Origin of the sequence: Avibacterium sp. 20-126 (assembly GCF_044358625.1) — a bacterium.
In the GTDB taxonomy this organism is placed as follows: domain Bacteria; phylum Pseudomonadota; class Gammaproteobacteria; order Enterobacterales; family Pasteurellaceae; genus Avibacterium.
In genome coordinates, this window is sequence record NZ_CP091457.1 from 1,494,043 (window position 1) to 1,549,399 (window position 55,357).

64 protein-coding genes, 2 tRNA genes and 2 pseudogenes (2 of these 68 running past the window's edge) are annotated in these 55,357 nt (G+C 40.7%); 34 read left to right on the forward strand and 34 right to left on the reverse strand.

Annotation, left to right across the window (positions count from 1 at the left end; all coding sequences use genetic code 11):
- The 6 genes from L4F91_RS06880 to L4F91_RS06905 all read right to left on the reverse strand — a co-directional run.
- Nucleotides 1–48, reverse strand: the start of a protein-coding gene (locus L4F91_RS06880) for a hypothetical protein (protein ID WP_395895606.1). The gene continues 279 nt to the left of window position 1, outside the view; only the first 48 of its 327 coding nucleotides appear in the window; it begins with the start codon at nt 46–48; its stop codon lies off the left edge, out of view.
- Nucleotides 49–73: 25 nt separating this feature from the next.
- The gene (locus L4F91_RS06885; protein WP_395895608.1) at nt 74–319 is read right to left on the reverse strand and encodes a hypothetical protein; all 246 of its coding nucleotides are present in this window, start codon (nt 317–319) and stop codon (nt 74–76) included.
- Between the two features lie 33 nt (nt 320–352).
- Nucleotides 353–1,243 (reverse strand): hypothetical protein, encoded by an 891-nt coding sequence (locus L4F91_RS06890; RefSeq protein ID WP_395895610.1) that lies wholly within the window; start codon nt 1,241–1,243, stop codon nt 353–355.
- 2 nt (nt 1,244–1,245) lie between these two features.
- The gene (locus L4F91_RS06895) at nt 1,246–1,674 is read right to left on the reverse strand and encodes a hypothetical protein (protein WP_395895612.1); all 429 of its coding nucleotides are present in this window, start codon (nt 1,672–1,674) and stop codon (nt 1,246–1,248) included.
- Entirely contained in the window at nt 1,675–2,112 is a 438-nt protein-coding gene (locus L4F91_RS06900; RefSeq protein ID WP_395895614.1) for a helix-turn-helix domain-containing protein, read from the reverse strand.
- 147 nt (nt 2,113–2,259) lie between these two features.
- The gene (locus tag L4F91_RS06905; protein WP_395895616.1) at nt 2,260–2,520 is read right to left on the reverse strand and encodes a hypothetical protein; all 261 of its coding nucleotides are present in this window, start codon (nt 2,518–2,520) and stop codon (nt 2,260–2,262) included.
- A gap of 64 nt (nt 2,521–2,584) precedes the next feature.
- Here L4F91_RS06905 and L4F91_RS06910 point away from each other — a divergent pair, with 64 nt between their 5' ends.
- The 14 genes from L4F91_RS06910 to L4F91_RS06975 all read left to right on the forward strand — a co-directional run bounded on the left by L4F91_RS06910 (nt 2,585) and on the right by L4F91_RS06975 (nt 10,014).
- Complete coding sequence (locus tag L4F91_RS06910; protein WP_285096575.1) at nt 2,585–2,818, forward strand: DNA-binding protein; 234 nt, start codon at nt 2,585–2,587, stop codon at nt 2,816–2,818.
- A gap of 99 nt (nt 2,819–2,917) precedes the next feature.
- Complete coding sequence (locus L4F91_RS06915; RefSeq protein WP_395895618.1) at nt 2,918–3,220, forward strand: hypothetical protein; 303 nt, start codon at nt 2,918–2,920, stop codon at nt 3,218–3,220.
- A gap of 139 nt (nt 3,221–3,359) precedes the next feature.
- The gene (locus L4F91_RS06920; RefSeq protein WP_395895620.1) at nt 3,360–3,500 is read left to right on the forward strand and encodes a hypothetical protein; all 141 of its coding nucleotides are present in this window, start codon (nt 3,360–3,362) and stop codon (nt 3,498–3,500) included.
- Entirely contained in the window at nt 3,497–3,796 is a 300-nt protein-coding gene (locus L4F91_RS06925; RefSeq protein WP_395895622.1) for a helix-turn-helix domain-containing protein, read from the forward strand. Before L4F91_RS06920 ends, L4F91_RS06925 begins: the two co-directional genes overlap by 4 nt.
- Before the next feature lie 9 nt (nt 3,797–3,805).
- A complete protein-coding gene (locus L4F91_RS06930; RefSeq protein ID WP_395895624.1) occupies nt 3,806–4,786 on the forward strand; it encodes a hypothetical protein in 981 nt (326 codons plus the stop codon).
- Nucleotides 4,787–4,795: 9 nt separating this feature from the next.
- Nucleotides 4,796–6,616 carry a transposase gene (locus L4F91_RS06935; RefSeq protein WP_395895626.1) on the forward strand — a complete coding sequence of 607 codons (1,821 nt, stop codon included), beginning with the start codon at nt 4,796–4,798 and terminating at the stop codon, nt 6,614–6,616.
- Between the two features lie 60 nt (nt 6,617–6,676).
- A complete protein-coding gene (locus L4F91_RS06940; RefSeq protein ID WP_395895628.1) occupies nt 6,677–7,849 on the forward strand; it encodes an AAA family ATPase in 1,173 nt (390 codons plus the stop codon).
- A gap of 8 nt (nt 7,850–7,857) precedes the next feature.
- Nucleotides 7,858–8,061 carry a hypothetical protein gene (locus tag L4F91_RS06945; protein ID WP_115249182.1) on the forward strand — a complete coding sequence of 68 codons (204 nt, stop codon included), beginning with the start codon at nt 7,858–7,860 and terminating at the stop codon, nt 8,059–8,061.
- Complete coding sequence (locus L4F91_RS06950) at nt 8,054–8,287, forward strand: hypothetical protein (protein WP_395895630.1); 234 nt, start codon at nt 8,054–8,056, stop codon at nt 8,285–8,287. The genes L4F91_RS06945 and L4F91_RS06950 overlap by 8 nt, the downstream gene beginning before the upstream one ends.
- Nucleotides 8,280–8,804: a host-nuclease inhibitor Gam family protein gene (locus tag L4F91_RS06955; RefSeq protein WP_395895632.1), complete on the forward strand. Its 525-nt coding sequence runs from the start codon at nt 8,280–8,282 to the stop codon at nt 8,802–8,804. Before L4F91_RS06950 ends, L4F91_RS06955 begins: the two co-directional genes overlap by 8 nt.
- A complete protein-coding gene (locus L4F91_RS06960) occupies nt 8,801–9,022 on the forward strand; it encodes an ANR family transcriptional regulator (RefSeq protein WP_395895634.1) in 222 nt (73 codons plus the stop codon). Before L4F91_RS06955 ends, L4F91_RS06960 begins: the two co-directional genes overlap by 4 nt.
- Nucleotides 9,019–9,177 carry a hypothetical protein gene (locus L4F91_RS06965; protein WP_395895636.1) on the forward strand — a complete coding sequence of 53 codons (159 nt, stop codon included), beginning with the start codon at nt 9,019–9,021 and terminating at the stop codon, nt 9,175–9,177. The genes L4F91_RS06960 and L4F91_RS06965 overlap by 4 nt, the downstream gene beginning before the upstream one ends.
- A gap of 71 nt (nt 9,178–9,248) precedes the next feature.
- Nucleotides 9,249–9,635: a regulatory protein GemA gene (locus tag L4F91_RS06970; protein ID WP_395897854.1), complete on the forward strand. Its 387-nt coding sequence runs from the start codon at nt 9,249–9,251 to the stop codon at nt 9,633–9,635.
- Nucleotide 9,636: 1 nt separating this feature from the next.
- Nucleotides 9,637–10,014, forward strand: a complete 378-nt coding sequence (locus tag L4F91_RS06975; protein WP_395895638.1) for a Mor transcription activator family protein — start codon at nt 9,637–9,639, stop codon at nt 10,012–10,014.
- Between the two features lie 110 nt (nt 10,015–10,124).
- On the opposite strand, the gene L4F91_RS06980 is transcribed toward L4F91_RS06975, so the two are convergent.
- The gene (locus L4F91_RS06980) at nt 10,125–10,718 is read right to left on the reverse strand and encodes an ATP-binding cassette domain-containing protein (RefSeq protein ID WP_395895640.1); all 594 of its coding nucleotides are present in this window, start codon (nt 10,716–10,718) and stop codon (nt 10,125–10,127) included.
- A 76-nt stretch (nt 10,719–10,794) separates the two neighbouring features.
- Nucleotides 10,795–12,039: a serine/threonine transporter SstT gene (gene sstT, locus L4F91_RS06985; protein ID WP_250363356.1), complete on the reverse strand. Its 1,245-nt coding sequence runs from the start codon at nt 12,037–12,039 to the stop codon at nt 10,795–10,797.
- A 345-nt stretch (nt 12,040–12,384) separates the two neighbouring features.
- Between sstT and L4F91_RS06990 the strand changes: the two genes are divergently transcribed.
- Both L4F91_RS06990 and L4F91_RS06995 read left to right on the forward strand, forming a co-directional pair.
- A complete protein-coding gene (locus tag L4F91_RS06990) occupies nt 12,385–12,819 on the forward strand; it encodes a LexA family transcriptional regulator (protein WP_265762737.1) in 435 nt (144 codons plus the stop codon).
- Nucleotides 12,820–12,893: 74 nt separating this feature from the next.
- A complete protein-coding gene (locus tag L4F91_RS06995) occupies nt 12,894–13,151 on the forward strand; it encodes a DinI-like family protein (protein WP_250349786.1) in 258 nt (85 codons plus the stop codon).
- Between the two features lie 309 nt (nt 13,152–13,460).
- Here the strand turns inward: L4F91_RS06995 and L4F91_RS07000 are convergent, their stop codons facing one another.
- The gene (locus L4F91_RS07000) at nt 13,461–14,123 is read right to left on the reverse strand and encodes an NAD(P)H-dependent oxidoreductase (RefSeq protein ID WP_265762736.1); all 663 of its coding nucleotides are present in this window, start codon (nt 14,121–14,123) and stop codon (nt 13,461–13,463) included.
- 164 nt (nt 14,124–14,287) lie between these two features.
- Nucleotides 14,288–15,727 (reverse strand): pyruvate kinase, encoded by a 1,440-nt coding sequence (pyk, locus tag L4F91_RS07005; protein ID WP_250349784.1) that lies wholly within the window; start codon nt 15,725–15,727, stop codon nt 14,288–14,290.
- 204 nt (nt 15,728–15,931) lie between these two features.
- Between pyk and L4F91_RS07010 the strand changes: the two genes are divergently transcribed.
- A tRNA-Val gene (locus L4F91_RS07010) sits at nt 15,932–16,008 on the forward strand.
- Nucleotides 16,009–16,040: 32 nt separating this feature from the next.
- Here L4F91_RS07010 and recR read toward each other — a convergent pair.
- Nucleotides 16,041–16,646, reverse strand: a complete 606-nt coding sequence (gene recR, locus L4F91_RS07015) for a recombination mediator RecR (protein ID WP_395895644.1) — start codon at nt 16,644–16,646, stop codon at nt 16,041–16,043.
- Nucleotides 16,647–16,728: 82 nt separating this feature from the next.
- Complete coding sequence (locus tag L4F91_RS07020; protein WP_103853095.1) at nt 16,729–17,058, reverse strand: YbaB/EbfC family nucleoid-associated protein; 330 nt, start codon at nt 17,056–17,058, stop codon at nt 16,729–16,731.
- A 117-nt stretch (nt 17,059–17,175) separates the two neighbouring features.
- Here L4F91_RS07020 and L4F91_RS07025 point away from each other — a divergent pair, with 117 nt between their 5' ends.
- The 3 genes from L4F91_RS07025 (at nt 17,176) to L4F91_RS07035 (ending at nt 19,677) form a co-directional block, all read left to right on the forward strand.
- Nucleotides 17,176–19,104: a DNA topoisomerase III gene (locus L4F91_RS07025; RefSeq protein ID WP_395895646.1), complete on the forward strand. Its 1,929-nt coding sequence runs from the start codon at nt 17,176–17,178 to the stop codon at nt 19,102–19,104.
- A gap of 133 nt (nt 19,105–19,237) precedes the next feature.
- Nucleotides 19,238–19,576, forward strand: a complete 339-nt coding sequence (secG, locus tag L4F91_RS07030; RefSeq protein ID WP_250349781.1) for a preprotein translocase subunit SecG — start codon at nt 19,238–19,240, stop codon at nt 19,574–19,576.
- Between the two features lie 15 nt (nt 19,577–19,591).
- Nucleotides 19,592–19,677: transfer RNA gene (locus tag L4F91_RS07035), tRNA-Leu, on the forward strand.
- Nucleotides 19,678–19,920: 243 nt separating this feature from the next.
- Here L4F91_RS07035 and L4F91_RS07040 read toward each other — a convergent pair.
- On the reverse strand, nt 19,921–21,060 hold the full coding sequence (locus tag L4F91_RS07040) for an NADH-dependent flavin oxidoreductase (RefSeq protein ID WP_395895649.1): 1,140 nt from the start codon (nt 21,058–21,060) through the stop codon (nt 19,921–19,923).
- 206 nt (nt 21,061–21,266) lie between these two features.
- Here L4F91_RS07040 and L4F91_RS07045 point away from each other — a divergent pair, with 206 nt between their 5' ends.
- From L4F91_RS07045 to L4F91_RS07065, 5 genes and pseudogenes are all read left to right on the forward strand, one after another.
- The gene (locus L4F91_RS07045; protein WP_395895651.1) at nt 21,267–22,223 is read left to right on the forward strand and encodes an ABC transporter permease; all 957 of its coding nucleotides are present in this window, start codon (nt 21,267–21,269) and stop codon (nt 22,221–22,223) included.
- Entirely contained in the window at nt 22,216–23,184 is a 969-nt protein-coding gene (locus L4F91_RS07050) for an iron chelate uptake ABC transporter family permease subunit (RefSeq protein WP_265777919.1), read from the forward strand. Before L4F91_RS07045 ends, L4F91_RS07050 begins: the two co-directional genes overlap by 8 nt.
- A complete protein-coding gene (locus tag L4F91_RS07055) occupies nt 23,175–23,948 on the forward strand; it encodes an ABC transporter ATP-binding protein (RefSeq protein WP_395895653.1) in 774 nt (257 codons plus the stop codon). The genes L4F91_RS07050 and L4F91_RS07055 overlap by 10 nt, the downstream gene beginning before the upstream one ends.
- Nucleotides 23,949–23,962: 14 nt before the next feature.
- Nucleotides 23,963–24,877, forward strand: a complete 915-nt coding sequence (locus L4F91_RS07060) for a siderophore ABC transporter substrate-binding protein (protein ID WP_395895656.1) — start codon at nt 23,963–23,965, stop codon at nt 24,875–24,877.
- Nucleotides 24,878–25,012: 135 nt separating this feature from the next.
- Nucleotides 25,013–25,129, forward strand: a pseudogene (locus tag L4F91_RS07065) (hypothetical protein); the annotation flags it as partial.
- A gap of 70 nt (nt 25,130–25,199) precedes the next feature.
- Here the strand turns inward: L4F91_RS07065 and L4F91_RS07070 are convergent.
- The 10 genes from L4F91_RS07070 to seqA form a co-directional block, all read right to left on the reverse strand.
- Nucleotides 25,200–26,687 carry a carbon starvation protein A gene (locus L4F91_RS07070; RefSeq protein WP_250349776.1) on the reverse strand — a complete coding sequence of 496 codons (1,488 nt, stop codon included), beginning with the start codon at nt 26,685–26,687 and terminating at the stop codon, nt 25,200–25,202.
- A gap of 270 nt (nt 26,688–26,957) precedes the next feature.
- Entirely contained in the window at nt 26,958–29,048 is a 2,091-nt protein-coding gene (gene dnaX, locus L4F91_RS07075; protein ID WP_395895658.1) for a DNA polymerase III subunit gamma/tau, read from the reverse strand.
- A gap of 21 nt (nt 29,049–29,069) precedes the next feature.
- Nucleotides 29,070–29,612, reverse strand: a complete 543-nt coding sequence (gene apt, locus L4F91_RS07080; RefSeq protein ID WP_395895660.1) for an adenine phosphoribosyltransferase — start codon at nt 29,610–29,612, stop codon at nt 29,070–29,072.
- Between the two features lie 81 nt (nt 29,613–29,693).
- Nucleotides 29,694–30,647, reverse strand: a complete 954-nt coding sequence (gene lpxM, locus L4F91_RS07085; protein ID WP_395895662.1) for a lauroyl-Kdo(2)-lipid IV(A) myristoyltransferase — start codon at nt 30,645–30,647, stop codon at nt 29,694–29,696.
- 10 nt (nt 30,648–30,657) lie between these two features.
- On the reverse strand, nt 30,658–31,422 hold the full coding sequence (locus L4F91_RS07090; RefSeq protein WP_250349772.1) for a TSUP family transporter: 765 nt from the start codon (nt 31,420–31,422) through the stop codon (nt 30,658–30,660).
- Nucleotides 31,423–31,444: 22 nt separating this feature from the next.
- Nucleotides 31,445–32,302, reverse strand: a complete 858-nt coding sequence (gene mepA / locus L4F91_RS07095; RefSeq protein WP_395895664.1) for a penicillin-insensitive murein endopeptidase — start codon at nt 32,300–32,302, stop codon at nt 31,445–31,447.
- Nucleotides 32,299–33,381: a chorismate synthase gene (aroC, locus tag L4F91_RS07100; RefSeq protein WP_250363377.1), complete on the reverse strand. Its 1,083-nt coding sequence runs from the start codon at nt 33,379–33,381 to the stop codon at nt 32,299–32,301. Before aroC ends, mepA begins: the two co-directional genes overlap by 4 nt.
- Nucleotides 33,382–33,402: 21 nt before the next feature.
- A complete protein-coding gene (mscK, locus tag L4F91_RS07105; protein WP_395895667.1) occupies nt 33,403–36,717 on the reverse strand; it encodes a mechanosensitive channel MscK in 3,315 nt (1,104 codons plus the stop codon).
- A gap of 1 nt (nt 36,718) precedes the next feature.
- A complete protein-coding gene (gene menE / locus L4F91_RS07110; RefSeq protein WP_395895668.1) occupies nt 36,719–38,125 on the reverse strand; it encodes an o-succinylbenzoate--CoA ligase in 1,407 nt (468 codons plus the stop codon).
- 11 nt (nt 38,126–38,136) lie between these two features.
- The gene (gene seqA / locus L4F91_RS07115) at nt 38,137–38,769 is read right to left on the reverse strand and encodes a replication initiation negative regulator SeqA (protein WP_395895670.1); all 633 of its coding nucleotides are present in this window, start codon (nt 38,767–38,769) and stop codon (nt 38,137–38,139) included.
- 79 nt (nt 38,770–38,848) lie between these two features.
- Between seqA and L4F91_RS07120 the strand changes: the two genes are divergently transcribed.
- From L4F91_RS07120 to fur, 4 genes are all read left to right on the forward strand, one after another.
- On the forward strand, nt 38,849–39,634 hold the full coding sequence (locus L4F91_RS07120) for an alpha/beta fold hydrolase (RefSeq protein ID WP_395895672.1): 786 nt from the start codon (nt 38,849–38,851) through the stop codon (nt 39,632–39,634).
- Nucleotides 39,635–39,760: 126 nt separating this feature from the next.
- Nucleotides 39,761–40,048: a LexA regulated protein gene (ybfE, locus tag L4F91_RS07125; protein ID WP_250349765.1), complete on the forward strand. Its 288-nt coding sequence runs from the start codon at nt 39,761–39,763 to the stop codon at nt 40,046–40,048.
- Nucleotides 40,049–40,050: 2 nt separating this feature from the next.
- A complete protein-coding gene (fldA, locus tag L4F91_RS07130) occupies nt 40,051–40,578 on the forward strand; it encodes a flavodoxin FldA (RefSeq protein ID WP_115249319.1) in 528 nt (175 codons plus the stop codon).
- A 29-nt stretch (nt 40,579–40,607) separates the two neighbouring features.
- A complete protein-coding gene (fur, locus tag L4F91_RS07135; protein ID WP_395895675.1) occupies nt 40,608–41,048 on the forward strand; it encodes a ferric iron uptake transcriptional regulator in 441 nt (146 codons plus the stop codon).
- A 59-nt stretch (nt 41,049–41,107) separates the two neighbouring features.
- On the opposite strand, the gene ubiG is transcribed toward fur, so the two are convergent.
- Nucleotides 41,108–41,818: a bifunctional 2-polyprenyl-6-hydroxyphenol methylase/3-demethylubiquinol 3-O-methyltransferase UbiG gene (ubiG, locus tag L4F91_RS07140; RefSeq protein ID WP_395895676.1), complete on the reverse strand. Its 711-nt coding sequence runs from the start codon at nt 41,816–41,818 to the stop codon at nt 41,108–41,110.
- A gap of 221 nt (nt 41,819–42,039) precedes the next feature.
- Here ubiG and gyrA point away from each other — a divergent pair, with 221 nt between their 5' ends.
- The 3 genes and pseudogenes from gyrA to L4F91_RS07155 all read left to right on the forward strand — a co-directional run.
- Nucleotides 42,040–44,691, forward strand: coding sequence for a DNA topoisomerase (ATP-hydrolyzing) subunit A (gene gyrA / locus L4F91_RS07145; protein WP_395895677.1), 2,652 nt, complete (start codon nt 42,040–42,042; stop codon nt 44,689–44,691).
- Between the two features lie 100 nt (nt 44,692–44,791).
- Entirely contained in the window at nt 44,792–45,139 is a 348-nt protein-coding gene (locus tag L4F91_RS07150; protein ID WP_250363384.1) for a SirB2 family protein, read from the forward strand.
- Between the two features lie 275 nt (nt 45,140–45,414).
- Nucleotides 45,415–45,879, forward strand: a pseudogene (locus L4F91_RS07155) (hemerythrin domain-containing protein); the annotation flags it as partial.
- Nucleotides 45,880–45,914: 35 nt separating this feature from the next.
- Here L4F91_RS07155 and qseC read toward each other — a convergent pair.
- From qseC to L4F91_RS07175, 4 genes are all read right to left on the reverse strand, one after another.
- Nucleotides 45,915–47,288 (reverse strand): quorum sensing histidine kinase QseC, encoded by a 1,374-nt coding sequence (gene qseC, locus L4F91_RS07160; protein WP_395895680.1) that lies wholly within the window; start codon nt 47,286–47,288, stop codon nt 45,915–45,917.
- A 1-nt stretch (nt 47,289) separates the two neighbouring features.
- The gene (locus L4F91_RS07165) at nt 47,290–47,955 is read right to left on the reverse strand and encodes a response regulator (RefSeq protein ID WP_395895682.1); all 666 of its coding nucleotides are present in this window, start codon (nt 47,953–47,955) and stop codon (nt 47,290–47,292) included.
- A gap of 19 nt (nt 47,956–47,974) precedes the next feature.
- A complete protein-coding gene (tenA, locus tag L4F91_RS07170; protein WP_250349757.1) occupies nt 47,975–48,625 on the reverse strand; it encodes a thiaminase II in 651 nt (216 codons plus the stop codon).
- 132 nt (nt 48,626–48,757) lie between these two features.
- Nucleotides 48,758–49,291 (reverse strand): YgiW/YdeI family stress tolerance OB fold protein, encoded by a 534-nt coding sequence (locus L4F91_RS07175; protein ID WP_395895685.1) that lies wholly within the window; start codon nt 49,289–49,291, stop codon nt 48,758–48,760.
- Nucleotides 49,292–49,390: 99 nt separating this feature from the next.
- On the opposite strand from L4F91_RS07175, the gene L4F91_RS07180 reads away from it, so the two are divergent.
- Together L4F91_RS07180 and L4F91_RS07185 are read left to right on the forward strand one after the other, a co-directional pair.
- A complete protein-coding gene (locus L4F91_RS07180; protein ID WP_395895687.1) occupies nt 49,391–50,527 on the forward strand; it encodes a pyridoxal phosphate-dependent aminotransferase in 1,137 nt (378 codons plus the stop codon).
- 17 nt (nt 50,528–50,544) lie between these two features.
- Nucleotides 50,545–51,843 (forward strand): serine dehydratase subunit alpha family protein, encoded by a 1,299-nt coding sequence (locus L4F91_RS07185; protein WP_250349754.1) that lies wholly within the window; start codon nt 50,545–50,547, stop codon nt 51,841–51,843.
- 37 nt (nt 51,844–51,880) lie between these two features.
- On the opposite strand, the gene yciH is transcribed toward L4F91_RS07185, so the two are convergent.
- The 6 genes from yciH to rpsA form a co-directional block, all read right to left on the reverse strand.
- Nucleotides 51,881–52,204: a stress response translation initiation inhibitor YciH gene (gene yciH, locus L4F91_RS07190; RefSeq protein WP_250349753.1), complete on the reverse strand. Its 324-nt coding sequence runs from the start codon at nt 52,202–52,204 to the stop codon at nt 51,881–51,883.
- Nucleotide 52,205: 1 nt separating this feature from the next.
- Entirely contained in the window at nt 52,206–52,901 is a 696-nt protein-coding gene (pyrF, locus tag L4F91_RS07195) for an orotidine-5'-phosphate decarboxylase (RefSeq protein ID WP_250349752.1), read from the reverse strand.
- A gap of 17 nt (nt 52,902–52,918) precedes the next feature.
- Nucleotides 52,919–54,109 carry a lipopolysaccharide assembly protein LapB gene (gene lapB / locus L4F91_RS07200; RefSeq protein ID WP_250349751.1) on the reverse strand — a complete coding sequence of 397 codons (1,191 nt, stop codon included), beginning with the start codon at nt 54,107–54,109 and terminating at the stop codon, nt 52,919–52,921.
- Complete coding sequence (locus L4F91_RS07205; protein WP_250349750.1) at nt 54,109–54,405, reverse strand: LapA family protein; 297 nt, start codon at nt 54,403–54,405, stop codon at nt 54,109–54,111. Before L4F91_RS07205 ends, lapB begins: the two co-directional genes overlap by 1 nt.
- A 67-nt stretch (nt 54,406–54,472) precedes the next feature.
- Nucleotides 54,473–54,757 (reverse strand): integration host factor subunit beta, encoded by a 285-nt coding sequence (locus L4F91_RS07210; RefSeq protein WP_250349749.1) that lies wholly within the window; start codon nt 54,755–54,757, stop codon nt 54,473–54,475.
- Between the two features lie 66 nt (nt 54,758–54,823).
- Nucleotides 54,824–55,357, reverse strand: partial view of a 30S ribosomal protein S1 gene (gene rpsA / locus L4F91_RS07215; RefSeq protein WP_250349748.1) — the 3' end only. The gene runs 1,110 nt beyond the window's last position; 534 of the gene's 1,644 nt are visible here — the last part of the coding sequence; the start codon falls outside the window, past its right edge — the gene reads right to left on this strand; its stop codon occupies nt 54,824–54,826.

The window sequence follows — 55,357 nt, forward strand, 5'->3', positions numbered from 1 at the left end:
GTATAAAAAAGCCGAGTGCAACAACTGTGAATAAATTGCAATCAGCATCGTGTTTAATCCTGCGAGCCTTTTCTTATTCATTCGTTGTAGCACCCTTTCTTTTCGTTACCTGCTTTAAACGCTCTCTTAAGTGTGCAATTTGTTCTACTGTTAATTCATCTAAATCAAATTCTTCTACAACTTTAGAACCATCAGCTTTTATAGTCGTAAGTCGCAAAATATTGTCGTGAATGAAATAGTTTAATAGGCGGTTAGTTACCGCCCATCCAATTACACCAAAAAGAGCAACAAGCGCAATAATAGTGCTGATACTCATCATTTTCTTTTAAACTAATTTATATTGAAATAAACTTTATACAACTTTATCTTTACCATCAGCAGGCGAATGTTCAATCACTTGCTTAATGGCATAAGTTTTCTTTTGCTCTATACCATTATCAACGGTTTTGATCTCCAACTCAACATAAAATAAATCATCTGATGAAAATCTTGCTGTATTTTCTTTCACTCGTTTCCAGAATTTTTCATCGTTAATCTTAACAGTAACAGGTGTTTCTTCTTTTGGCAGAATCACTTTCCAGCCACTTTGTGATGATGCAAAGTTGATTGTAATGATACGCAGATATACTTTATCAAGTTCTGTTGTTGTAATCGTTTTTGTTACTTGTTGATCACGGAAATAATTCACTTGTTCAAAACCAACTTCAAGCAGCTCTTCTTGCTTATTATCTGTGTAAAGTTTTGCTTTTACATCACGAGAAATTGGTTGATGGAAAATTTTTGATAAATCCTTACGGATAGGGTTGCTTTGTAAAAGTGTATTAATCTCTTTTGTACTTTCAATGGTTTCACCATCAATTTTTAGACTTTGAGTTCGTTCATCAATAACGACATCAGTCACTTTGCGACCTCTTAATTTATTGACAACCGCAATTAAACCACCAGCAACAGTTCCACCAGCTGAAGCAAGTCCTAATACTTCAGCTACATTAAGTTGCCCACCCATTTGGGCAATAGAGAACCACGTTTCAAATGATCCTTCTTTGTAGGCTTTTACTTCAATGCTAATTTCACTGTTTGGACCATTTAATAGCTCATTAGCTTCTTTTACCATTGCCGAAAACGCCATTAAACTGCGACCAAGCACATCGGCATCAATAACGTGGTTTTCGGTTTTACCGCCATCATAGACTAATTCAAAGTTTGTTGTTCTTAAGTTTGAGTTTTGTTGTTCAGTTGTCATTTTCATTCCTCAGTTTCAATCTTTGTAATCTCTTTTCCCACTTGCTGCCCAGCGTTGTTAAAGACCAACGCCAAATAACCTGCGACAAAAAACACTAAATAACCCACAGGGTGCAGGCAGCCTAAATACAGTCCAAACAAACTGGTTAAAAACGCCACGAGTGTGAATATCCCCAATCTTTGGCTTTTCTTTTGCAATAAGGCTTTGCGGTGTTGTTCTTTTTCGTACCATTCTTGATAGTCAAAATACTGCTTAATCCCAAAGGTGCATTTGCCGTTGTAGCAGTATTCATTGAAGCGATAACTTGCTCCGCCACATTGTGGACAAATGACAATGTGCGGGCTGTTTTTATCTATTGCTTTTTCGGCTTGGTGAAAGTGGGCTTGGTTGATGTTATTAAGCTGCTCAACGTTGTGAATGTGAAAATTCATTTATTTCCCTTTCTTAAAATGAATACCACCTTCAAGGTGTTCGATGTTGTTTTGTTGTTCTACGTTGCCGATATTCATCGTGGTGCGAGAACCGTGCTGCGGTTTGATTTTCGCCGCCAAAGCACTTGCGGTTTTTTCAATGGCTTCCTTACCTTGCTCGTTGCTTTCGCGATAGTCTTCGAGCAGGGCTTGTTCTTGTTGGGTTAAGTGATTGGTTGAACTTCCGCCGATAAACATTTCTCCTTGTCCTGTTAAGAGCCAGCTCAGATTTATATTCAAATGAATAGATAACTTGCTTAAATTTTCAACATTCGGTTCTCTAACTCCTCTCAAATAGTTCTGCAATGTGCTGTATGAGATCCCTGTAATTTCTGAAACCTGCACAATTTTCAATGACTTAGCATCAAAAGAAGCTCTCAATCTGTCTTTTAGTTCCATTTGAATATATTCCTTGATTAAATGTTCCCAAATGAATATAATTTACCACATCAACAACAACCGAACCATAAATCAACAGAAAGAAGGAGATGTTTATGTTCAGCCGTTTATTGATTTATTTTTTGAAAAAGCCACAGGTGGCAAAGGTTATTCGGGAGATTGCTCATCAACCTTCGGAGTCTGAAATTCGGCAAGGTCTATCAATCTCTCTAAATGAATTTGAAGCTTTGCTTGCTCGGATTGTGGAACAGCGGTCAAAGCGAGCTTATTAACCAAATTCTGTAGATCGTCTTTGATATTCCCTGTTTGGGCAGGGCGAAGTAAAAGTGCCAATACCAGCTGATGGGCTGTAAGTTGATCTTTTAAGTATTCAATTTCGTTTTTTAATTCGGCAATTTGATTTTCCATTTTACGCTCCCAAGCAAATAAAAATTGATTGCCATAATTTACCACAAAACAACAAGGAGAAGAAATGACCAATAAAATATTTCACCCCTTGCCCTATCCGCAAACACGAGAAAGTGCAAGGGCCTATTTTTTACGACACGGGATTAACCGTAGCGAATGGGCAAGGCACTTTGGTGTGGATCAGCAAGCGATTTCTGATTTACTTCGTGGACAGCTGAAAGGCACGTGGGGGCAATCCCATAAAACGGCGGTGTTGTTGGGCTTAAAGCCTGACCCTGACCACCAAGCGGCGGCTTAAATACACGCAACCTGCTCTTTAACAATTTAGAAAAAACAGCGAAAAATCGACCGCTCTTTAACGGACGAAAGTCCACTATTTATTTATAGGAGAAAGAAAATGATTGAAAAATTCGTAATTTATTTATTGAAAAAGCCGCGTATGAAAGCGGCTTTGAAGGAAATCGTAAAAGATATTAACGATTTAATCGATGAAGATGATATTCAAGAGCGACGTAAAGCTCGTGAAGCAGTTGAGCGTAAGCTGTTGGACGACCCAGTTCTATATCAAGACGTTCTGGATGATCTCTATAAAAATCCGACTGACTTTTCAATTCGTGGAAAATTTCCAGCTTCTTTTTATATGGCAGCAATTTCAATAAGTAATCGATCACGTGACGCTGAGCGTCGCACTTCCCATTGAGAGATCTTAGCTGTTGTTCAAATTGCGTCATTCTCGTTTCTAAATCAGAAAGACGTGTTATCGGTAATTTAATATTTGTCATAGGGTTTCCTTTTGGCAGTTGAGAGAGCCAATAGGATACCACAGGGAGAAAAAACCAATGAAAATGTTAGAAAAATTCTGTTTATGGTATTTGAAAAAGTACTGGAATAGTAAAGGTTACAAAAACGCGGTTGCTCTTGAGCAACAAAAACACGCGGAAAAACAACCGCACTTTATCAAAATGGAGCGGGCAAAATGAAAGAGAAAATTAATGGTACGCAGCGTGCGTTGCGGATTTTAAAAGCCCTGAAAGGGCGAACGTTGGACGGTTTGAGCAATAAAGATTTGTGCGAGGCGATTGATGAAACGCCTGTAAATATCACCCGTGCGACGGCGGTGTTGGAAAGTGAGGGATTTTTGCGGAAATTGCCCACAGGCAACTGGACGCTCAGTTTTGCCCTGCTGAACCTTGCGGTGTGTTATGAGCAGGATATGCAGGCGGTAAACGAACGATTTAATGAAGTGCGTCATCGGGTGATGACGGGTGGTTTTTAGGAGTAAGCGATGACAGATTTAAGATTAAGTGAACAACAAGATGCGGTGGTGTTGGCAAGTAAGGCAATGACGCAGGATAAAGCTCAAGCCTATGAAATGCTGGGAATGGTAAAAATGAGCGATTTCACAAGAAAACTGGTAACCGTTTCCCATATAAAAGTTTTAGCTGAATTTAAAGAAACTAAGAAATACAAAGACTTAGATATTCAAGACACCAAAGGAAATTGGTTACACGTTACCAAGTGGGAAGATTTTTGCAACGCTTTAGGTTATAGCCGTGAAAAAATTGATATGGATATTTTAAACCTTTCAACTTTTGGCGAAGACTTCCTCGAAACCTCCCAACGCCTGGGCTTAGGCTACCGTGAAATGCGTAAACTTCGCCAACTGCCTGAGGAAGCCCGTTCGGAGATTGTCGATGCGGATTATTCGGAGGCGACGGATAAGGAAGATCTGATTGAGAAAATCGAAGAATTGAGCGTGAAGCACGCTAAGGAGAAAGAAAGCCTTACCAAACAGTTGGAAAGCGTGAAAGCGAACTATGACGCGCAGGCGAAAGTGATTGCTAATAAGGACGAACGTTTAAACAAACTGGATAAGGAGTTGGCGAAGAAAAGTTTGTTGATTGAAACCCAAACGCCCGACCAACGTGGCAGTGCATTGCGAGAAGAAGCAACCGCGATTTCTTACAAGGCGGAAGCTATTTTGCGTGGGCAGGTGTTTCAGGCGTTTGAGGCATTAGGGGCTCATCAAGCTGAAACAGGTATTGATCATAAGCAGTTTATGAGTGGGGTGCTGGCGGAGTATCAGTTGATTTTGTCGGAGCTGAAAGAACGCTTTGGCTTAGACGATACGCCAAGCGGTGAAGCCTTGCCTGAGTGGGCGCGAGAAGATTATCAGCCTGACGGCAAGTTAGATGAAAGTGTAACGAGCATTTTGGACGAGATTGAGCAAGATGCCCACATTCAAGATGCTGAAGTGGTGGGTTAAGGAAATGCAATGGCAATACTACCGAGCGTTCTCGCCCAATATGCCGAGCGTGTGGAGAAGGCAGGCTTTGGCGAGAAGGAAAAAATTATTGAAGAAGGTTGCACAAAAACAGGCTTAAGCCGTGCGACTTTTCTTCGGCAGCTTAAACCGTTTCGACCGGCAAGCGGTCGCAAAGTGCGGTCGGATAAGGGGAAACATCAAATGAATGCGAACGAGCTGAAATTGATTAGTGCGGCGTGGTTACACCTACGGCGGAAAAACGGCAAAACGATGGCAACGCTGGAGCGGATTTTGGACATATTACGCGCCAACAACAAAGTGAAAGCGGAGTTTGTGGACGAGAAAACAGGCGAAGTTCGCCCTTATTCGGCAAGTTCGGTGGAGCGGGCGTTACGCAACGCCAATTTGCACCCCGACCAACTGTTACGCCCCGCTCCTGTGGTGCAGTTGCAAAGCCGACACCCGAACCACGTGTGGCAAATCGACCCGTCTTTGTGTGTGCTGTATTACTTGAAAGAAACAGGCAAAGGCAATGGGCTATGCGTAATGGAAGCGGAACAATTCTACAAAAACAAGCCTGCGAATGTGGCAAAAGTGGAACCGCAACGGGTGTGGCGATATGTGATCACAGACCACGCGAGCGGGGTGATTTATGTGGAATATGTGTATGGTGGCGAAACGGCGGAGAACATTTCGGAAACCTTTATCAACGCCATTCAGAAGAAAGAGAACCCTACCGAGCCATTTTTTGGTGTGCCGAAAATTTTGATGTTCGACCGTGGTTCTGCCAATACATCGCAAATGTTCACGCACTTGCTGAACCAGTTGGACGTGAAAATTGAAGTGCCGAAAGCCCACAACGCCCGAGCCAAAGGGCAAGTGGAGAAAGGCAATGATATTGTAGAACGGCAATTTGAAAGCGGGCTGCGGTTTATGAATGTGAGTGGGCTGGCTGAGCTTAATCAACTGGCTCACCGTTGGATGCGGTATTTCAACGGCAAAGCCATTCATAGCCGACACGGTATGACACGCTATGGCGCGTGGCTGAAAATCCATACCAAAGATTTGATTTTGCCCCCTAGCCGTGAGATTTGTCAGGAATTGATGATCACCGCATTAAGCGAGCGATTGGTTACCGATAAGTTGGAAATCAGCTTTGAGAACCGCCGTTATGATGTGCGTGATGTGCCTGATGTTCGAGTGGGAGAGAAAATCACGGTGGGCAAAAACCCTTACCGCCCTGAATGTGTGCAAGTGCAATGTTTTGAACATTTGCTTGATGAAACGGGTAAAGTGATGCTGAAGCCTTACTGGGTAGTGCTGGAGCCAGTCGAAATCAACGAGCTGGGCTTTAGAGTGGACGCGGCAGTCATCGGCGAAGAATACAAAGCCCATCGCAAAACTGCCTTTGAAACCAACAAAGAGCAGGTGGAGCAACTGGCGTACGGTGTGGCAACCGAAGATGAGTTGAAGCGGGCGAAAAAAGCCAATGTACCGTTATTTAATGGCGAAATTGACCCTTACAAACATCTTGATGAAAACCAGCTTATGTGGTTCTTACCGAAAAATGGACAAGAACACGAGCTCACCACCAATGCCCGTCGGGTGGAGCAAAAACCAATGTCGGCGGTGGAATTTGCTAAAAACGGCAAAGCTCGCTGGGGCGAGTTGTGGAATGGCGAGTGCTATCAATGGGTGAATGGCAAATATCCGCAAGGTGTGCCGCAGGTGGAAGCCGAACGATTGTTGGGCTTGGGCTTTGATGAGTTCAAGGCGGAGTTTGTTCAACCTTCGCCAACACGCTCAAATTTGCGGTTGTTGGCGGCCTAAATGGTGGGCTAAAGCCCACTCTACGCGTAAAGGTAAGGATTATGATGAACGGAGCATTTTATGCTGAAACTAAAACAGGTGCTGATTGATAAGGGCGTGAGCCTGCGACAGTTGGCACAGATGATGAATGTGTCGCCTGCGACCATTTCCCAGTTGGTCAATCACGATCAACGGGTGCGGGATTGGGCGGCATTTGAGAAGAGTTTAATAGCGGCTTTGCAAAAAATTGGGATAAACCAACCGCTTGCAACGCTATTGAGACAGGAAGCGACAGGGGAAAGTTTGGCGACCGAGCCTGCCGCTTCCGCCCTTAAAACCAAACAAGAAATTAAGGACGAGATTATGTTACTCGCAAAACAGGCTTTATTTCCAGCCACTAAGAAACATTTTTTATTGCCGATTGACCCTTTTTCCACCGATATTCGTTCGGCTGATGAAGTTTTTGCCACTAGCGACATTCGTTATGTGCGGGAGTCGCTCTATCAAACCGCGAAGCACGGGGGCTTTATGGCGGTGGTCGGCGAAAGCGGTGCTGGCAAATCGACCTTGCGCCGTGATTTGATTGACCGTATTCGTGCCGAAAATGCGCCGATTGCGGTGATTGAACCATACATCATCGCGATGGAAGACAACGACATCAAGGGCAAAACGCTGAAAGCGGCACATATTGCCGAAGCGATTATTTCCACCCTTGCACCGCTACAAAACGTGAAGCGTTCGCCTGAAGCACGCTTTCGCCAGTTGCATCAAGTGTTGAAAGAGAGCTGTAAGTCGGGCTATTCCAATGTGCTAATTATTGAAGAAGCCCACTCGTTGCCGATTCCAACCTTGAAGCACTTGAAACGCTTTTTTGAGTTGGAAGACGGTTTCAAAAAGCTGATTTCGATTGTGTTGATTGGTCAGCCTGAATTGAAGCTGAAACTGTCTGAACGCAATACGGAAGTGCGTGAAGTGGTGCAACGCTGTGAAGTGGTGGAGCTTTCCCCACTTGATGCAGAGTTAGAAAACTATGTGGCATTTCGCTTGGCGAAAGTCGGCAAAAAGCTCAGCGACATTTTTGAAGAAGACGCGTTTTTGGCGGTGCGACAACGCTTAACAGCGGTGGGGCGAAACAAAACCACGCAGAGCCTGCTTTATCCGCTTGCGGTAAATAATTTGCTGACGGCGGCGATGAACTTAGCAGAAAGTTTAGGTGTGCCGAAAGTGAATGGCGATGTGGTGATGCAGGTTTAGGGGGCTGTATGAGAAAAACGACCTTAATTTTTACCGCACTTTTGTTGGCGGGCTGTGATGATGGAATGGTGCAAAAGCACACTTGGAGTTACGCCGAGCTTTGTATTGATGGCGTGGTGTATCTCCGCTCACCTAACGGCAACCTTACCCCCAAAATTAACGCGGATTTTTATCCTTATACTTGCAAAAAAGGAGTAACAAACAATGGCTAAAATGAAACCTATTACTCGTAAAGATCCTGAAAATTTCCTGATTTGCTGTAAAGCCTTAGCGAAAGCACTCATAGATGACCGAGATGGCATTACACAAGCATTATTTGGTGGTATCACGCATTTTAATGGTTCAGTAAATAGCAATGAAACTGTGCTGGAAGCTGTGTTAGGCAAGAAATGCGGAAAAATCACATTAACAATTAGTAAGGAATTAAACAATGGCTAAACGAGCAACCCGAGTAAAAAGTGAAGTCCAAGAAATCGCCCTGCAAACGCAAGATGAAGTGGCGTTGGCAATTAAGCAAATTGGTGATTTGGAACGAGAGCAGGTGCGACTTTCCACCCTGCAAGCAGACGAGAAAGCCGCGGTTGATGAAAAATATACAGCTCAACTGACAGCACTTAAGGAACAGGTGAAGCCGTTACAAAAAGCAGTACAGGCGTATTGTGAAAGTCGCCGTTTGGAACTGACCAACGGTGGCAAGCAGAAGACGGCGTACTTTACCACAGGCGAAGTGCAATGGCGTGCCAAACCGCCTGCGGTGGTTGCCAAAGGGATTGATGGCATTTTGGAAAGCCTACGCAATTTGGGGCTGTTCCGCTTTATTCGCACCAAAGAAGAGCTAAATAAAGAAGCCATGCTTGCCGAGCCTGATATTGCACGCTCAATTTCGGGTGTAACCATTCGCGAGGGCGTGGAAGAGTTTGTAATCAAGCCCAATGATGAAGAGGTGCGAAAATGAGCCAAAGACCGAGAGTCGAGCGTAGTGTGCTAGAAGAAGCCTATCACAAAGCAGCAGAAACCGCTGCGGAAGTGGAACGTTCGGGCAATTATGCCAGAGCCACTCAAATGTGGGCGGACGCTGAAAAATTGGCACTGACATTTACGCAACGAGAATGGTGTTACATACGAAAAAACTACTGTAAGAAGTGGCAAGGCAAACGGGAGAAAACGCAGTGATTTCTACACTTGAAACCTTAAAAATGCAGCTTCGCCAAGCGATTATTCAGCTGGAACAGGCGGAAAAATCCTTGGATAAAAATCAGCTGGAACATACAAAAGTGTATGTGCGCAATGCGAAGGGGATTTTGATGAAACTTGGCATTACTTTTTAAGAATCACTAAACCGCCTTCGGGCGGTTTTTTTGTATTGGGAGACCCGAAAATGAACCATTATGGGGGGATGATGAGAAAACGATTATTACAGCTAGTGCATATTGGGAAAAATCAGTTGAAGATGGACGATGAAACTTACCGAAGTCTATTATCTCAACAATTCTACCAAAATTCTGCAAAAAATATAAGCTATTCAGATCTCGTGAAATTAGTCAAAATACTGCAAGGTTATGGGGCAAAAATTAGGCTACCGCGTGATGAGCCTACGCTTTCCGCCATTCAGCGAAAATTATGGTCTGTGTGGAAAGCGGTAGCTGACGAGAGTTCGAACCAAGCCTTGAACGCCTTTGTTGGGCGTTATTATGCCGATGTTACCGATTGGCGTAGGCTGAACCACGAACAAACCGCCGCCATTATTGAACAGCTGAAACAATGGAAAAAACGTGTAGGTAAATAGTATGAATATCGCCAAATTTGACAATGATGACTTTCAAACCAAAGCTCCCGATTTATTGGCAGATCTGGCGAAATATACGGTGATGGCGGTGCGTGAATGTTATCCCGAAATGGACGAGGAAACGGCAGAAAACATCGGAATGATTGTGGCGTTGAAAACGGGCTACAACTGGGGTGGTTTGAATGTGTATGTGCCGAAATCAATGTCGCTTTTCGCCTGTGAGCGTGAGAAGCAGATTTTCAACGAGTTCACGGGCAATAATCACGCCTATCTTGCCAAGAAGTATGGTTTATCTTTGCAATGGATCTACAAAATCGTTAAACGCGTGCAAAAAGAAGAAATTGCGAAAAGGCAGTTTGATATGTTCGCTCAGTCCTAAAAACAAACCCAGTGACCGTAAAAAGTCGCAGGGTTTTCTTTTTCTCTATGTGTAATGCTATTTCATTCCGCCTTTCTCATTTCTTCCCACTTAGTCTAATTTCTTCCCATTTATGTTGGTTTATGTGTGATGGTTATGTTGGGTGGGTTTAGCAAAATCGCGATTTTTGCTTGTAACTGTGCGAGCAACACTTTCCATTCTTTAACCGATTGTTGATCCAATCCTTCAAAAGGTTCATCTAAAATGAGCAAATCAGGCTGTTGTACTAAGGCTTGGCATAGCAACACTTTACGACTTTCTCCAGTAGAAAGTTGAATAAATGGGCGATCTAAAAGTGCGGTAATTTTTAACAGCGAACTATATTCTTCAAATAAAGCAAGATCTGCGTTTTCTGCCAAAATGGTTTGTTTGGCAGTTTTACCAAAATCATCAGGGCTTACGCCATCATTATTGCGATCTTTAAAGGTTTCACTGACAATTTTTTGCTGTTTTTCAAAAGAGAGGGAACAAACAGTTTGAAACCGATTTTCCATTTTCCCCTCAAGCAAAGGCAGTTTGCCTTCTAACGCCAATGCAAGTGCGCTTTTACCACTGCCATTGCTGCCCACGACGCTCCAATAGGCATTGGGCTGAATGGATAATTCATCTATTTTTAAGCGTTGATGATGAGCAAGTTGAAATCTTGCATTTTGAATCGTAATCATACTAGCCACCTATAAAAAAAGCGGAAATTTAATCCGCTCTTTCTTATTTAACATCTTTTCATCTTTAACAAAAAGATTAACCTTTTTGTGCTTCCTCTTCAGAGATACACACCGCCGCCGTAAATACTACGTCAGTAGATGAATTCAACGCGGTCTCTGCAGAATCTTGTAATACGCCAATGATAAAGCCTACGCCGATAACCTGCGCAGCAATATCATTTGAGATACCAAACAAGCTACAAGCTAATGGAATTAATAATAATGAACCACCCGCAACGCCCGATGCACCACAAGCACACACGCTTGATACCACACTTAATAATAATGCGGTAGGGAAAGATACTTCCACACCTAAGGTATGCACAGCAGCTAAGGTTAATACCGTAATTGTGATTGCCGCACCTGCCATATTGATACTTGCCCCTAGTGGAATAGAAACAGAATAAGTATCTTCATTTAAGTTTAAGCGTTTTGCTAACTCCATATTTACAGGAATATTTGCCGCTGAGCTACGCGTGAAGAACGCAGTTAAACCACTTTCACGCACACAAGTCCAGATCAATGGATATGGATTATGGCGAGTTTTCCAATACACTAAAATTGGGTTTACGACGAAAGCAGTAAATAGCATTGCACCAATTAATACGCATAATAAACGCACATAATCAAATAATGCGCCTAAGCCTTTATCCGCAAGGGTTTCAGCCACTAAACCGAACACCCCAATTGGGGCAAAACTAATGATGAAGTGAACGATTTTTGATACCCCTTCAGACAGATCATTCATCACATTTTTAGTGGTATCTGATGCGTGGCGTAACACTAAACCTAAACCAATCGCCCAAGAAAGAATCCCAATAAAGTTTGCATTAAACAGTGCATTGATTGGATTATCCACCACATTTAACACTAAGGTTCCTAACACTTGAGAAACTTCACTTGGTGGTGATAAAGAATTTTCTTGTGTTTGCAATGCAATTTCTGTTGGAAAAGCAAAGCTAAATAACACCGCAGTTAATGCCGCAAGGAAAGTACCTAACAAATATAAAATCACCACGGCTTTCATATTGCTTTGCGCACCAATTTTTTTATTCGCAATGGCTGAAATAACCAATAAAAAGACAAGAATTGGTGCAACCGCACGCAATGAGCGCACAAATACTTTACCTAAAAAACCCGCTTTTTCAGCAAGATTAAAGCCGAGCATTGATTGTAAGCTTGGTGCAATAATCGCCAAAAGTAAGCCTAGCACTAAACCGATAGAAATTCTTTTCACTAAACTTCCGTGAAAAAACAAAGAATATAAACGAGATGTATTCATAATAATTTACGATGTTGTGTTTAAGCTGAACCGAATAAATGGGTCAGCAACGAGTTAAAATTTAGATCTAAAATTAGATCCCCCATAGCCCTTGTAAAGATAGCCTAATTTTTTACTAAAGAAAATATAAAATCGTAAATTAACGTATATTATTTACATAAATATAGAAATATTTCCCCCTAAATTAAATAAAATTCATTATTTTCTCCTTTTTGCCCTAAATCTTGCGTAGTAACACAAAATGTGAAAAAAATTTTTATACAGTATTGACGAGCTGTATAAAAAAACAGTATCATTTTCACTGTATAAAAACCCAGTGAGTTTAATGATAAGCGGAGCATCAAGATGAATTACCTCAACCAACAAACCCCGTTCTCCTATCAGCCAATGCCATTTTTAACTGATAGTAAATCTTTCAATTCCACCTTTAATAGAAAACTTGATTTAAATCTTTATTGCATTAAACACCCCCAAAAAACCTGCTTTATTCAGGTAACAAACCCAAATATGCTGGCGTGGGGAATTGAAATGGGCGATATGCTCGTGGTGGAACAAAATGATCATCTTAGCATTGGGGATTTAGTGGTAATGGAACAAAATCATCAATTCTGTATATATGAGTTTGTTGCTTATGAAGATAAAGCATTTATCTTTCTACCGCTGGATGCCAAAATGAAAAGCATAAAATGTGAAAAATGGTCTGCCTTACCCATTATTGGCGTAATTACAAATACCATTCATCAAATAAAACCTAAAAAGCAAATGCGATTTGCCGCTTAACTCATTGAAACGAAAAGTGCGGTGCAAATTTTCTCATTTTTACTGTTTAGGACAAATAAAATAGGAAGCATATAATGAAGCAGTTAGACATTCGTTTTATGAAAGAAAGCGACACAAAACGCCAAGAATACCAATTAAAAATCATTGCTAAGCTGCAAGACGTACTGCCTCGAAAGATCGCAGAGAAATTTGAAGATATTCACGTTCGTATCCGTTTTTCCAGTGCGGCAGGCGTGGAGATAACAGGTATCAAAAATAAAGACGAAAAGGAACGTTTAATGGAATATTTAGAAGAACTCTGGAACGACAGTTCGTTGGTTGAGCTGGATTGATAAAACAAGACAGAAGCTAATATCCATTGCGTTCATCATATAAAAAATCATAAAAAAACCACCGCACTTTAGTTTATCTATGCCATTAGCTTCTAGGGGGATTTCTATTTGAATAATGCGACTAAAAAGAGACAAAATCGCTAGCAAAACTAGGCAAATTATGCAGAGAACTGGGATATTCTCAAGCTATTTCACAAAGTTTTGCAGGGTTTGGGAATTTTAGACCATTACATTATTCACATACCCAATAAGGTTCGCCCTAAATATTCATCGAAGAAAAAAATAAAGTGCGGTGTTTTTTTTAACAATTTATTCCAGCCAAGTGACCAATTCTTCCATCGGTTTTCTTGATTTCGCTTTAATCTCTTTCGCCCGATAACCAAAGGTAACGATCACAGAAACGCCCCACTCCACTGGATCAAACGCGCCTGACTGAGCTAAAATTTGATTCACCGCTTCGTAATTAAAGCCTTCTATTGGACAGCTATCCACACCAATAAATGCCGCGCCCGTCATCATATTTGCTAATGCGATATAAGTTTGCTTACTTGTCCAATCGAATAATGCCCGTTCGCTTTCCAGCACGTTCATATCATTTTGTTGAAAAGTACGGTATTTTTCTTTCGCTTTTTCCATTTGTTCTGGCGTTAATCCACGCTTAATTAAGGCATTATGCAAATACTCTGAATCGTAACGCGCATTTTTCTTTGCTAAAATCGCCACCACATAACTCGCTTCATCAAGCTGAGTTGCCATTCCCCAGCTCACTGGTTTAAGCTTTTCACGTAATTCTGGATTTTGAATCACGACGAAATGCCAAGGCTCTGATCCCACTGAACTTGGTGATAAACGAGCAAGCTCTAAAATATAATCAAAATCCTCACGACTCACTTTTTTATTTGGATCGTAATAACGTGTTGCGGCACGAAAACGAAATCTTTCTAATACTTGTTCTTTACTGATTACACTCATTATACTTTCTCCCGATAAGGTTAAATGCCATCATTATAGCAAGCACAGTAAAAATTCAGGAAATGCTATGACAATTAAAGTTGATAGGCATCAAATAAAAAAAGTTACCTATTTTTGTTAGGTAACTTTTTAATCTAGGTTTAAGTTCTGTTTAAAAAATCAGATTATTCAACCACTAATGTGCGACAAGTGTTTGTTCCACCAGAGGTTAGAAGATCACCTTGAGTTAATAACACAAGATCACCCGTTACTAAGTAGCCTTTATCTTTCAATAATTGCATCGCCGCTTTCAATCCTTCAATGGTACGGCTTTCTTGATCGAAATGAACAGGTACAACACCACGATATAATGCACAAAGATTTAATGTTTCTTGGTTACGAGATAAGGCAAAAATTGGTAAGCCAGAACTAATGCGAGACATTAATTTCGCTGTATGTCCGCTGTTTGTCATTGCAATAATTGCGGCAACCCCTTTCATATGGTTCGCAGCAAACATTGCTGACATCGCAACCGCTTCTTCAATCGTATCAAAAGTGCGATCAACACGGTGGCGTGAAACGTTTACGCTAGGCATTTTTTCTGCCCCTAAACACACTTTCGCCATTGCTGCCACGGTTTCAGCAGGATATTGCCCCGCAGCGGTTTCAGCAGAAAGCATTACTGCGTCTGTACCGTCCAATACTGCATTGGCTACGTCCATTACTTCCGCACGGGTTGGCATTGGGTTGCTGATCATTGATTCCATCATTTGCGTTGCGGTAATCACCACGCGATTTAATTGACGAGAACGACGGATTAATTTTTTCTGTACGCCCACTAATTCAGGATCGCCAATTTCAACGCCTAAGTCACCACGGGCAACCATAATCACATCAGAAGCAAGAATAATATCGTCCATCGCTTCATCACTCATTACGGTTTCCGCACGTTCTACTTTTGCCACAATTTTCGCTTTAAGACCGGCTTCTTCCGCTAATTGACGTGCATAGTTCAAATCAGCACTTGAACGAGGGAAAGACACGGCTAAGTAATCCACCCCAATACGCGCTGCAGTAATAATATCTGCTTTGTCTTTTTCCGTTAAGGCATCGGCAGATAACCCACCACCTAATTTATTAATCCCTTTATTATTTGAAAGAGGCCCGCCGACAGTCACTTCAGTGAAGACTTTTGCGCCTTCAGTTGATAATACTTTTAACTGAACACGACCATCGTCTAATAATAAAATATCACCCGGAACAACGTCTTGTGGTAAGGTTTTATAATCTAAACCAACAGCTTCTTGATCCCCTTCACCTTTTGGTAATTCTGCGTCTAAAACAAATTTATCACCCACATTTAAGAAAATTTTGCCATCTTTAAAAGTAGAAACACGAATTTTAGGCCCTTGTAAATCCCCTAAAATCGCCACAGTTTTACCTAATTTTTGTGCAATTTCACGCACACGTTGCGCACGCCCAATGTGATCTTCAGGCGTACCGTGAGAAAAGTTCATTCTCACTACATTAGCACCCGCCGCAATAATTTTTTCTAAATTATTACCACGGTCTGTAGAAGGCCCCATAGTACATACAATTTTGGTTCTTCTTAGTCTTCTAGACATTACTTACTCCATTGTTCTTCAAAATACAAACTAAAAATTGCGGGCTATTATACGCCTAAAACCCAGCAAGATCGAGATCGCCTACGCGAAAAACAGCAAAAAACGCTAAGCCATTGATTAAATTTATGGCAATTAATCATACAATATGAAAAATGCCCTTGTGTTACACGGCAAAAGTCGCTAAGATACGCACCAAATTTCAGTGCGACTATAGCTCAGTTGGTTAGAGCACCACCTTGACATGGTGGGGGTCACTGGTTCGAGTCCAGCTAGTCGCACCATTTCTTCTAATTCCCCCTAAATTTTCTCTTATTTAATACTCAATTTCTCTGCGCCCAGAAAAAGAATGTCCAAGCGTGTTACTATCCACCGTTTCTAACTCTCCGCCCACTGGGATACCGTGCGCAATACGGGTGACTTTGATATTGTATTGCATACAAAGTTCTGCGATATAATTGGCGGTTGCCTCACCTTCCACCGTTGGATTGGTGGCGAGAATCACCTCCTTAAAGGTTTCATTTTGCAACCGTCTATTAAGCAAGTCTAAACCGATTTCTTTTGGCCCGATACCGTCTAAAGGAGAAAGATGCCCCATTAAGACGAAATAACGCCCTGAGAATTGCCCCGTTTGTTCAATGGCTTGAATATCTGAAGGTTGCTCCACCACACAAAGCAAACCAGTGTTTTGACGACGTGGATTATGACAAATGGTACACACATCTTCTTCAGTAAAGGTTCTGCATTGTTCGCAATGCCCAATTTGCGACATTGCGGCGGTTAAAGCACGCGCTAGCTCCATTCCACCGTTGCGATCCCGTTGCAGTAAATGATATGCCATACGTTGTGCCGATTTCGGTCCTACTCCGGGTAAACAGCGCAGTGCATCAATAAGATTTTCTAATAATGGGCTTGTTTGCATTGTTTTGCCTAAAATAAATAAAAAAACACACCGCACTTTGATTTTTAAGAAAAAATGAAGTGCGGTGCAAAATTAGGAAAATTTAGAACGGCATTTTAAAGCCGGGCGGTAATGACATTCCTGCGGTAACCGATGCCATTTTTTCTTTTTGCAATTCTTCTGCACGACGAACAGCATCATTAAACGCGGCTGCAATCAGATCTTCGAGCATTTCTTTATCGTCTTCCATTAAAGAAGGATCGATTTCAATACGGCGACAGTTATGCGCACCATTTACCGTAATTTTTACCAAGCCAGCGCCAGATTCACCCGTTACTTCCAACTGTGCAATTTCTTCTTGCATTTTTTGCATACGATCTTGCATTTGTTGGGCTTGTTTCATTAAGTTGCCTAAGCCACCTTTTCCAAACATAATTTTTATCCTCAGTGTTAATAAGTCGCAACATTCTAACGAAAAATTAATAAATTGGGAATAATGAAATCTGTGTTAGAATGCCAAGCTTTGTTTTAGCTGATTGATGTTGTCCCTATGCGATTATTTATAGCCGAAAAACCTAGCCTTGCACGTGCCATTGCCGATGTGTTACCCAAACCCCATCAGCGTGGTGATGGTTTTATTCGTTGTGGCGAAAATGATTGCGTAACTTGGTGCGTTGGCCATTTATTAGAGCAAGCTGAACCGGAGGCTTACGATCCCAAATTCAAAATGTGGCGCTTGGAAGATTTACCCATCGTGCCGCAAAAATGGTTGCTTATTCCACGCAAAGCGGTGAAAAAACAATTGGATACCGTAATCAAGCTCATTCATCAAGCTGATGAACTGATCAATGCCGGCGACCCTGATCGTGAAGGGCAGCTTTTAGTCGATGAAGTGTTTAGCTATGCCAATCTTTCTGCCGAAAAAAAAGCTCAAATCCAACGTTGCTTAATTAGTGATTTAAACCCAAGTGCTGTGCAAAAAGCAGTAAAAAAATTACAATCTAATCAACACTTTATTCCCCTTGCAACATCTGCCCTCGCCCGCGCTAGAGCCGATTGGCTTTATGGCATTAATATGACGCGTTCCTATACGAAACATGGGCAAAATATGGGCTATCGCGGTGTGCTTTCTGTGGGTCGTGTGCAAACCCCAGTATTGGGGTTAATCGTTCGCCGTGATCTGGAAATTGAAAACTTCCAACCAAAAGATTATTTTGAAGTACAAGCTTTCGTGCAAACAACGGAAGAAATCGCGCAAAAATTCACCGCACTTTGGCAACCAAGCAAAGCCTGTGAAGATTATCAAGATGAAGACGGACGCGTACTCTCACGAGCCTTAGCAGAAAATGTCGTGAAACGTATCACAGGACAACCTGCAATGGTGACGGATTATCAAGACAAACGCGAAAAGGAAGCCGCTCCCTTGCCTTATTCCCTTTCTGCCTTGCAAATTGATGCCGCAAAACGCTATGGACTTTCCGCCCAAGAGGTGTTGGATACCTGCCAACGTTTATATGAAATGCACCGCTTGATCACCTATCCACGTTCAGATTGCCGTTATTTACCCACAGAGCATTTTGCTGATCGTCACAAGGTGATGAATGCGATTTCCGCACAAGCCCCCGATTATCAATCATTACCCAGTATCATTAATCCTGAACAGAGAAATCGTTGCTGGAATGATAAAAAAGTGGAAGCACACCACGCCATTATCCCAACGGCAAAAAATACCCCCGTTAATCTCACACAAACAGAACGAAATATTTATCAGCTTATCGCTCGTCAATATTTAGCCCAATTCTGTATTGATGCGGAATATCGTCGCTGCAAAATCACCTTAAATATAGCAGGGGGAAAATTTATCGCCCAAGCCAGTAATCTACAAGTGGCTGGCTGGAAAGAACTTTGGGGTAAAGAAAATGACGAGCAAAATAACGCCGAACCCTTGCTTCCTGAAGTAAAAAAAGGGCAAGAATTATTCTGTGAAAAAGGGGAAATTCTCAGCAAGAAAACCCAGCCACCGAAACCATTTTCTGATGCAACCCTACTTTCAGCAATGACAGGGATCGCACGTTTTGTACAAGACAAAGCCTTAAAAAAAATCCTACGCGAAACAGATGGCTTAGGCACAGAAGCCACTCGCGCAGGCATCATTGAGTTGCTATTTAAACGCGGTTTTATCTATAAAAAAGGGCGTCATATTCACAGTAGCGAAACAGGGAGAATTTTAATCCAAGCGTTACCTGATATTGCCACGCTGCCCGATATGACTGCACATTGGGAAGCCCAGCTCAACAGCATTAGCCAAAAAGAATTGAATTATCACCAATTTATGCACGAATTGGTACAATCCCTACCTGCCCTGCTCAGTTATACCAATTTCGATGCGTTACGGCAGCTTAGTGCAGTATCTCGACAACAAATGACGACAAAAAATGCAAGCGCAGCGAAAAAGAAAAGTGCGGTGGAAAAATCATAAGTTTTACGGCAAGTTAAATTGCTTACAATTAAAACAATCGACAATTTTTTAAAGAAAATCGCTTGCGCGCTGTTTTAATATTCGCTAATATTCGCCCGTTAATTTTTGGTATCCAATAACAAGAGAAGAAATAATGTATCAAGCACTGTTAATTATCTACTTAGTTGTATCTGTTATTCTTATTGGTTTCATTTTAATCCAACAAGGTAAAGGTGCAAACGCAGGTGCTTCATTTGGAGGCGGTGCATCAGGTACAGTATTTGGTGCAAGTGGTGCAGGGAATTTTTTATCCCGTACAACCGCAATCTTAGCAGTCATCTTCTTTGTTACTAGCCTTGCTATTGCTAACATTAACTCTCACCACGGTGAGGTAAAACAAGGAAAATTTGATAATCTTTCACAAGTTGCAGAAAAAATTCAAGAACAGCAACCAAAAGTGGAAGAAAAACAAAATTCAGATATCCCACAATAATCTAAACCGAATTTTGCTCTGATGGTGGAATTGGTAGACACGCTATCTTGAGGGGGTAGTGTCCATAGGACGTGCGAGTTCAAGTCTCGCTCAGAGCACCATAACACTTAACTAAGCCTTTCGTAATCACTCGAAAGGCTTTTTTAATGCCTGTAATTTCAAGGTTTTAGCCTATTTTGCTTATCGTAACTAACCGTAGCTAATTGAGTTAAAGGGCGGATCGTAGTAACTATAATGGTAACTATGAACAGAATATCGTTACGATCTCATTTTTAATAGTGACTAAAAGTACACCGCACTTAATGGATATAAAAATAGCACTCATACCGAGTGCTATTTGCGTTTTAAATATCTACAGGTTGCCAATCTTGCCCTTTCACTGGTGGTAACCAAGGGCTGCCTTTTATACATAAAGACCATAAATAATCAGGTATGCGATAATGATCTGGCTGCTCAGGATCAAGTGCGGTGATAATTTCTTGCGTTTTTCCTTGGGCAATTAACGTCGCAAGATTTGGGTTAATCATTATAGACTTACCCACACCAACAAACTCTACCCATCCTGTATTCAAGGCGCCAACAAGCTGTTCTGCGCTGAATAAATTTCCCACTCCAATAAGCGGTAAACGGCCATTTAGACGTTGATGAATTAATTCAAGACGGGCAGAATTAGTATCCGCACCACGGCGAGCCTTTTTATAAAAATCCCACAATGACACGTGTAAATATTGTAATGGCTTCTCAGCTAAAGCGGACACCAATTCAAGCGTGTCTGTCATTGTTAATCCATTCTCACCCGGCTCTTCTGGCGATAAACGATAGCCAATAATGAATGCTGGGCATTGATGTTTCTCACGCATTGCATTCACTGCATCGATCACTGCAAGTGGGAAACGCAAACGATTTGTCAAATTCCCTCCCCACTCATCGGTACGTTGATTACTTTGCTTAGAGAAAAATTGCTGAATTAAATAACCGTTCGCCCCGTGAATTTCTACCCCATCAAACCCCGAGCGAATAGCAAGCTCTGTGGCGAAAGCAAAATCTTGAATAATTTGCAAAATCTCTTCTTGAGTCAACGCCCTTGTTTGTGTGTCAGGATCTGCTGAGGGAGCCACTTTCTCTTTTCCATTCAATAATTCAGATAGCGCTAATTTTCCGCCGTGATGAAGTTGCAGAATGGCTTTTGCACCTTGCTGTTTAATAATCTCCGCAGTTTTACTTAAACTTTCCAAATGAAATTCATTTAACGCTTCTGGCTGTCCTTGAAATGCCTTACCATTTTCTGACACCAATGTTGCTGCGGTAATAAACATTCCCATATTTTCTGCACGCCCTTGCAAAAATTGAGCCTCTTGGCTTCCTAATGTGCCATCAGGGTTTGATGCAAAATGGGTTAAAGGGGCAACCACTAAACGATTTTTGATTTCAACATTGTTATTCAAAAAATACGGTTGAAATAACGCTGAAAATTGCTGTTCCATTCGATTCCTCATTCATTTATTTATAAAATCTTTTCTATCATACGCGCCAAATGATAAGAAAAATAGTGTTTTCCCTTACAAGAGGAAAATTTAATAAATGTGAGGGATTTTTGCACCGCACTTTGATTTTTCTTTGCTCTTCAACGCTGACGTGATAACATTCAATATAATTATGCTAATTATTCTCATTTTTAAAATCTATTAATATGATTAAACGCCGTTATTTGTTTATCTTATTATTGTTACTTTCGGGTATTTCCCTCTTTTTAGGCGTAAGTACCGTTAATTTGCAAGGATTACTCAATTTTGATGCTCAGCAGTGGCAAATATTTTTGATTAGCCGCTTGCCCCGTTTAGTCAGTATTTTGATTGCTGGGGCATCATTGAGTATTTGTGGATTGGTTATGCAGCAGTTAAGCCGTAATCGGTTTGTTTCCCCAACCACAGCTGGTACGATGGATAGCGCAAGGCTTGGCATTTTAATTGCAATGTTACTGTTTCCTTCTGCTTCAATGTTACTCAAAACAAGTGTTGCAATTCTGGTTTCTTTTTGTGGCACATTGTTGTTTATGACGTTGCTTTCTAAGCTGAAATTTAAAGATAGCATTTTTGTGCCGTTAGTCGGCATTATGTTTGGCAATATTATTAGCGCTATCACCGCATTTATTGCCTATCAACAAGATTTGTTACAAAACCTTTCTGGTTGGTTGCAAGGTGATTTTTCCTTAGTAATGGCTGGGCGTTATGAAATGTTATATTTCAGCATTCCAGCATTGGTGCTTGCTTATCTTTTTGCCAATCGTTTTTCCATTGTAGGAATGGGGCAAGATTTTGCAGTCAATCTTGGTTTGAACTATCAGCAAGTGCTTTATTTAGGCTTAGCCATAGTCGCAACGGTATCATCGATCATCATTGTCTCGGTGGGGGTTATCCCCTTTCTCGGACTGATTATTCCCAATATTGTTACCCTTTATTTGGGGGATAATTTGAAAAAAGTGCTGTCTCACACCGCACTTTTAGGTGCTGTTTTTGTGCTGTTTTGCGATATTCTGGGGCGCACGTTGATTTATCCTTACGAAATTTCCATTAACGCCATTGTGGGCGTATTCGGCAGTGCCATTTTTCTTTATATGCTGTTAAAACAAAGGGTTCAAAATGGTTAAGCACGTTTACGATCCTAAAAAATCATTGATTTTACTGAGTATTTTCGCATTACTTAGCATAGTGCTGTATGTGTTTTATCATCTCCCTACTCGCTGGGAATATGCCTTATATAACCGCGCTCTTGGCGTGCTTGCTATTGTAATGACAGGTGTGGCAATTGCACTGGCTACGATGATCTTCCAAACCATTGTAAATAATCGCATTTTAACGCCGAGTATTTTAGGCTTGGATAATCTGTATTTGCTCATTCAAACCCTGATTATTTTTCTCTTTGGTTCAAGCACATTAACCTCAATGAACCCCATTGTATTATTTTTTGTTTGCACCAGTTTGATGATGTTATTCGCACTGGGTCTCTATCGTTTTTTGTTTAAAAATGAACAACAAAGCCTGTTTTTCTTGCTTTTAGTGGGGATCATTTTTGGCACTTTTTTCCAAAGTTTAACTTCTTTTATGGAAGTACTCATCGATCCCAATGAATTTCAGATCGCACAAGACATCGGCTTTGCCAGTTTTAACCGTATCAATCTTGATATTTTATGGATCGCGTTAGCTGGCTTACTCGCCACAATACTTTATACCCTACGCTATGTGCGTTATTTTGATGTGCTTGCCCTTGGGCGTGAACAAGCAATTAACTTAGGTGTGGATTATCCCGCGATCACTAAGAGATTACTCATTGTTGTGGCAATTTTAACGTCAATTTCCACCGCACTTGTTGGACCTTTAACCTTCTTGGGCTTATTGGTGATGAATGTTACCTTTGAATTTATTCGTACTTATCGCCACACAATATTAATCCCCGCCGCAATGCTGATCGCCGTGATCACCCTTGTTTTCGGGCAATTACTGGTTTCCCAAGTCTTCACCTTTAACACCACCTTGAGCATTATCGTGAACTTTGTTGGTGGCGTCTATTTCCTTTATCTGTTATTAAGGACAAATAAAAAATGGCAATAGAGATTAAAAATATTAATAAATCTTATGGTACTAAAAAAGTCGTAGATAACCTTTCGGTTACCATTCCGCAAGGTAAAATTACCTCGTTTATCGGCCCAAATGGTGCAGGAAAAAGCACGGTGCTTGCCATTATCAGCCGTTTACTGCGTGCAGATAGCGGCACGGTAAGCCTAAATGGGGTGCCATTACATCAGCAAAAAAGCAGTGACATTGCTAAACAACTTTCTATTCTAAAACAATCTAATCACATCAACTTGCGTTTAACGGTGGAAGAATTGGTTGCCTTCGGGCGCTTTCCTTATAGCCAAGGAAATTTAACCAAAAACGACCGCACTTTTATTGATAATGCGATTGCCTATATGGATCTAGGCGAGTTTCGTCATCAATATATCAACCAGCTTAGCGGTGGGCAGCGCCAACGTGCCTATATCGCAATGACCTTGGCGCAAGATACAGATTACATTTTGCTTGATGAACCACTGAACAATTTAGATATGAAACATTCCGTCCAAATTATGCAAGTGCTACACAAGCTCACCACCGAATTGAATAAAACGGTAGTCATTGTGATCCACGATATTAATTTTGCCTCTTGTTATTCTGATTACATTATTGCAATGAAAGACGGCAAATTAGTTCATCAAGGGGACGTTGCCACAATGATGCAAGAACCCATTTTAGCGAGCATTTACGATATGCCAATCCCAATTCAACAAATTAATCAGCACAAAATTGCTGTGTATTTTCGACATCAATCAGCTTAATACAGGAGTATGCTATGAAAAAAACCTTCTCAACCCTTGCCCTCAGTCTTTGCGCCTTACTCGGCGTTGCCAGTGCGAATGCAGCGGATATTACCGTAGAAAATGCAGCTGGCAAACAAGTTGTGCCACAAAATCCTAAGCGTGTTGTGGTGCTTGATTTCTCAGCTGTGGATACCCTTCGCGCGCTAGGTGCAAAAGATCGCATTGTTGGCATCAGCAATGCCGGCAAAGTGCCTGAATATTTAAGCGAATTTAGCAAAGAACATTACGCGAGTGTTGGCGTGCCACCAGAGCCTGCGTTTGAGAAAATCAATGATCTTCACCCAGACCTTATCATCGCCACCGGTCGCCAAGAAAAAGTATTGGATCGCTTAAAAGAAATTGCGCCAGTCTTTTTTGTTAAAGTGGACTACAATAATTTCTATCCAAGTTTTCAACAAAATATCCACGCATTTGGACAAATTTTTGATAAACAACAAGTGGCAGAGGAAAAACTGGCACAGCTGGACAAACAAATGAAAGCCCTTGCAGAAAAAACCAAAGGCAAAACCGCCCTACTTGCTTTAGTCAATGAAAGCCGTATGAGTGCTTTTGGTGAAAACTCTCGCTATGGTATCGTTTATAGTGGTTTTGGCTTCACCCCTATTGATAAAAATATTAAATCCTCCACCCACGGAATGAGCATTGGGTTTGAATATGTGCTAGAAAAAAATCCAGATTATTTATTGATCGTGGATCGTACTGCAGCCATTACGGACAAAGCCAATAATGCCCAAACCGTGTTAGATAACGCTATTATTCACCAAACTCAAGCGTATAAAAATAATCATATTGTTTACTTAAATGCCGCAAATTGGTATTTAACTTTCGGTGGTTTGGAAAGTATGGGGATTATGATCGATGAAGTAAAAAGTGCGGTGGAAAAATAGGGCATTTTTTATCACAAACAATAAACTATGAATTCCCCCTTTTTAAAGGGGGAATTTTTTATCTCACATTACATTACCTCTCGCACCTCAACTTTACGATTTTCATAACGAGATTTTGTACAGGCATCAGCAGTCGCAATCGCCGCTCTTGCTGCTTCCCCTGTGAGTAATTTCTCAAATTCCTTACTTGGCTGCATACCGTGCATAATGTCATTGAGCTATTTGCGTTCTTTCCAAATGATAGGAAAATAACTTATCTAAACGTGAGAATAAAAAAACCGCACTTGGTTTCTCAAGTGCGGGTGAATTTTGTGGAGTTTTTTTAGCTTCTGACTGTTTCAGAATCAGGATCACCATTGGAAATTGGTTTTAACAAGGTGAAGAAGCAAATGATCGCTAATAGTGTTAAGCCTGTGCCTACCCAAACAGACACATCGTAGCTTAAACCTAAGCCAATTTTTGCATAAGCAAGGAAAGTGGCAGAAACCATTGTCATAAAGATGGCTGGAATTGTACAAATCCAGTGGAATTTATGATAGCGATATAAATAAGCCGCGGCTGTCCATAACATAACCATTGCGGTCGTTTGGTTTGCCCAGCCGAAGTAACGCCAAATTACTTGGAAATCGAGTTTAGAAATGATGAAACCTAGTACGAATAATGGAATAGCGATCATTAAACGTTTAACTAAATTACGTTGATCAATTTTGAAAAATTCCGCGATAATCAAACGTGCAGCACGGAATGAGGTATCACCAGAAGTGATTGGTAATACCACCACACCAAGCACCGCTAAAATACCACCGAAGTAGCCCAGCATATGGGTGGCGGAATCATAAACCACTTTTGATGGTGTACCTGCGGTGATTGCATCATTCATTAGTGCTGGGCTATCGTAGAAAGTTAAGCCTACTGTACACCAAATTAAGGCAATCACCCCTTCGCCGATCATCGCACCATAGAAAACAAAGCGACCTTCTTTTTCATTTTCCATACAACGTGCCATCAATGGAGATTGTGTTGCGTGGAAACCTGAAACCGCACCGCAAGCAATGGTAACGAAAATCAATGGCCAAATTGGTAAATCTTTTGGATGCATATTTTCAAAGAATTTCGAGAAACTCATCTCGCCAACAGTATGGAATAAGGCTTTGTCTTCAAATAATAAGGCAAATAACATTCCAAAAGACATAAATAGCAATAACGCACCAAACAATGGATAAATGCGCCCAATAATTTTGTCCACTGGCACTAAAGTAGCAATGATGTAATAACCAAAAATAATTGCTGTCCAAACTAATAATGTGCTTTTCGTTTCTAGGTTGAACATTTCACCGACATTATCCACTGTTAGATTGGTTAATAAGCTGGCTGGTGAAATGACGAATACAACCCCAACAAGAATTAACAATACAAGCGCAAGGGCATTCATAAAATGCTTAACTGGCGCACCTAAATATTTACCCGCAAGGTTAGGCACTGATTGTCCCCCATTGCGAACACTTAACATTCCACAGAAATAATCGTGTACGGCGCCTGCAAAAATGCAGCCAAAAACGATCCATAACATCGCAACAGGTCCATATAATGCCCCAAGAATTGGACCAAAAATTGGCCCCGTTCCTGCAATATTTAATAATTGGATAAGCCAGATTTTCTTTTTAGACATCGGCACATAATCCACGCCGTCAGCCATTGTGTGAGCTGGGGTTGCACGGTTTGGATTGATCTTAAAGACACGCTCAACCACAGAACCGTATAAAAAGTAGCCCAATAAAAGCAAGGCTACGCAGGAGAGAAACCATAACATAAAGAACCTCATAAAAATTAAACATAAAATTTCGTGCGGAAGTTTAACAAGAGTAAATCTGATGTAAATATATTGTTGCAGTTTATGTGATCTTCCGCACAGTTTTTATTCAAGGATTGATAAAAAAGATCAGTCAATCCGATCCTTATACTTCTTTATGGGTATTTCTCGTGGTCAATATAACAATGAAGTGATGATTTTTTAAGCGAAAAAATGCCCTAATTTATCACCGCACTTTATTTTTTTAGTCATAAACTGCGTTTTAGATGATTAAACTGGACGAACACTATCAAGTGCCAATACGCCATCAAATTCTTCGCAGAAGCGCTGTAAACGTTCATCTGCTTGTAAATTTTCTCGCGCCTGTTCGCTTAACTCTTGGTAGATTTGTTTACGGTAGTCCATTGGGGTGAGCTGTTGGAGATCTGCATTAGTTTCCACAGAAATTGTCACATCTTGCTGATAAAATTGACTTAAGGCTGTTTGTAACTGAATGCGAAGTTTTTCATTATTCAGATGCAATTTATCTCGGCGCAAGCCTAGCTGAATTTGGTTTTCACTCTGGCTTAAAATTACGCAATTCATTGCCATTTGTTTTGCTAAACCTGAAATAGCTAACTGTTCGATAATATCCGTCCATTTATCCTGCGCTTTTGCCATAGTCAGTACTTTTTCTTTTAGTTCTGGCGTTGTATTTTCTAAAATGGCTTTGCGAATTTCTGACGGACTTGCATTATCCTGTTCTTCTGCCATTGCTGGATTGCTCCAGTTCCAACGGTAGTTTTCAGCTAAATTGAGATCATCTTCCTGATCAAGATCAGCAGAAAAATCTGGCTGATTTTGCACCGCACTTTGAATGACAGGCATATCCATTGGTGGTATCTCTGCTTCTAGCGGTTGAGGAATTGATGGCTGAGAAATCTGCTGATGGATAGATCGCCCAGTGTTTTTCTGCTGGCTAAATTTGCGTTCTACCACAGGGAGATCCGTCACTTGATTGGTATTAGTGTTTTTTTTTTCGCTCGTTACAGGGGAAGAAAGTTGATCCAATGCATCCATCACTTCTAACGCTGCATTACTCATCGCAGAAGATGGACGATTTGATGTTGAATGTCCTTGTGGTTGCGCAACAAATTGCGTTGTTTTTGATTCTGGATGTGCCTTAAATTGTTGCGATACCACGGGCATTTCCACTAATTTTGTGTGATTTTGTACCGCACTTTGCACTGAATTCTGGGAGGAATTCACTTGTTCCACTGGCTGCATTTCAGGCGCTGCTTGGATCAGTTTAGGATGAAAAGCCAACGCACGTAGTAAAATCATTTCTACGCCCATTCGCTGAGTTGGTGCAAAGGAAAGCTCTTTCTGTCCGTTTAAGATAATTTGATAGAAAAATTGTACATCTTCTGGTGGAAGGTATTTTGCCAAAAAGCCAATATGGCTTTCATCACTAATTTGCGCCTGTGGTAGCAATTGACACATTGCAATTTTATGCAGGTTTTCTGCCACAGCTTTTAACAATTCGTTCCAATCACCGCCTTTTTCCGCCACGGCTTGAATTGCTTTCATTAAGCCTTCGCCATTACCTTGCTGTAAGGCATACAAAATATCAATAGGCTGACTATCATCGAGTAAGCCAAGCATTGTGTTTACCACATCAAGGGTAATATTTGCGTTGCTCATTGCAATAGCTTGATCTGTTAAGCTTAGACTATCACGGATACTGCCTTGTGCGGCTTTCGCTAATTTTTCAATGGCAAGCGGTTCAAAAGGGATCTTCTCTTGCTGTAAAATAAAGGCTAAATGATCGGCAATTTGTTGTTGATCAAGTGCTTTAAGATGAAATTGAATACAACGCGATAAAATAGTAATCGGTAACTTCTGCGGATCTGTGGTTGCCAGTAAGAATTTGACATATTCAGGCGGTTCTTCAAGGGTTTTCAGTAACGCATTGAAAGAATGACGAGAGAGCATATGCACTTCGTCAATTAAATACACTTTATAACGCCCTTGCACCGGTTTATATTGCACGTTATCAAGCAGTTCACGGGTGTCTTCTACCTTAGTACGTGAAGCCGCATCAATTTCAATAAGATCGATAAAACGCCCTTCTTCAATGGCTTTGCAATGCTCACAAACCCCACAAGGATTCGCTGTTACCCCTTCAACACAATTCAACCCTTTTGCGAACAAGCGAGCAATCGAGGTTTTCCCCACGCCACGCGTTCCCGAAAAAAGATAGGCGTGATGTAAGCGATTTTCATTCAATCCGTTAGCAAGTGCAGTAAGAACAGGTTTCTGTCCTACTACATCGGAGAACTTTTGCGGTCGCCATTTTCTTGCTAATACTTGATAACTCATTGCTTGCTCGCTTAGGATAAATTAGTGTCCGTCAAAATTCACTAAGGAAAATGGCGTTACCCCTAAATCACGTAACCGTTGTTCACCACCGAGTTCAGGTAAATTAATGACGAAAGCGGCATTTTTCACTTCCCCACCTAAACGTTCAACCAATTTCACGGTAGCTTCTACCGTCCCCCCCGTGGCTAATAAATCATCAATAATCAACACGTTATCGCCTGATTGAATAGAATCAGTGTGAATTTCTAAGGTATCTTGACCATATTCTAATTGATAGGATTGGGCAATCGTTTCACGGGGTAATTTACCTGGTTTACGCACTAATACAAAAGGAACATTTAACGCTAATGCCACGGGTGCGCCAAAAATAAAACCACGGCTTTCTGTGCCAATAACTTTATTGATCCCTTTGTCTTTGTATTGCGCCACGATTAAATCAATGGTTGCCTTGAACGCCTGTGGGACTTCAACGAGGCTTGTAATATCACGAAAGATAATGCCTTCTTTCGGGTAGTTTGGAATAGATTTGATCGATGATTTAATCAGTTCTAATTGTTTGTTCATTTTCTTACCTAAAGTGCGGTCAAATTTTCGACCGTTTTCTATAAAAAAGAGCGGCACGCATATTACCACAGATTATTTAATTTAACGATAAATATCCGCACCATCTTTTCGGGTTTTTAATAAACGCAAAATCCATACATATTGCTCTGGCGTTGGGGTAACAAATTGCTCAATTTCTTTGTTCATTTCCCGTGCCATTTGCGCGGGATCTTCGCTGATTGGCATTGGTGGATGAATTTCCATTTCATATTTGCCCCGCTCTGCGTTATAACGAGGAAACATTGGGATCACCACGGCTTTAGCAAGTTTTGCCATTTTATTCAGCCCCGGTAAAGTGGCTTTATAAGTGGCAAAAAAATCAGCATATTCACTTAATTCTTCGCCATAATCTTCATCGGGCAAATAATACCCCATTTCGCCTTTTTTGACCGCATTAAGAAAAGGTTTGATCCCATTTTGACGAGCGTGCATTTTTCCGCCAAAACGCTGACGTGCCATTGTCCATAGCCAATCCACTAAGGGATTACGATGTGGATTATACATCGACGTCATTGGCATTCCATAAGTATGTAAAATAATACCCGAAGCATCAATTGCCCAACCGTGTGGCACCATTAAAATAATATTATGACCTGCCGATTTGGCCTGCTGAATAACGTCTAAACCAATAAATTCACTGCGTTGCTGCAAATGTTTTTTGGAACGCAATGCAATTTCCCCAATGCCAAGCATCACTTGGCTCACGGTGATGAACATTTCATCAATCACCTTTTCGCGTTGCTCTTCTGTCCAATCAGGAAAGCAATATTGTAAATTCACGCTCGCTCTATGACGTTGTTTTTTTGCTTTTTGCGCTACAATTAAACCAATTTTCGCCGCAAGCTTATCCCTTAAACGAAAAGGTATAAAGGCGAATAACGCCAAAGCCAAAATACCTAGCCAAACAGCCCAATATTTTGGCAATAAAAACGCCCATTGCCATTTGGGATCATAGCCTATGCGCGCGGTTAAACGTACATCATCTTGTTGTGTCATAAATCCTCAACTACCCAAACCAGCCTTGATCATAGGCCATTTTAGCCGTCATAATGAAAGACATCATCACCACCATCGGACGAATTAGCTGTTTACCTTTGCTTAATACCATTTTCGCGCCTAAGTTTGCGCCAATAATCTGTCCTAACATCATTACCAGCCCTGCTTCCCACCAGATTTGTCCGCCAATCAGAAATAACAAAAGTGCGGCAATATTTGAGGTAAAATTTAATACTTTGGCGTGAGCAGTCGCTTTAGCAAGATTAAAACCCAATAAGGTTACAAAAGCTAAACTCAATAGTGAACCTGTTCCGGGGCCGAAGAAACCGTCATAAAAACCGATCCCAAATCCCGCACTAAAGGCAAACGTTGCGTAAGAAATGCGTTTATGGCGATCTTCATCGCCCAAATTTGGCGTAAATAAAAAATACAGACCAATTGCGAGGACTAAAAAGGGGATAACCTTTTTAATCAATGCACTATCAACGAGCTGAATAAGTAGCGTGCCAAACACTGCGCCGATAAATGTCATCAGCACCAGTAACCAAATGGCACTTAAATCTACCGCTTTTTTACGTAAAAAATAAAAACTTGCGGAAAAAGATCCGCCACAAGCCTGCAATTTGTTTGTGCCTAATGCCATTGCTGGGGGGATGCCTGTCATCAATAATGCGGGGATGGTGATTAAGCCACCACCACCTGCAATAGCGTCAATAAACCCCGCAATTAATGCGACAACAAATAATAAGGCAATAAGGTTGAGGCTGATTTCCATTTTTCGTTCCTATCTCGAAGGATTATTCCAACCATTCACTTTGGTTTGGTGAGCTGCTCACTTGCTGGCATAAAAAAGGTTCAGCTGGACGTGGTTTGGGCTTTACACTGCCTGTTGATGGTTTGGCAGGTTTAAACCAAGAATATAATTCTTCACCACAGCCTTCACCCGCAGGAATGGGGGCTTGATTTTCACAATATTTAGCGCCTTGCGGACAAGTTAAACGAACGTGAAAATGCGAATCGTGGCCAAACCAAGGACGGATTTTTTGTAGCCAGCTACGATCCCCGCGTACCGTTTGACAAAGTTTCACTTTAATCGCTGGATTGACAAAAATACGTGCTACTTGCTTATCTTGTGCGGCTAGACGGATTAGATTGACGTGATTTTCTGTCCATACAGAATCATCAACACGCTGTGCTTTACGATCCACCACTAACAAGCCCATTCCCGCTGGGTTTTGTGCATCTTTATCGGATAAACGTCCTAAGCGTAGCCAAATATCCGCATCCAAGCCCATTTGATGGCTGGCGTGTCCAGTAAGAAAACGTCCGCCCCCCGGCATCGCAATATCGCCGATAAGCATTGTTGGAATCCCCGCTTGCTTCACTTTTTTACCTAAGCGCTGTAAATAGGCAATCATATCAGGGTGTCCATAATAACGGTTTTTACTTGTCCGAATCACTTGGTATCCTTCCCCATTAAATGGCAAGGGTTTAGCTCCAATGATACAGCCATTACTATATGAGCCAACTGGTTCAGGTTCACCTGAGATCGGACGTTTTACTTTTTGCCAATATTCTGGACTAGCTATGACACTGCTAGTCGAAAAAATGCCACAAAAAAGCACCGCACTGACTAATTGAATTAACTTTTTCATTTACATTGAGCCTTAAATCTTAATAGGTGATCGAGTAAAACAATGGCGGTCATTGCTTCTGCAATCGGCACGGCACGAATCCCAACACAAGGATCGTGGCGTCCTTTGGTGATAACTTCCACGGCTTCATTATTTAAATTGACGGAGCGTCCCGCAATGGTGATGCTAGATGTTGGTTTTAGTGCAATCGTCGCAATAATGGGTTGTCCAGAGCTGATCCCACCCAAAATACCACCTGCGTGGTTAGAACAAAAACCTTCTGGCGTCATTTCATCGCGGTGCTGCGTGCCTTTTTGTTCGACCACCGCAAAACCATCACCAATTTCTACCGCTTTCACCGCGTTAATGCCCATTAAGGCGTGCGCCAAATCCGCATCAAGGCGATCAAAAACCGGTTCACCTAAGCCAACTGGCACATTTTCTGCCACCACCGTTAATTTAGCACCGATTGAATTGCCTTCTTTTTTTAGTTCACGGATTAATTCATCAAATTTTTCCACCGCACTTGGATCTGGGCTAAAAAAGGGATTACTGTTTACTTGTTGCCAATCAATTTGTGTAATGTCCTCTACGGTTTTGGGATCGATATTTACTGAGCCAATTTGTGAGAGATAACCACGTACTTCAATGCCAAAATGTTCACGTAAATATTTTTTCGCAATTGCCCCAGCTGCCACTCTCATCGCGGTTTCTCGTGCAGAAGAACGTCCACCTCCACGATAATCACGCAAACCGTATTTTTGTTGATAAGTATAATCAGCGTGCCCCGGGCGGAAACGATCTTTAATTTCACCATAATCTTGTGAGCGTTGATCGGCATTTTTGATGATCATTCCAATGCTCGTACCTGTGGTTTTTCCTTCAAACACCCCAGAAAGAATTTGCACTTCATCATCTTCTCGTCTTGCGGTGGTATAGCGAGAGGTGCCGGGTTTACGGCGATCTAAATCAGGTTGGATATCCTGTTCAGATAACTCAAGCCCCGGTGGGATACCGTCCACAATACAGCCCAAAGCAATGCCGTGCGATTCGCCAAAAGTGGTTACTCGAAAAAGTTGTCCGATGCTGTTTCCTGCCATTATTTTTCCTTCTGTTATTCCTTATGATTTTGCTAAATTTTCTGACATAATTTGTACTTCTTGTGCCGTTGCTTGATTTTTAATAAAGACATCAAGTTGATTAAAGGCGATTTCTACATTATGTGCGGCAAAGAGTTCATCAATTCGACGATTGAGATGATCGATCGTCATCGTTCTTTCATTAAGATTGCCCACATAAACCCGTAGTTCATGATCTAATGTACTTGCACCAAAGACAAGGAAGTATGCCATAGGCTCAGGATCTTTCAACACATATTCACATTCATCTGCCGCTTGTAATAATAAACGTTTAACTAATTCCAGATCCGATCCATACGCTACGCCCACGTTAATCACCACACGAGTCATCGAATCTGTTAATGCCCAGTTAATTAAACGCTCTGTCACAAAGGCTTTATTTGGCACAATCACTTCTTTTTTATCAAAATCAATTAATGTGGTTGAGCGGATACGGATTTTTGAAACCGTACCAGAATATTCTCCAATCGTTACCACATCACCAATGCGCACTGGACGTTCAAATAAAATAATAATCCCTGAAATAAAGTTAGCAAAAATTTCCTGTAAACCAAAACCTAAACCAACAGAAAGTGCGGCAAATAACCATTGTAATTTAGACCACGACATTCCCAGCACGGAAAAAGCCGCCCCACCGCCTAATGCAACGATAAAATAAGTTAATAATGTGGTAATCGTATAAGGGGTACCCTGTGAAAAACTCACTCGAGAGAAAATTAAGACTTCCAGCAAACCCGCGATATTTTTAACGATCGCATAAGTCCCTATCAAGATAATTAAAGCAAATAACAAATTAAGTAACGTTATTGATTCGGTTACCGTTCCTGAATCTGTCGTAACTTGTTGCTGCCATAAGGTTACGCCTTCAAGATAATAAGCTACGGTAATAAGATCTGACCAAACCCAATAAAATAAACCAAATAAGCTCACCCAAAGTAATAGATCAACGATACTTTTTACTTGGCTCTTGACTTGTGAAATATTCAATACTTCTTCTTGTTGAATTTCCGAATTTAGCTCATTATCACTATTCTCTTCTTTTTGCGCTTGCATTTGCTCACGCTTTTCTAATAAACGGCGATAAGATAATCGACGTGCTGACACGGTAAAACTACGATAAATCACATCTTTTGCGATCATCCAAAGCACCAATACAAAATAAGAAGACATTAAATGTTCCATCAAATTAAGTGCGGTGTAATAGTACCCCATTATAATCAACACAATTAATGCTATCGGCGCAATCACAAGTAAAATACGAGCAAATTTAAATAAATAGCTCCGCTCACCTGCTTGTTCTTGGGTTTTCTGATAAATACTTACCGCATAGCGTAAACGTGGCCCTACGATAAAAAGGGAAATCACTAAAATTGAAATGGTTAGCACTTCCCCGATCACATCATTCGTAATCCCCGTGTCTAAATGGGTAAAAATCGAGGCATTCAGCCATAACGCATAGATCCAAACTGAACGTTTAGAAACGGAATAAAATAGCTGTACATTATATTGCGGCATATTAAAGTGACGATAGGCTAATCCATTTGGGCGTAGCATTGCCAAAATAAACGCAAAGAACAACCAATACCCCGCCATTTTTAAAGACCACAACCAAAACGGTTCTGGATTTTCAAAACAGATTGACGCAATTAAAATTAAAAGAGAAAGAAAAATCAGTGTAGAACGCAAACATAAGATTAACGTCCATAAAATCGCCTCGGGGGTATAATGCTGGCGTTCACCTCTTAATGTATTGATTTTACTGTTAATATAAGCCAGACGTTGGGTGATTTTTTCTTTACGCCACTGAATCAATGCTGCCAAAAGCAAAAGTAGAATAACTTGTAAAACCGTTGGCACGAAGTTATCTTTCCAATTCGCGAAATTGATCAAACTTTTAATATCTTGCAACTGGTATTTCACTTTTGGCAAGAAATTAGTAAACCAATCCATATCCAACGGTGGATTACTTCTCACCCAGAAACTTTGCTGTTGTAATTTGCCCTGCAAAGCATCACTAATTGCCGTAACCTGCTGTTGGTTTAACTCAATATTAATCGCTAAATTTAGCTGATTATTCAGGTTCGTAATGGAATCTGACAATAATTTACGCCGCTCTTGTAAAATTGCAGTCAGCTGATTTTTTTCATCGTCCGTTAAATGTGTGTTCGCGTTTTTTTCTAAACTGACAATGTAGCTTTGGGTATCATATAAATTATCGCGCAACTCAGTTAAATCAAAAATTTGCACACGTAAATCCGTAATCTGCTTTGCCAGCCCACGAATCATTTGATCTTGCGGTAAAAGTTGCTTTTGCTTATTGATAATACGTGAAAGCACTAACGTTCCTTGTAACGCACTAATTTGCTCGTTAATGTTTCGCTCTGTTTGTTGCAAATTATCCAGCACACTTTTTATTCGTAAGCTATCTTGTGATAGCACATTTAACTGCGCCGTCTGTTTTACCAAATCTTGGCTAATTCGCACATTTTGGTTTTGTTGTTCAACAATGATAGGATTGCTATCTTGCACATTCGTTTGCGATTGTTTTAACTGCTCTGCCTGCTCACGGGTTTCTTGCAAATTCTTTTCATTAATCACTTCTTGTAGCATTGCTAATTTTGTTTGCAACTGCTGCTGCATCAAGGTTTTTTGCTCTAATTGAATGGTATAAAGCGAAGTCAAATCATTATTGCCTTGCAATAACATTTGATTATAGCTGTTTTGCAAGCCGATCAACGCCAGCTCTGTTTCGAGCTTATTTTTTTCTACGGAATCTCCCGTACTAATGCCAAAGAGTAATTTATCAATTTCTTGTGAACGAATTAAATTCGCGCTCAATGCAGACTGCGCACGTTCAGGTGCGGCGCGTTGGCTCACTAACTGAGCATTAATTGCACCCAAATCCGCTTGGATTTGCTGTAAATGTTGCTGAGTAGCCATAGATTGTGTTTGCAACTCAGCCAACGATAATTTCTCAAACGCTTTTACCGTAACAGGTGAGGCATTTTTTAATTTATCTACCGCCGCCTGTAAAGCCGCAACCTGACTAGGGGCATTCTCCACAGATTGACTTAATGATGCGTTATCCGCTTTTTGCTTTTCAATATTTCCAAGCAACGTGAGGGTTTCTTCAAGATTTTGCACCAAGATTTTATTATTGACATCCGTTTGATCGGCCTCTTTTGCCGCGGCAAGCTGTGTTTGAATATCCGCTTCTTTTGGTAAATCTGCCCAACTTGCAGAAGTCCAAGCCAAGGACAGAAAAAAGATCGCCCAAATACGTTTAATTATTTTCATTTTATTTTCCTAGTAATTCTTTTAAAGCCATTTTTAACGCATTACGCGAAATTTTAATCGTTCCCTGTTGCTGGCATTGTGCCACATCTAATGGAAAATAGTGTATCGGTTGTTTAAATTTTTCTAATCGCGAGGCAAGCCAAATTCGTAAATTTTTCACCGCACTTTGGCTAAATTCATCAATAAACTCAACCATTGCCACAGGGCGTTGCCCAAATTCCATATCCTCCACAGGCAGGATAACGACTTGTTTTACCTTAGGATAATGCAAAATAACCCGTTCAATTTCTTCAGGCTGAATATTTTCTCCGCCTGAAATAAACATATTGTCTAATCGCCCTAAAACGCATAGCTCATCATTTTGCCATTCACCGAGATCTTTGGTGTGAAGCCAACCATCCTGTTGAACCAAAGGCAATATTTCACCCTGTTGCCAATAACCTAGCCCTAAGCCTGCACCACGCAAACAAATTTCTCCCTCAATCAGCGCAAGTTCTCGACCTTTGAGGGGGAAGCCCACACCACGATATTGATCGCTTTTTTTCGCACAGACTGTGGATGCCATTTCTGTCATTCCATAACCAGAATAACAAGTCAGACGATATTGTGCCGCCTGCTGCGTTAAGGCAAGGGGAATATGGCTGCCCCCTAATAAAATGTGCTGAGTCTGTTCAGTCTGTTCAGAACGTTGTTGCAAATAAGTGAGAAAGCGTTGCAATTGTGTTGGCACAAGAGATAAATGTGAAACCTCAGCCGCGGCGGAATAAAAATTCTCATTCGGTAAATGCAATCTTGCTCCCGCGTGCAACCAGCGCCATACAATACCTTGCCCTGAAACGTGATATAACGGTAAAGAAAGCAACCACGCATTTTCTGCCCCAAATGCCATTAATTTGCACACGCCTTGCGCATTATCCAAATGTCCTTGCAGGCTATGCACCACCGCTTTAGGATTACCCGTTGAACCAGATGTGAGTGTCATTGTCGCTGGACGATTGGGATCATAAGCCGCCGTGCAATTTTTTTTAGCTTGCGAAGCCGTAACGGATACAACAAGTGCGGTGCAATTTTGCAATATTTTTTCGCCCTTAGGATCATAATAAAAATGCACATCCGCATTTTCACATAACTGGACAATCTTTTCTTCTGGAAAAGCAGGATTAATCCCCAACACTCTCGCGCCCAGTTGAATCCCTGCTAAATAGGCAAGTAAGAGCGCAAAACTATTTTTTCCGCATAAGGCAATCCCCTCACCAACATTCACTCCTTGCTGAGAAAATGCCTGTGCCACAGTATTAATTTTTTCACTCAGTTGCTGCCAAGAAAAAAGTTCGCCTTGCTCATTGCGCAAGGCTACTTTATGTTGATAATCAGGCTGGGCGGCATAATGTTGCCAAAGATATGTCATTGTAATGCCAATTAATTTACCGTGAAAAATGTGCGCACTTCGTCAATCAATTCTTCTGGCAAGTGCATTGATTGCATTGCACCTTCCAACATTAACATTTTACGCCCACTATTCGTATTGGTGATCACCCAATATGGCGTATTAGGAATTTGTTTTGGCTTAGTGTGATTCCCCGCCATTAACAACGTCCCCTCATCACGGGCAAAGTACACGCGCGTACGCCCTTGTAAGGATTCCGTAGCCTGTGCAAAACTTTCTGGATTGGTGCGATAAAGCACGCGTAAAATAGCCAAGAAGCGCACCACTGCTTTGCTTTCTTGCTGAAAATCAGCGGACTGGATCAACTCACGCACCTTGCTAACCACTTTTTGGATCGCCTCATCAGATTGCTTTTTCGTTGCCACTTTTTCTTTTGCGGCTGGTTTTTCTTCCACTTTTTCATTATCTCGTGCTAATTCGTTGGAAATTTCCACCGCACTTTGATTATCAGCAGAAAGGTTTGGTACAAAGGTCACATTATGATCAGTACGCACCGCAGGAAAATTGAGTAAACGGCGTAAAATATCAGAAGCACTTTCACCGATAGATCGGGTTTGGCTGGCTATGTATTGATAAAGTTCTTCATCTACTTCAATAATTTTCATTTTTTCTCTCCAGTTGCTTGATCTCTTTACGCTTTTGCAACATTATAACGATTTATTTTCAAATACTCACGCAAAAATTATGTCGCAAACGCAATTACTCAATTTTCAATTTCATCAATTAAAACAACCTACTAGCAACCCAACCTTAGTGTTTATTCACGGATTATTTGGCGATATGAATAATTTAGGGGTAATCGCCCGAGCCTTTGCGGAAAATTACCCTATTTTACGCCTAGATTTACGCAATCACGGACAGAGTTTTCATTCTGAATCAATGAATTATGATTTAATGGCGGAAGACCTATTAGCCACTATTGAACATTTAGATCTTAAACAGGTGATCTTGATCGGGCATTCCATGGGGGGAAAAACTGCGATGAAAGCGGCAAGCCTTCGCCCTGATTTAGTGAAAAAATTGATCGTTATTGATATTGCGCCAATGAAATATGGCGAACACGGACATAATAGCGTATTTGATGGCCTTTTCGCCGTAAAAGAAGCTCACGCAGAAACACGCCAGCAAGCCAAACCAATATTAGCTCAACACATACCAGAAGAAAGCATTCAGCAATTTATGTTGAAATCCTTTGATGCACAATCTACTGAAAAATTTCGCTTTAATTTAACCGCACTGAAACAAAATTATTCTCACCTTATGGATTGGCAAGATTGTTTTTATCCCAACCCGACTCTATTTATCAAAGGTGGACTGTCTGATTATATTCAGCCTGAATATAGCAAGCAGATTTTAGCCCAATTCCCCCAAGCCAGCTCCTTCACCATTAACGGCAGTGGACATTGGGTACACGCCGAAAAACCTGACGCGATTATTCGCATTATTCAGCGTTTTTTAGATAGCCAATAACAATCTCACCAATCAAAGGTTGAGGGTTTTAATCAACTATGAATTGTGATATAGTTCGCGGCGATGAGTAGTTGTAGCTTATCATTCTCAATTAGCTACATTTTAACCAGTTCAGTGATTTGAAAAATGGCAAAACAAGATGCAGATTGCATAACCTTAGATCTGTTTGCTAACACACCCAAAGTGGGACGCCCAAAAACAAATCCGCTGACCCGAGAACAACAACTCCGTATCAACAAACGTAATCAACTTAGACGGGATAAATCCTGCGGTTTAAAGCGTGTTGAGCTGAAATTGCATACGGATATTGTTCAACAATTGGAAGATTTAGCGTCTGTACAGCGTGTTAGTCGTTCAGAGTTAATCGTAACGATTTTACAAGAATATTTTAAATTTCAAGAAAATAGGAAATAAAAATGGCTATCGTTGGTTTATTTTATGGTAGTGACACGGGCAATACTGAAAACATTGCACGAATGATTCAAAAACAATTAGGCTCAGAAGTGGTAGATATTCGTGATATTGCCAAGAGTACAAAAGAAGATATTGAAGCCTATGACTTTTTAATGATTGGTATCCCAACTTGGTACTATGGTGAAGCCCAATGCGACTGGGACGACTTTTTCCCAACCTTAGAAGAAATTGACTTCACAGATAAATTAGTTGCCATTTTTGGTTGTGGTGATCAAGAAGACTATGCAGAATATTTCTGCGATGCAATGGGAACAGTACGTGATATTATCGAACCAAAAGGTGCGATTATTGTCGGTCATTGGCCAACGGAAGGTTACACTTTTGAAGTTTCACAGGCACTCGTTGATGAAAATACATTTGTAGGTCTATGTATTGATGAAGATCGTCAGCCAGAACTGACTGCTGAACGTGTTGAAAAATGGACAAAACAAGTTTTTGATGAAATGTGTTTAGCTGAGTTAGTTGAGTAACCCACCAAGAGCAAAAGAAAGGAAACATTATGTCTGAAGAAAATATTAAACTTCTTAAAAAAGCAGGGTTAAAAATTACCGAGCCACGCTTAACGATTTTAGCGTTAATGCAAGAACATAGTATGTCACATTTTTCTGCAGAAGATGTTTATAAACTATTGCTTGAACGCGGTGAAGATATTGGCTTAGCAACGGTTTACCGTGTACTTAACCAATTTGATGAAGCAAATATTCTCATTCGCCATAACTTTGAAGGAAATAAATCCGTTTTTGAACTTGCACCGAATGAACATCACGATCATATTATTTGCGTGGATTGTGGCAAAGTCTTCGAGTTTAATGACGAGATCATTGAACAACGACAAAAACAAATTAGTGAAGAACACGGTATTAAATTAAAAACACACAGTTTATATCTTTACGGTAAATGTAGTGATATTGATAACTGTGATGAGAAAGAAAAGAAATAATTACGCTTCTAAAAACTAAGCAAAAAATCACCGCACTTTTAAAAGCGTGCGGTGATTTTTTATCGCATTTTAAATGTTGCCATATAATTGGCACTTACGTCCTGATTTAATTTGAATGTTCCCATAAGTGGATTGTAATGATAACCGACCATATTCACACAATCTAACTCAGCGCGGTCTGTCCAAGCAAGTAATTCAGCGGGTTTAATAAATTTTTCGTAATTATGTGTGCCTTTCGGCAACATTTTTAATACATATTCCGCACTAATAATGACCAACGCCCACGCTTTTAAAGTGCGATTAATCGTAGAAAAAAACAATACGCCATTAGGCTTTAACAAGGCTTTGCAGGTATTGATGATCGAGCTAGGATCAGGAACGTGTTCCAACATTTCCATACACGTAATCACATCAAATTTTTCTCCGTCAAATGCGGTGTATTTTTCAAGAAAATTTTCTATGGTGGTCTGTTGATAATCAATACTTAGACCATTTTCTTGTGCGTGTAATTTTGCTACTTCAAGGGGGCCGGTGGTCATATCAATACCGGTAACATTTGCCCCTTGCTTAGCCATTGCTTCCGCTAAAATACCGCCGCCACAACCAACATCTAAAACGTTTTTACCAAATACCCCCCCAGCTTGTTGGCAAATATAATCCAAACGAAGCGGATTTAAGCGGTGGATAGGTTTAAAATCCCCTTCTGGATCCCACCAAGTTTTCGCCATTTTTTCAAATTTTTCCAGTTCTTGTTGGTCGATATTTTGCATTGGGCTGTTCTCTTATTTTTGGTTTTTATTATTTTAGCGTAAATTTTCTATCTTTTTTATTCTACGGTAAATTTCTCTTTTCTTTGTTAAGATTATCACGCGCTTTGTTTTATGCCCCTTATTATTGCCTAAGTGCGGTAAAAATTCATTACAAAATTAGAGATATTATCGGAATTATGATACAATCCGAGCAATTTTTTATGTAATTAGGGAATATTTCAATGACGAATTTGGTTTCAAACGTTACCCCTGTTAGTATCGAAGAAGAACTTAAATCTTCTTACCTTGATTATGCTATGTCGGTAATCGTCGGCCGTGCTTTACCTGATGTACGAGATGGCTTAAAACCTGTACACCGCCGTGTTTTATATTCAATGGATCAAAGTGGCATTACCCACAGTAAAGCCTATGTGAAATCAGCACGTGTTGTCGGTGATGTGATCGGTAAATATCACCCTCATGGTGACAGTGCGGTTTATGACACCATTGTGCGTATGGCTCAACCTTTCTCATTGCGCTATATGTTGGTAGATGGTCAAGGTAACTTCGGCTCGATAGATGGTGATGCGCCAGCGGCAATGCGTTATACCGAAGTTCGTATGCAAAAAATCACACAGGAATTGCTCACCGATCTTGATAAAGAAACGGTTGATTTCTCACCAAATTATGATGGTAAAGAAATGATTCCTGATGTGCTACCAACCAAAATTCCGGCCTTATTAGTGAATGGTTCCTCAGGGATTGCGGTGGGTATGGCAACAAATATCCCTCCTCATAATTTAGGTGAAGTTTTAGATGGCTGCCTAGCTTACTTGGATAATGAAGCAATTACCATTGATGAGCTTATGCAATTTATTCCGGGGCCTGATTTTCCAACTGCCGCGCTGATCAATGGACGAAAAGGCATTGAAGATGCCTATAAAACAGGACGGGGAAAAGTTTATGTACGTGCCAAAGCCGAAGTTGAAACTTCAGATAAAGGACGTGAAACCATCGTTGTTACAGAAATTCCTTATCAAGTTAATAAAGCAAAACTGGTAGAAAAAATTGCTGAACTTGTACGTGAAAAGAAAATTGAAGGGATCAGTAATGTCCTTGATGTTTCAAATAAAGAAGGGATTCGTCTAGAAATTGAGGTAAAACGTGATGCTGTGGGCGAAGTGGTGTTAAATAACCTCTACGCCCTCACCCAAATGCAAGTGACATTCGGGATCAATATGGTTGCCTTAGATCACGGTCAGCCAAAATTATTTAACTTAAAACAAATTATTGAGGCCTTTGTAAAACACCGCCGTGAAGTGGTAACACGTCGTACAGTGTTTGAATTACGCAAAGCCCGCGAACGAGCGCATATTTTAGAAGGGCTAGCTATTGCCTTAGCCAATATCGATCCCGTTATTGAATTAATTCGTGCCTCTAAAACAGGCGACGAAGCCCGTGAAGCCTTGCTTGCTCGCGGTTGGCAGTTAGGTAACGTAAGCAAAATGTTAGAGGCAGCAGGAATGAATGCCTCTCGTCCTGAAGATCTTGCCCCCGAATTAGGTTTGCGTGATGGCGTCTATTATCTTTCTGAAGAACAAGCCCGTGCGATTTTAGATCTACGTTTGCAACGCCTAACCGGCTTAGAACACGAAAAAATTGTCACTGAATATCAGGAAATTTTAGTCGAAATTGGCGAATTATTGCATATTCTAAATAGTACAGAACGCTTAAGAGAAGTAGTTTGTGAAGAACTCGCACGCATCAAAACAGAATTTAATGATGAACGCCGTACTGAAATTACTGCAGCATCAGGTGATATTAATTTAGAAGATCTTATCGCTCAAGAAGATGTGGTGGTTACCCTTTCTCACGAAGGCTATGTCAAATATCAGCCACTTACCGATTACGAAGCACAACGCCGTGGCGGTAAAGGTAAATCAGCAACAAAAATGAAAGAAGAAGATTTCATTGAAAAATTATTGGTTGCGAATACACACGATACAATTCTTTGTTTCTCAAGCCGTGGACGTTTATACTGGCTCAAGGTTTATCAACTACCGCAAGCCAGCCGCGGTGCGCGTGGTCGCCCAATTGTCAATATTCTGCCACTGGATGAAAATGAGCGTATTACCGCAATTTTGCCGATTTCTGCTTATGAAGAAGATAAATTTGTAGTAATGGCAACTGCTGGGGGAATAGTGAAAAAAATCGCCCTTACCGAATTTAGTCGTCCTCGTTCTAACGGGATTATCGCCCTGAACTTACGTGATGAAGATGAACTCATCGGTGTGGATATTACAGACGGTTCAAATGAAATTATGCTGTTCTCTTCGCAAGGTCGCGTGGTGCGTTTTGCAGAAAGTGCTGTTCGCCCAATGGGACGTACAGCCACTGGCGTACGCGGAATTAAATTAGCCCTAACAAACGATCTTTCTGATGATGAAAGTGCGGTGGAAATTGAAGACATTTCTGACGATAATAACGAAGAAACCCTTGATCTCAATATCGACAAAGTGGTTTCGCTAGTCATTCCGAAAAATGGAGGGGCAATCCTCACCGCAACACAAAATGGTTACGGTAAACGTACCGTTTTAGCAGAATATCCAACAAAATCCCGTAATACCAAAGGGGTGATTTCTATCAAGGTCAGTGAGCGTAATGGTAAAGTTGTTGCAGCAACCCAAGTGGAAGAAAATGACCAAATTATGCTAATTACAGATGCTGGAACCTTAGTCAGAACCCGTGTTAGCGAAGTGAGTATAGTTGGACGTAACACCCAAGGCGTGCGTTTAATCCGCACCACAGAAGAAGAACAGGTTGTCAGCCTAGAACGTGTTTGTGATGTTGATGAAGAAGACAACGAAGACACAATAGAAAACACGGAAGAATAAAATAAAGTGGGCTATTGCCCACTTTCTCTTTTCTCAAAGCTGAAACCTTTTTTCACGCTCAATATGTTAAATTAAAAACTATCGTATAGGCTATTCAACAATGATTTTTTACACAATTTACACCCACCTTTTTTGTGCTTTTATTAGCTTAGGACTTTTTGTGATCCGAGCCTTAATGCAATTTGCTGGAAAAGATTGGCGTGCAATAAAATTACTCAAAATTTTACCGCACTTATCAGATACGCTACTTATCGTAAGTGGCGCAATCTTATTATTCACATTAAACGTGGGGTTTCCTTGGTGGATTATCGCTAAATTTGGATTATTGATTATCTACATTATTTTTGCGGCGAAATTTTTCAAACGTGGCACAACGAATAACCCTATTGCCTTTCTGCTTGCACTCATTTCATTGCTCGGCGCAATCTTACTCGGCTACAACCATTAATCTCATCAAACTCTCAAGCGGTTTGGTTTAGCTTAAACCGCTTTTTCACTTCACCCAGCCTTTCATTCTCTATAATTTAAAGTGCGGTAGAATTTTGTAAAATTTTCCCACCTATTTTGAGTTATAAAACCTGATTTAGATCATAAGCTCACCATTTTTTTTAAAAAGAAGTTGGGATTACCAACTAAATACCTTAGTATTTTTGTCAGGTTTAATAATCCAAATAAGGTTAAATTATGTCATTAGAAAACAGAATGAAACAAGCAGATGAACAATGGCAAGATGCCAGTTACCAAGAAACGATTTCGCATATTCTATCGCGTTTTCATCAACGTCATCGTGAACAATTACAAGAACTTATTCCTCTTGCAGAGAAAGTTGAAGCGCGCCACGGTGATCTGTCTGATTGCCCAAAAGGTCTGGCTGATGCATTAAAAAATGCCTATGCCGATTTATCTAGCCATATGATGAAAGAAGAACAAATTTTATTCCCGATGATCCAAGCGGGAAATTATATGATGGCGAGAATGCCTATTCAGGTGATGGAATTTGAACACGATGAACATAGTGCGACAATAGAAGTTCTACGATCCCTTACTCACAATATGACGCCACCTACCGATGCTTGCACCTCTTGGCGTAATCTCTATCAAGGTATTCAAGAATTTTGTGATGATTTACAAGAACATATTCACACAGAAAATAATATCTTATTCCCTCGTGTCTTAAGCGAACAATAGAAATCGTTGCACCTTAATGAAAGTTAAGGTGCTTTTCAATGAAATAAAATCTCCACCCAAAAGCCTTTCTCTCCACGTAAATTCTCTGCATTTTTATACCGCACTTGATAATGATGCAGTTGAGCGATGCGTTGTACAATAGATAGCCCCAAACCACTCCCTTTTTCATTTTGTCCTGCTGGGCGGTAGAAGCGTTGCCCTAACTTCTCTAAAACATTATCAGGCACGCCTCCGCCATTATCTGCAATAATGAGTTTATCCTGTTGTAAAATAAGGCGGATTTCACTTCCTTTCGGACAATAAGCAATGGCATTATCAATCAAATTACGTAGCATCAAAGAAAGTAATAATGGCTCACCTTGTTGGGTTAGGGGTGAACTTAGAGGTTCAAAAATTAAGCGAAATCCTGTTTTTTCCACCTCTAAATAACGTTCAGCCACAAGCTCAGTGATTAATTTATCCCATTCAATGCGGTTGAGATGTGCCAATTCATTGAGATTATCTAGACGGGAAAGGGTAAGCAACTGTTCAACTAATTGGCTGGCACGATCGATACCTAAAGTAAGATTTTGCAATGCCTGATTTCGCATTGCTTCATCTTTCCCCGCCATTTGAGCAAGTTCGGTTTGAATACGTAAGGCGGTGAGCGGGCTACGTAATTCGTGGGCTGCATCGGAGGTGAAACGCCGCTCTCTCAATAAACTGCTTGCCGTGCGAGTAAAAAATTGATTTAAATTTTGCACTAATGGCAAGATTTCCTTTGGCACTGGCTCAGTATTTAACGGCTGATCATCATCAGGACGACGATGGCTGACTTGTTCACTCACTTTGCGCAATATCGCCAATTCACGGCTAATTGCCCAAATAATCACGGCAAGTAGCACAGGCAAGCTAGCAAACCAAATCCACATTTGCCCTAGCACCATTTTTTCGATTAATTCTTGACGATATTCAAGTTCCTGCCCCACGGCAATCATTAATCTGCCTTCCGCCGCTGGTAGCCAAAAAATTCGCCATTTATCGTCATCTCCTTGCAACGTGGTATTGTGAAAGCCTCTTTTCGGCTCATAAATGAAATTGTTGCCATTTTCACTATCACTCAGCAATATTTCACCATCACGATTAAAAATCGCAAAGGCAAGTGCATCGTCATCATAATTTTGCCTTTTGCGAAAGTGCGGTGGTTTTTGTCGATGATTTTTCCCCTCCGGGCGAGGGCGTTCAATCAAAATACTTCTTAAATGAGAGGTTGCAAGCCGCTTGGCAAATAAAATTTGTTGTGTATCAAAGACTTCATTTACTTGACTGCGTGCCGCTGACCAAGCAATCGCGGTAGAAATCAGCCAAATAGTACAAGCGAATAGAGAGAGGATCAGAATGAGACGAAGGCGTAAGCTACGAGTGTTCATTTTATTCCTCCATCATTCCAAGCGCGTAGCCTACTCCATGCACAGTGCGAATAAAAGGCTTGCCTAATTTTTGGCGTAAATTGTAAATATGCACTTCTAATGCATTACTGCTCACTTCATCATTCCAAGTATAAAGCTTTTCCTCAATAAAGCTACGAGAAAGTACCCGCTCTTTATTATGCATAAACAGCTCAAGTAACTTATATTCCGTTCCCGTGAGAGAGATCTCTTGGTTGCGTAAAAAGGCTTTATGCTGTCCAAGATCAAGGCTCACGACGCCGTGCTGAAGAAAAGATTGTGCTTGTCCATAACGGCGACGAATTAAGGCTTGCAAGCGTGCCACCACTTCAGCCAAAGCAAAAGGTTTGCCGAGATAATCGTCCGCCCCAAGTTGTAAACCTTCAATCCGTTGTTCCAAGCTATCTCGTGCGGTTAAAATTAGCACTGGTACATCTTGATTTTCCTTGCGCCATTGGTTCAACACCTGCAAGCCATCTTTTTTCGACAAGGTGAGATCGAGCACCACCGCATCATAAGGGGCATAACGCAAGGCTTGCATACCACTTTCCCCCTCTTTAAACCAATCGACACTAAAACCCGATTTACTCAACCCAATGTTAAGCCCATCACCAATTAAAGGATCATCTTCAATTAATAAAATTCGCATAATTTTAACCGCACTTTACTTAGCTTAAATCCAATCCCATTTGCCAAAAATCAATTTCCATTCGTGTCGCGGTAGTGAAAATATGCTGTAAGCGCTGTTGCTGTTTGCGGGAAAGATCGATAAATAATCCATTTAACATCGTCATAAATTCTTGTGCTGCCTGCTGAAAATCCTCTGCTCCGTAAGTGTCAATCCATTGTTGATAAGGATTGTTTGCCACTGGCGTTTGCTGACTCAGTATTTTGCCTATTTCCGCATAACCTAGCATACAGGGTGCGAGTGCGGTATAAAGCTCAGCCAATCCCCCTTTCATTCCACAATCTAAAACATAACGCGTATAAGCCACACAAGCGGTTGATTCTTGCACTTGATGCAACGTCTCTTCTGAAATGCCCCACGCTTTACAAAAAGCAACGTGTAGCTGAGTTTCTTTTAATAACACCTCATTCGCTTGATGTGCGGTCAAAATTTCAGCAAAATTTTCTGCTTTAAAAATACCTAAAGATAAGGCGCGACTATATTGAAATAAATATAAATAATCTTGCTGCAAGTAGTGCTGAAAACATTTTTTAGCCAGTGTTCCCTGACTTAATTGTTGAACAAAAGAATGGTGAATATAATTATCCCAATACGGCTGGCTTTGGGCGATCAAGTTTTCTACGGTAAGCATTTGATTTTCCTTTTTTTTATATTGAAGTAAATAATGCCATCTTGTCCCATTTACCACATAAACCCAATGAGAGAAAATGTCCCGTTGAGTTTAGCCTAAAAAAATAAATTTGCGAATGAAATCTTTTCTCAATTAATGACTTTTAGCGACTTTCATAATGCGATGAACTTCCAGTTCTAATTTTTTGTCGGATTTATCTACTTCAACCAAAATTTTTACCTCATCGTTCGGGGTAATGGTTTTACCACGCCACGCACGAGGTTCAATTTCTAGCTCAATTTCTCCGCTCTTATCACGGAATAAAAAATCATCTTTGCTTAGTTGTTTGACAATATGGCCTTGTAAAACAAGATGTTGCTCATCTTCCCAAGACGCTTGCTGGCTAATTTGGCTTATTGGTAAATTATTCATCACGGATTTTTTACCCTTAATTTGAGCTTGCGGATTATTAGGATCAACAAACCCTCCGTGCATTTTATGGGCTTTTTTATGCTTATGGTGATGTGTTTCTTGTGCTTTTTCTCCTTTCTCCGTATTTGACACAGGTTGTACTGTCTGTTGCTCTCGTACAGGGGATTGTTCACTCGTTGTTGGCAAATTTTCTGCACTCACCGTAAGGCTAGCGGTTGATAATAGTAAAATTGTTGCTAAACTAAGTTTTTTCATTGTTACACTCCTTTCAAATGGCAAAACGGCTGTCTTGCTGGAAAGATTAAAACAAAGAAATATTAAGAGAATCTTAAGATAGGCAAAAAAGGAAAAAAAATGCGTTGTGAAAATATGTCGGCATTTATTGTAATGGATATTGTGCGTGAAGCGGCGAAATACCCGAATGCCATTCATTTTGAAATTGGCCAACCAGATTTACCCCCATCTCCGAAAGTGAAACACGCCTTACAACAAGCCATTACAGACAATCAATTTAGTTATACAGAAAGCCTCGGCTTACCGGCATTGCGTGAAAAAATTAGTGAATTTTATCACCGCACTTATCAAGTGGATATTGCACCACATCGCATTATTCTTACCCCCGGTACAAGTGGTGCATTTCTTGTCGCCTATGCTTTAACGCTTAGCCAAGGAGATAAACTGGGACTAACCGATCCTGCCTATCCGTGCTATAAAAATTTTGCTTATATGATGGATATTGAGCCTGAATTTATCCCTGTAGATAAACAAGATTGTTATCAACTTTCCCCACAACAACTTGTCAATCGCCCAATCAAAGCCTTACAAATTTCCTCGCCCGCTAACCCTACGGGCAATATTTATACCCCTGAATGCCTGCAAGCCCTGAATGAATATTGCATTGCCAATCAAATCGATTTTATTTCCGATGAACTTTACCACGGCTTAGTTTATGATGAACAAGCCGCCACGGCCTTGCAATTTAATCCTAATGCCTATGTGATCAACGGATTTTCTAAGTATTTTTGTATGCCGGGAATACGTCTAGGTTGGCTTATTGTGCCAGAAGCAAAAGCCCGAGAAGCAGAAATTGTGGCGCAAAATATTTTTATTTCAGCCCCCACATTAAGCCAATACGCCGCATTAGAAGCCTTCGATGATGACTATCTAAACCAAATTAAAGCCAAGTTTAAACAACGCCGAGATTTTCTTTATGAAGAACTAAAACAACTGTTTAACATTGAATTTAAACCACAAGGCGCATTTTATCTTTGGGCAGATGTGTCTGCTTACACCCAAGATAGCTATGAATTTGCCAAAAAAATGCTGGCTGAAATTCAAGTTGCGGCAACTCCCGGGATTGATTTTGGTGAAAATGGCACAAAGCACTACTTACGTTTTGCTTATACCAGAGATATTGAACATTTGCGCGAAGGGGTTGAGCGAATGAAGCGGTGGCTTACTAAACAGACTAATCACACAACAGCAAAATAAAAAGAATAAGGAATAGTATGAATTTTCAAGCAGATACAGAACAAGCTCTGTTGGATATCGTAAAGCAAGAAGTCGTGCCAGCGTTAGGATGTACCGAGCCGATTTCCCTTGCATTAGCCGCTGCCACGGCGCGACAATATTTAAATGCAATACCAGAGCGTATTGAAGCAAAAGTTTCGCCTAATTTGATGAAAAATGGAATGGGCGTCACCGTACCCGGTACGGGAACCTTAGGGCTAACAATGGCGGCTGCGATTGGAGCCATTGGTGGTGATCCTAATGCAGGATTGGAAGTGCTAAAAAATATTACCACAGAACAAACTGAGCAAGCGAAAAAAATGATTCAAGAAGACAAGGTTTCTGTTTCTATTTTTGAAACGGAGCATATTTTGTATTCTGAGGCAACGTTATATCATCATCAGGACAAAGTGAGTGTTCGCATTGCTGCACACCATACCAATGTCATTTACATTGCCAAAAATGATCAGGTGATTTTCACCAAACCTTGCGCCGTAGAAAGTGATAATTTATACGAAATTTTCACCGCACTTTCTGCGAAAGCCATTTTTGATTTCTCCATTCAAGTGGAGCTTGCCAAGATTAAATTTATTGATGAGGCAGAAAGGCTAAACTCTGCCCTTTCACAAGAGGGCTTACGGCAAGATTATGGTTTGCACATTGGACGTACGTTACAAAAACAAATTGCTGCGGGATTGCTCGGTAATGATTTAATGAACCGCATTATCATCGAAACAACAGCAGCTTCTGATGCCCGAATGGGCGGTGCCAATTTACCCGCAATGAGTAATTCTGGTTCAGGTAATCAAGGCATCGCTGCAACAATGCCTGTTGTGGTAGTGGCAAAACATATTAACGCTTCAGATGAGCAACTTACTCGCGCATTATTTCTTTCTCACCTTATGGCAATTTATATTCATAGCAAATTACCAAAACTTTCCGCATTATGTGCTGCGACCACCGCCGCAATGGGCAGTTGCGCTGGCATTGCTTGGTTACTGACGGGCAAATTTGAAACCGTGAGTATGGCAATTAGCAGTATGATCGGTGATATTAGCGGCATTATCTGCGATGGCGCAGCAAATAGCTGTGCAATGAAAGTATCCACCAGTGTAACCTCAAGTTATAAAGCCGTACTAATGGCATTAGATAATATGCAAGTAACAGGCAATGAAGGCATTGTAGAACATTGTATCGATCGCTCAATCAATAATCTTTGCAACATTGCTTCACGTAGTATGCAATATACCGACCGCCAAGTAATTGAAATTATGGTGAGTAAACCAAAAAATAAATAAGCTTATTTAATGAATGGCAATATAAAAGAGAGGGATATTATCCCCCTGCTAGCTTAACCTTAAAACCTTTTTGTTCTAATAATTGTTTGAGTAACTCTCGTTTTTCGCCTTGGATTTCAATCAAGCCATTTTTCACAGAGCCACCACAACCACAACGTTTTTTCAGTTCTGCAGCTAATTTTTTCAATTCATCATCGGGCAAGTCTAGACCTTTTATTACGCTAACGCCACTCCCCTTTCTTCCACTCACTTGGCGTTCAATGCGAACGATGCCATCACCTTTAGGGCGAATAGGCTGTTGGTTTTTTTCTGTTTTGATTCTGCCTATTTCCGTAGAGTAAACTAAAGTGCTTTCTGACATATTAGCCCTCAATAGAAGCATTAATTGCACGCAATACTTCTGCTGGATTTTCAGCTTGAGTAATTGGACGGCCGATAACCAAATAATCAGAACCCGCTTGAATTGCCGCTGCTGGTGTCATTACACGACGTTGATCACCAAAGTCTGCGCCAATAGGACGAATACCCGGAGTGATCAGTTTGAAATCGCTACCACAATGTGCGCGTAAAATTTCGACTTCTTGTGGTGAACATACTACGCCATCAAGTCCTGCACGTTGAGTTAAATGAGCGAGACGAATCACTTGCTCCATTGGTGAGGCATTAATGCCAATTTGCAGCAGATCGAGATCTTCCATACTCGTTAGCACAGTAACGCCAATTAAAATTGGCGCATCTTTTCCATAAGGCACAAGAATATTTTTGGCTTCTTCCATCATTCGCAAGCCACCACTGGCGTGTAAATCCACCATCCAAACGCCTAAATCTGCTGCAGAACGCACCGCTCTTGCCACCGTGTTAGGAATATCGTGAAACTTGAGATCAAGAAAAACGTCAAAATTACGGCTATGTAGCTGTTTGACAAAATTTGTGCCTAGTGTGGTAAACATTTCTTTGCCTACTTTTAAGCGACATTGGCTTGGGTCAAGCTGATCCACCAAAGCAAGGGCTTGTTCTTCTTTTTCATAATCTAAGGCAACAATGACTTTACTGCTCATTTTCTCTTCCTCGTTGGTTAATGATATTCAATATCTGGCGTGGGTTTGATGCTTTCCCATTGACGACAAGAAGGACAGCACCAGATGAGTTTATTGGTTTGATAACCGCAATTCGTACAGCGATAATCAAAACCTTGCTTAATCCGCTCACCAACCATTTTTGAGAGTAAAATGAGGCTCTCTTTACCTCGCCCTTCTTCTGCACTTTCAATTTGATATTGGATAAAGCGATGAAAAACAATGGTTGTTGGGTTTTGATTGAGCTGTTGATAAAGTTTGGCTTGCGCAGCCACAAGGCCATCTTTTTCTGCAATAAAATCCGCTAAGGCAAGATCAACGGCGCTACTTTTGCCTACTTGGCTTGCTTTAATAAGAAAAAGCTCAAAATTATCTTGTTGATGTAATTCTTCATAGCAATATTTTAAGGCGGATAATGCCTCACTAATATAAGCGGGATTTTGCTGTAAAATATTTTCTAAATTTTTTACCGCACTTTGGTAATCCAGTTGCAAGATTTCATTTTGAGCCAATAATAGCGAGGCTCGGATACAATTTGGATAGACGGTTAATGCACGCTGTAAAAGCGCGGTGGTTATTTTTCTTTGTTCTGAATCTAGGCTCTGAGCATATTCACAATAGTAATGCGCCAAAGGGATAGGATCAAAGTGCGGTGAAATTTTGGCAAGTTTTTCTGCGACATTAATAGCTTTTTTCCATTCTTTCATTTTTTGATAAATCACCGCTAACTGCTGTAAGGCATTTTCAGCAAAATCGGGTTCATCGACTAAAAGAATATACAATGCTTCAGCACGATCAAAAAAACCAACCGTCATAAAATCCCGTGCAAGCTGTTGTTTGGCGAGAAGTTTTTGTTCAAAGCTATAATTTGGACTACGATCTAGGGCTTGGTGGATTCGCAATGCACGATCTACTTCACCACGAGAACGGAATAAGTTTCCTAATGTGAGTTCCGCTTCAAATTGCGAACTTTGTTCAATTTCATTTTCTTGCTCTTGTTTTTGTAAAATACCTAAAAACAAATCAACTGCTTTTTCTTGCTGATTAGAGAGAAGCAAATTCACCCCCGTTACATAATCACGGGATAATTTATTCGTGATGTCTTCCTGATCCTTTTTCGCACTACGATGCCCCATATACCATCCATAAGCTGCGGCAATAGGAAGCAGTAGAAAAAGCAGCTCGAGCATTATTGTGCAGCCTTATCTCGGCTTGAAGTTAATTCAGTAATTTGTGAGGAAAGGCGTTTTACCTTGCGTGCTAATCCCATATTTTTTAATTTTAATTTGAGATAAAAAAAGCCAGTAATAAACCAACCTAAAAGCAAGCCAAAACCAAATAAGATAGCCACTAAAGTAGAAAGCTGTAGTTCACTTTGAGCAACAATATAATTAAAGGTAATGAGTTGATCATTATTCGCCCCAATGGTGATGGCGACAAGTACAACGGCGAGTAAAATAATAAAACCGAAAATATACTTAATCATTACGCACTCCAAAAGATTTAAATAAATACAAAAAACGACACAAAGGTGCCGTTTAGTTAGCTGACTATTATGCTTGAATATCTACACGCATTCTAAGATCTTTACCAGCTTTAAAGTGCGGTACAGATTTTGCATCTAATTCAACTTTAGCACCCGTTTTAGGGTTACGCCCTACACGAGGCTGACGGAAATGTAGTGAAAAACTGCCAAAACCACGAACTTCAACACGCTCTCCATTTTCTAAGGTCTGCGCAATTTGCTCTAAAATCTCTTTTACTGCATTTTCTACCTCTTTAACTGAAATAGAAGGATGCTGTTGAACTAATGCTTCAATGAGTTCTGATTTAGTCATAATATTCTCCTAACTATCAATAAGTTAGCGTGAGTTTCCTCACGCCAACTTTAAAGGGAACTAAAATTATTCACCTTTAGCTGCTTTGAATGCTTCAGCCATCGCATTTGGAATAACCACTTCTTCTTTATTCACATTTGCAACTGCTGCCGCTTCTTCAGCTTGATCTTTCGCTTTCACAGATAAGTGAACTAAACGGGCTTTACGATCTACACCGGTGTATTTCGCTTCAACAACATCACCTTCAGCAACTTCGCTTGTTAAATCAGCAGCACGGATGTAACCTTCAACACCGCCGTCTAACTCAACTTTAGCGCCTTTTGCATCTGCTTCAACAACTTTAGCACTTACGATAGCGCCTTTTTTGTTTGCTGCGATGAAGTTATTGAATGGATCATCTTCAAGTTGTTTGATACCTAAAGAGATACGCTCTTTTGCTGAATCCACTTGTAATACTACTGCAGAAACTTCATCACCTTTTTTGTAGTTACGAACAGCTTCTTCACCCGGAACATTCCAAGAAATGTCAGATAAGTGAACTAAGCCATCAATCCCCCCTTCAAGACCGATGAAGATACCGAAGTCAGTAATTGACTTAAT

What these genes read in the sequence shown, in the direction of transcription:
- L4F91_RS07210 (WP_250349749.1), bottom strand. Translation starts at nt 54,757, where the DNA reads ATGACTAAATCAGAACTCATTGAAGCATTAGTTCAACAGCATCCTTCT.
- L4F91_RS06925 (WP_395895622.1), top strand. Translation starts at nt 3,497, where the DNA reads ATGAAAGAGAAAATTAATGGTACGCAGCGTGCGTTGCGGATTTTAAAA.
- L4F91_RS06920 (WP_395895620.1), top strand. Translation starts at nt 3,360, where the DNA reads ATGAAAATGTTAGAAAAATTCTGTTTATGGTATTTGAAAAAGTACTGG.
- L4F91_RS06930 (WP_395895624.1), top strand. Translation starts at nt 3,806, where the DNA reads ATGACAGATTTAAGATTAAGTGAACAACAAGATGCGGTGGTGTTGGCA.
- tenA (WP_250349757.1), bottom strand. Translation starts at nt 48,625, where the DNA reads ATGCTTACCGTAGAAAACTTGATCGCCCAAAGCCAGCCGTATTGGGAT.
- L4F91_RS07150 (WP_250363384.1), top strand. Translation starts at nt 44,792, where the DNA reads ATGATTTTTTACACAATTTACACCCACCTTTTTTGTGCTTTTATTAGC.
- seqA (WP_395895670.1), bottom strand. Translation starts at nt 38,769, where the DNA reads ATGAAAATTATTGAAGTAGATGAAGAACTTTATCAATACATAGCCAGC.
- recR (WP_395895644.1), bottom strand. Translation starts at nt 16,646, where the DNA reads ATGCAAACAAGCCCATTATTAGAAAATCTTATTGATGCACTGCGCTGT.
- L4F91_RS06915 (WP_395895618.1), top strand. Translation starts at nt 2,918, where the DNA reads ATGATTGAAAAATTCGTAATTTATTTATTGAAAAAGCCGCGTATGAAA.
- dnaX (WP_395895658.1), bottom strand. Translation starts at nt 29,048, where the DNA reads ATGAGTTATCAAGTATTAGCAAGAAAATGGCGACCGCAAAAGTTCTCC.
- L4F91_RS06910 (WP_285096575.1), top strand. Translation starts at nt 2,585, where the DNA reads ATGACCAATAAAATATTTCACCCCTTGCCCTATCCGCAAACACGAGAA.
- L4F91_RS07090 (WP_250349772.1), bottom strand. Translation starts at nt 31,422, where the DNA reads ATGGAAATCAGCCTCAACCTTATTGCCTTATTATTTGTTGTCGCATTA.
- apt (WP_395895660.1), bottom strand. Translation starts at nt 29,612, where the DNA reads ATGAACAAACAATTAGAACTGATTAAATCATCGATCAAATCTATTCCA.
- L4F91_RS06940 (WP_395895628.1), top strand. Translation starts at nt 6,677, where the DNA reads ATGCTGAAACTAAAACAGGTGCTGATTGATAAGGGCGTGAGCCTGCGA.
- L4F91_RS07120 (WP_395895672.1), top strand. Translation starts at nt 38,849, where the DNA reads ATGTCGCAAACGCAATTACTCAATTTTCAATTTCATCAATTAAAACAA.
- L4F91_RS06995 (WP_250349786.1), top strand. Translation starts at nt 12,894, where the DNA reads ATGAAGCAGTTAGACATTCGTTTTATGAAAGAAAGCGACACAAAACGC.
- L4F91_RS06905 (WP_395895616.1), bottom strand. Translation starts at nt 2,520, where the DNA reads ATGGAAAATCAAATTGCCGAATTAAAAAACGAAATTGAATACTTAAAA.
- L4F91_RS06980 (WP_395895640.1), bottom strand. Translation starts at nt 10,718, where the DNA reads ATGATTACGATTCAAAATGCAAGATTTCAACTTGCTCATCATCAACGC.
- L4F91_RS06945 (WP_115249182.1), top strand. Translation starts at nt 7,858, where the DNA reads ATGAGAAAAACGACCTTAATTTTTACCGCACTTTTGTTGGCGGGCTGT.
- aroC (WP_250363377.1), bottom strand. Translation starts at nt 33,381, where the DNA reads ATGGCAGGAAACAGCATCGGACAACTTTTTCGAGTAACCACTTTTGGC.
- qseC (WP_395895680.1), bottom strand. Translation starts at nt 47,288, where the DNA reads ATGAACACTCGTAGCTTACGCCTTCGTCTCATTCTGATCCTCTCTCTA.
- L4F91_RS07000 (WP_265762736.1), bottom strand. Translation starts at nt 14,123, where the DNA reads ATGAGTGTAATCAGTAAAGAACAAGTATTAGAAAGATTTCGTTTTCGT.
- L4F91_RS07045 (WP_395895651.1), top strand. Translation starts at nt 21,267, where the DNA reads ATGATTAAACGCCGTTATTTGTTTATCTTATTATTGTTACTTTCGGGT.
- gyrA (WP_395895677.1), top strand. Translation starts at nt 42,040, where the DNA reads ATGACGAATTTGGTTTCAAACGTTACCCCTGTTAGTATCGAAGAAGAA.
- L4F91_RS07020 (WP_103853095.1), bottom strand. Translation starts at nt 17,058, where the DNA reads ATGTTTGGAAAAGGTGGCTTAGGCAACTTAATGAAACAAGCCCAACAA.
- L4F91_RS06955 (WP_395895632.1), top strand. Translation starts at nt 8,280, where the DNA reads ATGGCTAAACGAGCAACCCGAGTAAAAAGTGAAGTCCAAGAAATCGCC.
- L4F91_RS06960 (WP_395895634.1), top strand. Translation starts at nt 8,801, where the DNA reads ATGAGCCAAAGACCGAGAGTCGAGCGTAGTGTGCTAGAAGAAGCCTAT.
- L4F91_RS06895 (WP_395895612.1), bottom strand. Translation starts at nt 1,674, where the DNA reads ATGAATTTTCACATTCACAACGTTGAGCAGCTTAATAACATCAACCAA.
- lpxM (WP_395895662.1), bottom strand. Translation starts at nt 30,647, where the DNA reads ATGACACAACAAGATGATGTACGTTTAACCGCGCGCATAGGCTATGAT.
- L4F91_RS06900 (WP_395895614.1), bottom strand. Translation starts at nt 2,112, where the DNA reads ATGGAACTAAAAGACAGATTGAGAGCTTCTTTTGATGCTAAGTCATTG.
- ubiG (WP_395895676.1), bottom strand. Translation starts at nt 41,818, where the DNA reads ATGCAAAATATCGACCAACAAGAACTGGAAAAATTTGAAAAAATGGCG.
- L4F91_RS07180 (WP_395895687.1), top strand. Translation starts at nt 49,391, where the DNA reads ATGCGTTGTGAAAATATGTCGGCATTTATTGTAATGGATATTGTGCGT.
- L4F91_RS06885 (WP_395895608.1), bottom strand. Translation starts at nt 319, where the DNA reads ATGATGAGTATCAGCACTATTATTGCGCTTGTTGCTCTTTTTGGTGTA.
- L4F91_RS07070 (WP_250349776.1), bottom strand. Translation starts at nt 26,687, where the DNA reads ATGTTATGGTTTCTCTCCTGCGTAGCCTTGCTTTTATTGGGCTACTTT.
- L4F91_RS07165 (WP_395895682.1), bottom strand. Translation starts at nt 47,955, where the DNA reads ATGCGAATTTTATTAATTGAAGATGATCCTTTAATTGGTGATGGGCTT.
- L4F91_RS07205 (WP_250349750.1), bottom strand. Translation starts at nt 54,405, where the DNA reads ATGATTAAGTATATTTTCGGTTTTATTATTTTACTCGCCGTTGTACTT.
- L4F91_RS07025 (WP_395895646.1), top strand. Translation starts at nt 17,176, where the DNA reads ATGCGATTATTTATAGCCGAAAAACCTAGCCTTGCACGTGCCATTGCC.
- L4F91_RS06950 (WP_395895630.1), top strand. Translation starts at nt 8,054, where the DNA reads ATGGCTAAAATGAAACCTATTACTCGTAAAGATCCTGAAAATTTCCTG.
- L4F91_RS07060 (WP_395895656.1), top strand. Translation starts at nt 23,963, where the DNA reads ATGAAAAAAACCTTCTCAACCCTTGCCCTCAGTCTTTGCGCCTTACTC.
- menE (WP_395895668.1), bottom strand. Translation starts at nt 38,125, where the DNA reads ATGACATATCTTTGGCAACATTATGCCGCCCAGCCTGATTATCAACAT.
- secG (WP_250349781.1), top strand. Translation starts at nt 19,238, where the DNA reads ATGTATCAAGCACTGTTAATTATCTACTTAGTTGTATCTGTTATTCTT.
- fldA (WP_115249319.1), top strand. Translation starts at nt 40,051, where the DNA reads ATGGCTATCGTTGGTTTATTTTATGGTAGTGACACGGGCAATACTGAA.
- L4F91_RS06935 (WP_395895626.1), top strand. Translation starts at nt 4,796, where the DNA reads ATGGCAATACTACCGAGCGTTCTCGCCCAATATGCCGAGCGTGTGGAG.
- lapB (WP_250349751.1), bottom strand. Translation starts at nt 54,109, where the DNA reads ATGCTCGAGCTGCTTTTTCTACTGCTTCCTATTGCCGCAGCTTATGGA.
- fur (WP_395895675.1), top strand. Translation starts at nt 40,608, where the DNA reads ATGTCTGAAGAAAATATTAAACTTCTTAAAAAAGCAGGGTTAAAAATT.
- mscK (WP_395895667.1), bottom strand. Translation starts at nt 36,717, where the DNA reads ATGAAAATAATTAAACGTATTTGGGCGATCTTTTTTCTGTCCTTGGCT.
- L4F91_RS07040 (WP_395895649.1), bottom strand. Translation starts at nt 21,060, where the DNA reads ATGGAACAGCAATTTTCAGCGTTATTTCAACCGTATTTTTTGAATAAC.
- L4F91_RS07050 (WP_265777919.1), top strand. Translation starts at nt 22,216, where the DNA reads ATGGTTAAGCACGTTTACGATCCTAAAAAATCATTGATTTTACTGAGT.
- pyk (WP_250349784.1), bottom strand. Translation starts at nt 15,727, where the DNA reads ATGTCTAGAAGACTAAGAAGAACCAAAATTGTATGTACTATGGGGCCT.
- L4F91_RS07175 (WP_395895685.1), bottom strand. Translation starts at nt 49,291, where the DNA reads ATGAAAAAACTTAGTTTAGCAACAATTTTACTATTATCAACCGCTAGC.
- L4F91_RS06890 (WP_395895610.1), bottom strand. Translation starts at nt 1,243, where the DNA reads ATGACAACTGAACAACAAAACTCAAACTTAAGAACAACAAACTTTGAA.
- L4F91_RS07055 (WP_395895653.1), top strand. Translation starts at nt 23,175, where the DNA reads ATGGCAATAGAGATTAAAAATATTAATAAATCTTATGGTACTAAAAAA.
- mepA (WP_395895664.1), bottom strand. Translation starts at nt 32,302, where the DNA reads ATGAAAAAGTTAATTCAATTAGTCAGTGCGGTGCTTTTTTGTGGCATT.
- yciH (WP_250349753.1), bottom strand. Translation starts at nt 52,204, where the DNA reads ATGTCAGAAAGCACTTTAGTTTACTCTACGGAAATAGGCAGAATCAAA.
- L4F91_RS07185 (WP_250349754.1), top strand. Translation starts at nt 50,545, where the DNA reads ATGAATTTTCAAGCAGATACAGAACAAGCTCTGTTGGATATCGTAAAG.
- sstT (WP_250363356.1), bottom strand. Translation starts at nt 12,039, where the DNA reads ATGAATACATCTCGTTTATATTCTTTGTTTTTTCACGGAAGTTTAGTG.
- L4F91_RS06990 (WP_265762737.1), top strand. Translation starts at nt 12,385, where the DNA reads ATGAATTACCTCAACCAACAAACCCCGTTCTCCTATCAGCCAATGCCA.
- L4F91_RS06970 (WP_395897854.1), top strand. Translation starts at nt 9,249, where the DNA reads ATGAGAAAACGATTATTACAGCTAGTGCATATTGGGAAAAATCAGTTG.
- pyrF (WP_250349752.1), bottom strand. Translation starts at nt 52,901, where the DNA reads ATGAGCAGTAAAGTCATTGTTGCCTTAGATTATGAAAAAGAAGAACAA.
- ybfE (WP_250349765.1), top strand. Translation starts at nt 39,761, where the DNA reads ATGGCAAAACAAGATGCAGATTGCATAACCTTAGATCTGTTTGCTAAC.
- L4F91_RS06975 (WP_395895638.1), top strand. Translation starts at nt 9,637, where the DNA reads ATGAATATCGCCAAATTTGACAATGATGACTTTCAAACCAAAGCTCCC.